Raw genomic sequence first — 57,303 nt, 5'->3', positions numbered from 1 at the left:
GTCGGCGATGACCGCCTGGACGGCCTCCTTGAGCACGTCGGCGAAGGCCTGCTGGTCCTTCTTCACCGCGTAGCCGTACGGGGCCGACTCGTAGATGTCGCCGAGCAGCTGCAGCGCGTCGTTGCTCTGCTTGACCGCGTACGCGCCGACCGGGGAGTCGGCGAGCATGGCGTCGTCCTTGCCGCTGACCACGGCGGCGGTCGCGTCGCTCTGCGCCTGGTACTGGTCGATCTTGATGGCCGGCTTGCCGGCGTCGGTGCACTTCTTCGACCGCGCGGTGATGTCGTCGAGCTGCACGGTGCCGACCTGCACGGCGATCTTCTTGCCGCAGGCGTTCTCCACGTCGACGCCGGCCGGGTTGCCCTTCTTCGTCGCCCACTGGGTGCCGGCGGAGAAGTAGCTGACCATGTTGACGCTCTTGAGCCGCTCGGCGTTCACGGTGAACGACGAGACGCCGACCTCGTACTTGCCGGAGTCGACGCCGGGCAGGATCGCGTCGAACGGCGCCGACTCGTACTGCGCCTTCAGGCCGAGCTTCTGCGCGACGGCGTTGAACAGCTCGACGTCGAACCCGATGACGGTCTTGCCGTCGGCGTCGAGGAACTCCGCCGGCGCGTACGTCGAGTCGGTGCCGACCTTGATGACGCCGTCGGCCTTGATGGCGTCCGGCACCTTCGCGGCCAGGTTCGAGTCGGCGGAGGCCGTCACCGACGGGCCGGCGCCGGGCTCGTTCGACTCCTTCTCACCACAGGCGGCGAGAGACAGCAGCAGGACGGCCGCGCCGGCGACGCCGAAGGCCGCCCGCCGACCGACATTGAGGTTGTGCATGGTTGTGCTCCTTGTCGAGGGGGGTCAGGCCACGCCCAGGTAGGCGTCCTTGACCGAGGGGTCGTGCAGCAGGTCGGCGCCCGTGCCGGTCTTGACGATCCGGCCGGTCTCCAACACGTACGCGCGGTGCGCCCGGGACAGTGCCTGCTGGGCGTTCTGCTCGACCAGCAGGATCGTGGTGCCCTGCTCGTTGATCTCGGTGACGATGTTGAAGATCTGCTGGATCAACATCGGCGCGAGACCCATCGAGGGTTCGTCGAGCAGCAGCAGCTTCGGCCGGCTCATCAGCGCCCGCCCGACCGCGAGCATCTGCTGCTCACCGCCGGAGAGCGTGCCGCCGGGCTGCTTGCGCCGCTCCAACAGCCGCGGGAACAGCTCGAACACCCGCTCCAGGTCGCTGGCGATGCCCGCCTTGTCGCGCCGGGTGTACGCGCCCATCTCCAGGTTCTCCAGCACCGACATGCCCGGGAAGACGCCCCGGCCCTCCGGCGACTGCGAGATGCCCCGTACCACCCGCAGGTCGGCGCGGAGCTTGGTGATGTCCTCCCCGGCGAACCGGATCCGGCCGGCGGCCACCGGGCGCAGCCCGGAGATCGCCCTCATCGTGGTCGACTTGCCCGCGCCGTTGGCGCCGATGAGGGCGACGACCTCGCCCTCCTCGACCGTCAGCGAGATCCCGTGCAGCGCCTGGATGCGCCCGTAGAGCAGGCTGACGTCGTCCAACTCAAGCAGCATCTTCGGGAACCCCCAGGTAAGCGGCGATCACCTTCGGGTCGTCCCGCACCTCGGCGGGCAGGCCATCGGCGATCTTCTTGCCGAACTCCAGCACCACGATCCGGTCGGTGACGCCCATGACCAGGCGCATGTCGTGCTCGATGAGCAGGACGGTCACGCCGGTGTCGCGGATCCGCTGGATCAGCCCGAGCAGCTCCTCCTTCTCGGCCGGGTTGAACCCGGCCGCCGGCTCGTCCAGGCAGAGCAGGGTCGGCTTCGTGGCCAGCGCACGCGCGATCTCCAGCCGGCGCTGCTCGCCGTACGACAGGTTGCGGGCCAGGTCACCGGCCCGCCGGCCGATGCCGACGAAGTCCAGCAGCTCGCGGGCCAGCTCGCGGCCCTCCCGCTCCTCCCGCCAGTGCCGCGGCAGCCGGAACAGCGCCGAGACCACACTCGTGCGGTGGTGCGCGTCGGCGCCCACCTGCACGTTCTCCAGCGCGGTCATCTCCGGGAAGAGCCGCACGTTCTGGAACGTGCGGGCGATGCCCGCCTTGGTGATCGCGAACTTCTTCTTGCCGACGAGGGACTCACCCTGGAATCGGATGGACCCCGACGTGGGGCGGTAGACCCCGGTGATCGCGTTGAAGCAGGTGGTCTTGCCGGCGCCGTTCGGGCCGATCAGCCCGAGGATCTCGCCCTTGCGGATGTCGAACGAGATCTGGTTCAACGCCACGACGCCGCCGAACCGCAGGACCAGGTCACGGACCTCCAGCAGCGGCTCGCCGCCGACCCTGGTGGCCGGATCCGGGCCGGTCGACTGCGCCGGCACGGTCGTGGTCTGCTCCTCGGTGCCGGAGCCGGGGGTACCGGTCGTCTCACTCACCGACGGTCACCTCCTTGGCGCGGTCCTTGAGTTCCAGCGAACGGCGCCGGTTCGGGATCAGCCCCTGCGGCCGGAAGATCATCACCAGCATCAGGATCAGGCCGAAGAACAGGAACCGGTACTCGAACGCGTCCTGACCGGCGATCTGCACACCGCGCAGCCGCTCGGGCAGGTAGGCGATCAGCGCGCCACCCACGATCACGCCCGCGATGTTGCCGGACCCGCCGAGCACCACCCCGGCGAGCACCAGGATCGAGAAGAACAGCGCGAAGTTCTGCGAGTTGATGAAGCCCAGCGTGCCGGCGAAGAGCGTGCCGGAGAGCCCGCCGATGGCCGCGCCGATGGCGAACGCCCACAGCTTGAAGCGGAACGTGGGCACGCCCATCGCCTCCGCCGCCTCCTCGTCCTCGCGGACGGCGACCCAGGCGCGGCCGACGCGGCTGCGGTCCAGGTTCCGTGCCGCCACGATGACGATGAGGATCAGCGACAGACCCAGCCAGTAGTACGGCCGGGCGTCGATCACGCCGAACAGCGGCGTGCCGTCGGCCTTCTGCCCCGGCGGGTGCGGGATCGAGCCCAGGCCCCGCTGGCCGCGCATGAACGGCCACGCCTGCGCCACCACCCGGATGATCTCGGCGAACCCGAGCGTGACGATCGCCAGGTAGTCACCGCGCAGCCGCAGCGTCGGCCACCCCAGCAGCACGCCGGAGATCATCACCACGACGACCGCGACCGGCACGGCGGCCAGCCAGCCCCAGTTGGTGCCCAGGTCGCTGTCCGGCGAGGTCAACTGCCCGACCGTGTACGCGCCGAGGGCGAAGAAGCCGACGTAGCCGAGGTCCAGCAGGCCCGCCTTGCCGACGACGATGTTCAGGCCCAGCGCGAGCAGCACGTAGTAGGAGACGGTGAACAGGGTCGTCGCCCAGTCCGTCTCGGTGGTGTTGAGGCCCGGAATCTGCAGGTTCGGCAGGGCGTAGAAGAAGACGATCGCCGCGAGACCGACGACCCACTTCGCCACCCGGGGCAGCCGGAGCCACTGGTCGCGGAGCGCGTCCTGACGCGCCCGTACGGTGTCCAACACCTTCGTCATGCCCGGGCCCTCCCCAGCGACTCGCCCAGCAGACCGGTCGGCCGGAACAGCAGGATCACGATGAGTACGACGAACGCCACGACCGGCGTCCACTCCGTACCGAACAGCGCCGAACCCCAGCCCTCCAGCGTCCCGAGCAGCAGCCCGCCGAGCAGCGCACCGCGCAGGTTGCCGATGCCGCCGAGCACCGCGGCGGCGAACGCCTTGATGCCCAGGTCGAACCCGGCGAAGTAGTAGGTGCTGCCGATCTTCAGGTTGTAGAGGATCGCCGCCGCGCCGGCCATGACGCCGCCGAGCACGAAGATCAGGGCGATCACCCGGTCCTTGTTGACGCCCATGAGCGCGGCCGTGTTCGGGTCCTGCGCGATGGCCCGGACACCACGTCCCAGCCGCGTCTTCCCGATGAACACGTCCAACGCCAGCATGAGCACCAGCGCCAGGAGCACGATGCCGATCTCCAGGTTGGAGATGGTGGTGTCGGCGAACGAGATCACGTCGTGCTGGCGGATCAGCGGCGGCATGCCGAGCGGCCGGCGCTCGGTCCACACCCCGACGGCCTCGGAGAGGACCACCGAGGCGCCGATCGCGGTGATCAGGAACGCCAGCACCGGCGCGTTGCGCCGGCGCAGCGGCCGGTACGCGACCCGTTCGAGCACGAGGGCCGTGGTGCCGGAGACCGCGCAGGCCGCCAGCAGCCCGACCAGCAGGTAGACGACCACCATGCCGAAGGCCGGCGTGGCCGAGTCCTGGTTCAGCCCGAGGGCCCGCCAGGCGAGCACGGCACCGAAGGTGCCGACCATGAAGACCTCGGAATGTGCGAAGTTGATCAGCCGCAGCACGCCGTAGACGAGGGTGTAGCCGAGGGCGAAGAGGGCGTAGATCGCCCCCTGCGCGAGCCCCTGAGTGGTGAGTTCCCCAAAGTTGGAGAACAGGGCATCGAAGTTCACATCGTGCTCCAGAGGGATGTGCATAGCGGACGCGGCCGGGAGCACGCTCCCGGCCGCGTCTCCATCAGATGCGGAACCGTCGTGCCTGACGATCCGGCACTAGATCACTGCTTCTTGATCTCCTGGTCGGGGGTGACCGCACCGCCCTTGACGGTGAAGGCCCACACCTTCAGGAAGGACGGGTCGAGCTCGCCCTTGTCGGTGAACTTGTAGGTGTTGGCGATGCCCTCGTAGTTCACGCTCTTGAGGTACTCGTTCATCTTGGCCTTGCTGGTGTTGCCACCCTCGATGCCCTTGATGAAGATGTTCGCGACGTCGAAGGCGATGTCGCTGTAGGTGCCGGCGTCCTGGCCCCACTTGGTCTTGTAGTCGGTGACGAAGGAACCCTTCGCCGCCGAGGCCGGGGAGCACGGGCAGGTCAGCACGGAACCCTCGGCGTTCTCCTTGCCGGCGGTCGTGATGTAGCCCGGGTCGTTCACACCGTCACCCGCGACCAGCGTGGCCTGCACGCCCTGGCCCTTCATCTGCTTGGCGAGCAGACCGGCCTCCTGGTAGTAGCCGCCGTAGAAGACGGCCGTCGCGCCACTGGCCCTGATCTTCGTGATGATCTGGCTGAAGTCCTTGGTGACGTTGCGCTCGACCTTGTCGGAACCGGCAACCACCGAGCCGAGGTTCTGCTTCACCACGTCGGCCAGGCCGGCGCCGTACGCCGTCTGGTCGTCGATGACGTAGGCCTTCTGCGCCTTCAGCACGTCCTTGATGTAGCTGGCGGCCGCCGGGCCCTGCGCGTCGTCGTTGGCGAGCGCGCGGTGGAAGGTCGTCCAGCCCTTGGTGCTGAGGCTCGGCCGGGTCGCCGACGGCGACACGATCGGGAGCTTCGCCTCCTCCCAGATCGGGCCGGAGGCCTCGGTCTCGCCGGAGAAGGCGGGGCCGATGACACCGACGACCTTGCTGTCCTTCACGACCTCACGAGCCAGACCCGCGGCCTGCTTCTCGTCGCCCTGGGAGTCCTTCTCCACAAGCTCGACCTTGCAGTCCGCGTGCTTCTCGTTGTACTGCTCAACGGCGAGCTTCGCGCCGTTCTTGATGTTGATGCCGAGGTTGGCCGCGTCGCCGGTCAGCGCACCGAAGAAGGCGATCTTGAGGCCGCACTTGCTGTCAGACCCAGAGCCACCGCCGTCCTCGCTGCTGCTGCAACCGGACGCGCCCAATACCAGGGCGCCGGCGAGGGCCACCCCGCCGATAACCCGCACGAGCTTCTGCCTCAAGGCACGAACCCCTTCTCGTTCACCGCGGTCGAGTCGCACCGCCGCCGACAACCAGCTGGCGGGGACGTGACGGACCTAACCACGTTCCCAGTCTGGGGCGGGACGTTATCCCACCGGCCAGCGGCGGGGGTAGACCTGCGCCGTGGGGTTCACCTAACCGTTACACGGCGTGCCTGATCAGCCGGGATCGCTGTAAGAACCGGGCAGGCGGGGCAGTCGTCACGGCACCGTGACCGGCGACGATGCCACCCAGGACCCGGCGGAACGACCGTCGTCCATGACCAGCAGCAGCCGCCCGTCCTGGGCCGTCACCGCCGCCCGCGCGTCCGGCGGGCGGGCCGCCGGCAGCTCCGCCTCCCGCCACGACCGGCCCCGGTCCGGCGACCGCCACAGCCGGCAGCCGTCACCGCCAGTGACCACGGCCCACAGCTCGGCGCCGGCCACGCCGAACCCCCGCACCGCCGACAGCCGGCCCGCACCGGCCGACCCGAACCGGTCCCCGAACGACCACCGGCCGCCCGCCGACCACCAGGCCCGGAAGCCGTCGCCCGAGCGACCCACGGCCACCGGCCCACCCCCGGTCCACGCCACCCGCTGCACCTCCGCCCCACCGTCCGGCGCCGGTGGCGTCACCCGCCGCCAGGCCCGACCGTCAGCCGAGCTCCACACCGAGGCGACCGGGTCCACTCCCCCGCCCCGGCGGATCACCGAGCCGACCGCCCACCACGCACCGGCGCCGGCCACCACGTCGTAGACCGCCGCGCCGGTCACGTCGGCTTCCCCGGTGGTCACCGGCCACCGGTGGAACACCCGCCCGTCCGCGCTGCCCCAGGTCCCCGGGGCCCGCTCGGCGCCGCCCACCACCAGCCAGCCGCCCGGGCCGCCCGCCACCCGGGCCACGTCGCCGTCCGGCACACCGCCGGAGAGGTCCCCCGCGGAACCCGCCTCCACCAGGGCCACGCCGCCGGCCTGCGTCCAGGCGCTGACCCGTGGATTGCCGTGCGCGCCGCCGCTGCGGGCACCCAGCGCCGCCAGCCGACCGTCCCGGCAGGCCGCCGCGTAGAGGACATCCTGCCGGCCGTAGAACGACGCCGGCGCCACCGGAAGGGCCCGCCAGGACAGGCCGTCGTCGCTCGTCCACGCCGCCGGCCGGGTGTTCCCGGCCGGGTCGGCCACCGCCCCGACCACGAACCAGCGACCCGCGCAGCCGGCCGCGTCGCGCAGCAGCAGCCGGCCGGGCCCGCCCGCCGGCTGCGGCAGCACCACCGGCCGCCAGTCCAGACCGACGGGCGCCGGAGCGGGCGCCCCGGGCCGGCAACCGGCGAGCAACAGCAGGAGGAGCACGCCGAACGATGCCAGCGGACGCCACGCAGCCATGCGCCGATCGTATCGACCGGCACCGACGCCGCAGGCCCGGCGCGGCGCGGGCCGGCCGCTCAGGAGGCGGGCTGCGCCACCTCGCCGCCGGCGGTCTCCGCGAGGATCCGCTCGGCGACCTCCTTCATGGTCATCCGGTGGTCCATCGCGGTGCGCTGGATCCACTTGAACGCCTGCGGCTCGGTCATCCCGTACGTCGTCATGAGCGCGCCCTTGGCCCGCTCGACGGTCTTGCGGATCTCCAGCCGGTCGGTGAGGCCGGCGACCTCCGCCTCCAGCGCCGCGATCTCCGAGTACCGCGACAGCGCGATCTCCACGGCCGGCACCAGGTCGCTCTTCTGGAACGGTTTCACCAGGTAGGCCATCGCGCCCGCGGCGCGCGCCCGCTCGACCAGGTCGCGCTGGCTGAACGCGGTCAGGATGATCACCGGGGCGATCCGGGCGCCGGCGATCCGCTCGGCGGCGGCCAGCCCATCCATGATCGGCATCTTGATGTCGAGGATGACGAGGTCCGGCTTCAACTCCTCGGCCAGCTTGACGGCGGTCTCGCCGTCGCCGGCCTCGCCGACCACCTCGTAGCCCTCTTCCACAAGCATCTCGGCCAGGTCCAGCCGGATGAGCGCCTCGTCCTCGGCGATCAGAACGCGCTTGCGCTCGGCATCCGCCTGCATCTCGGCCACGAGCCACTCCCACCAGTTCAAGCCCGACACCGCCGTGCCGGGTGTCGTCGCCCATAGCCTAATGGGTAGTCTGTCGAAGCCGGATCACGGAACGCCCCTGTACTCCAACCGGAAGAGAGACGGAGCTCAAACCTCCGACAGTGTGGGTTCGAGTCCCACCGGGGGCACCGAAAGTGTCGTACGGGCGTTCGAAGATGTTGCCGTGCATCCACCCGAAGTGCGCGCGCGGGCGCGACGTCTGTACCTGGCCGGAGCGAGCGTCGCCGATGTCGCCCGGGCTGTCGGTCTCTCCTACCCGACGGTTCGCCACTGGTGCAAGGATCGACCGGAGCCGAAGCGGCAGGGCACCGAACTGCGCTGTTTCCGGTGCCGTCCGGGCGTCGAGAATCCGACAGATCCGGCGCAGTATGCCTACCTGCTGGGCCTCTATCTCGGTGACGGACACCTCGTGACCACTGCGCGGGTTCCCGTGCTTCGCATCAACTGCTCGAACGCCTGGCCCGACCTGATCGTCGCCTGCGAGGAGGCGATGAAGCGGGTCCTCGCGGGCTCGGTACAGCGGACCCGCAAGCAGGGCTGCGTCGGTGTGCAGAGCTACGGCAAGCACTGGCCCTGCCTGCTTCCCCAGCGCGGGCCCGGCAAGAAGCACGAGCGCCCCATCGTCCTGGCCGACTGGCAGCGGACCATCGTCGAACGGCACCCGGGCGACTTCCTGCGCGGCCTCTTCCACTCCGACGGCTGCCGGTTCGCCAACCGGGTCACCGTCCGCGGCAAGCAGTACGTCTATCCCCGCTACCTGTTCTCCAACCGGTCCGCCGACATCATGGGGCTCTGCCAGTGGGCCCTCGACCTGCTGGGCATCGCCTGGCGGTTGAATTCACCGTGGTCGCTGTCGGTGGCGCGGCGGGACGCGGTGGCGGCGCTGGACCGCCACGTCGGCCCGAGGTCCTGACCTCGTCAGATGACGGACAGCGCCTGCGCCAGGTCGGCGCGCAGGTCCTCCGGGTCCTCGAGCCCGACGGAGAGGCGCAGCAGCCCGCCGCACGGCTTGGCGTCGCCCTCGACCGGCCGGTGGGTGAGCGAGGCCGGGTGCTGGATGAGGGTGTCCACGCCACCGAGCGACACGGCGTGGGTGATGAGCCGGCAGGCCCCGGCGACGGCGGCCGCGGCGGGGGCGCCGCCGCGTACCTCGAAGGCGAGCAGGCTGCCGGGGCCGGCCATCTGCCGGCCGACGAGCCCAGCCGGGTCCGCGACGCTGGGGTGGTGCACCCGGGCGACGGCGGGGTGGTCGGAGAGCCAGGCGGCGAGCTTCTCGGCGCCGGCCTGCTGGGCGCGGACCCGCAGCGGCAGGGTCTGCAGGCCGCGGTGCAGGAGGTAGGCGCCGAGCGGGTGCAGGACGGCGCCGGTGACGGCGCGGACCTGGCGCAGCCGGGCGGCCCAGTCGGGGGCGCAGGCGACGACGCCGGCGAGGACGTCGCCGTGGCCGCCGATGCTCTTGGTGGCGCTGTGCAGCACGAGGGCGGCGCCGTGCCGGGCGGGCTGCTGGAGCACCGGGGTGGCGACGGTGTTGTCGACGAGCAGGGGGACGTCCCCGGCGGCGGTGGCGAGGGCGGCGATGTCGACCAGGTCGAGGGTGGGGTTGGCCGGGGTCTCGACGACGACCAGGGCGGTGTCGGGGCGGATCGCCGCGGCGACCTCGTGGGGCCGGGCCCAGGTGACCTCGGTGCCGAGCAGGCCGGTGGCGAGCACGTGGTCGGTGCCGCCGTAGAGGGGGCGGACGGCGACGACGTGCCGCTTCCCGTCGCGGGTGGCCGCGAGCAGGGTGGCGGTGAGGGCGGCCATGCCGCTGGCGAAGGCGACGGCTTCGGCGGTGCCCTCGAGCTGGGCGAGGGCGGTCTCGAAGCGGGCCACGGTGGGGTTCCAGAGGCGCTGGTAGACGGCGCTGCCGCCGGCGGGGAGGGTGCCGCCCGTGGCGAGGGTCTCGTAGGCGTCGCCGCCGCCGGCCACGGAGGGCAGCGGGTTGGTGGTGGAGAAGTCGATGGGCGGCACGTGGACGCCGAGGCCGGCGAGGTCCTCGCGCCCGGCGTGCACGGCTGCGGTGTCCACGGTCGTCATGGCGGAAGCGTCGAACATGAGGCCGCCGTCAGGCAAGAGCAGCGAAGAAGATTCTGCCCAGGGCCCTTCCTCGGGAGGGAAGTTCGGGGAAGGATGTTCACATGCCTGTCGCACCGAATGATGTACGGCCGTTCGCGGCGCTGGACGACACCGACCGCGCCATCCTGGCCGAGCTGGCGGCGGACGGCCGGTTGCCCAACAACGCCCTCGCCGAGCGGGTGGGGGTGGCCCCGTCGACCTGCCTGACGCGGACGCGGGCGTTGCGCGAGTGCGGGGCGATCCGGGGGTTCCACGCCGAGGTGGATCCGGCGGCGGTGGGGCTGCCGTTGCAGGCGCTGGTGTCGGTGCGCCTGGCGGCGCACGAGCGGGCGGCGGTGGACGCGTTCCGGGCCCGGTCGGTGCGGCTGCCGGGGGTGGTGTCGGTGTTCCACGTGGCGGGCGCGGAGGACTACGTGCTGCACGTGCGGGCGGCGTCCGGTGACGCGCTGCGGGACTTCGTGCTGGACCACCTGGCGGTGGATCCGGCGGTGCAGCACACCCAGACGAGTCTGATCTTCGAGCGGGCGCGCGGCATGGGCTGACGCACCCGGGGAACAAATCCGGCGTCCGGCGGGTTGATCACAGTCGTGATCGACGTACCCCTGTCTGTTCTTGATCTTGCTCCGGTCGCCGCCAGCGGCAGCGCCGGTGAGGCCCTGCGGCACACCACCGAGCTGGCCCGCCGCACCGAGGAGCTGGGCTACCGCCGGTTCTGGGTGGCCGAGCACCACAACATGCCGGCCATCGCCAGCTCGGCGCCGGCGGTGCTGCTGGCGCACCTGGCGGCGCACACCTCGACGATCCGGCTGGGCTCCGGCGGGGTGATGCTGCCCAACCACGCGCCGCTGGTGGTGGCGGAGCAGTTCGGCACCCTGGAGGCGTTGCACCCGGGCCGGATCGACCTGGGCATCGGCCGCGCGCCGGGCACCGACCAGGTGACCGCGCTGGCGCTGCGCCGGAGCATGGAGGGGCTGTCGGCGGAGCAATTCCCCCGCGAGCTGGCCGACCTCATGAACTACTTCAGCGGGGCGGAGCCGGGCCCGATCACCGCGACCCCGGGCAAGGGGCAGTCGCCGGAGGTGTGGCTGCTCGGGTCGAGCGGCTTCAGCGCCCAGCTGGCCGGGCTGCTCGGGCTGCCGTTCTCCTTCGCGCACCACTTCAGCGCGCAGAACACCATCCCCGCGCTCCAGCTCTACCGGCAGAGTTTCCGACCGTCGCAGTGGCTGGAGCGGCCGTACGCGATGGTGGCCGTCAACGCGGTCTGCGCCGAGACCGACGAGCGGGCCGAGTGGCTGGCCGGTCCGGCCGGGTTGTCCTTCCTGAAGCTGCGGTCGGGGCGGCCGGAGCCCCTGGTCAGCCCGGAGGAGGCGGCGGCCTACCCGTACTCGGAGTTCGAGCGGGAGTTCGTGGTGCAGCGCCGCGAGGGCCAGGCGACCGGTTCGCCGGAGACGGTGGCCGGGCAGCTCGGCGCGCTGCTGGAGCGCACCGGCGCCGACGAGCTGATGCTGACCACGATGGTCTACGACGTGGCCGACCGGGTGCGCTCGTTCGAGCTGATCGCCGAGAAGGTGGCCGGTGGCCTGCGCCGGAAGGGCTGAAACACGCTCTTCATAGCCACGTCACCCCACCGTCGCGCGGACCGCATAACTTTGGTGCCGGTGGTGGTACGGCATTCCCGGTCGGGACGGGTCGGGGGTGCTGCGGTGTGGTGCACCGGGTCGCCGGCTCAGCGGATTCCGCGGCCGGCGGCCCGGTGCCTGCGCGTTCAGCGCAGATAGATGTTCGGCGCGGGCGGGGTGGCCATGCCGTCGCCGAGGTGGAAGCCGGGGTGCGGCGGCTGGTTGTAGGCGGTGTTCTGCCAGGCGACGGCGACCCGGTACTGCGGGTCGTGCATGAGCGTCGGCAGGCGCAGGCCGGTCGTCGTGGGCGTGCTGTAGATGCGCAGCGCCGCGCTGTCGGCGGTCCGCCAGACCACCTCCTCCCGCCAGTCGCCGAGGATGTCCCCGGACAGCGCCGGGGTGGCCTTGGTGCCGTTGTTCGCCGCGACGCCGCTGCCGGTGAGCAGGCGGGTGTCGCCGCCGGTGCCGTACTTGTCGATCCGGGTGCCGTCGAGCAGTTCGCGCACCGGGTCGCCGTCCCACCAGGCGAGGAAGTTCGCCGAGGACGGCTTGCGGCCGACGTTCTGGCCCCGGGTGTTGAGCAGGCCGTCCACGGCGGAGGACCAGGACTCGGCGCCGGGGCTGCCAGCCCAGACGTCGTCGGAGACGCCGCGGCCGTTGTCGCCGTTCGGTGCGGTCTGCCAGAGCACCTGGCCGGTGCGCGCGTCGGCCATCCAGGAGCTGGGCTTGCTGCCGTCCTCGTCGACCTTGAAGACCTCCAGCCCGGCGCGGCCCGGGTCGAGGTCACCGACGTGCATCGCGTCCCCGTGGCCGTTGCCGGTGGACCACAGCAGCCGGCCGGTGTCGTCGATGGCGGCGGCGCCGTACACGATCTCCTGGCGGCCGTCGCCGTCCACGTCGGCCACCGACAGGTTGTGGTTGCCCTGGCCCGCGGCGGCGCCGTTGCCGCTGCCGTTGGAGTCGAAGGTCCACCGCTTGCGGAGGGTGCCGTCGCGGAAGTCCCAGGCGGCGATGACCGCGCGGGTGTAGTAGCCGCGGGCCATGATCAGCGAGGGGCGCTGCCCGTCGAGGTAGGCCGTGGCGGCGAGGAACCGGTCCACCCGGTTGCCGTAGGAGTCGCCCCAGGAGGAGACGGTGCCGCGCGGCGGGTCGTAGTCGACGGTGGACAGGGCCGCGCCGGTGCGACCGTCGAACATGGTCAGGTACTCGGGCCCGGCGAGCACGTAGCCGCTGGAGTTGCGGTGGTCGGCCGACGACGAGCCGATCACCTGGCCGGTGCCGGAGCGGGTGCCGTCGGCGGTCTTCGCGGCCACCTCGGCGTCCCCGTCGCCGTCGTAGTCGTACACCTGGAACTGGGTGTAGTGGGCTCCGGCGCGGATGTTGCGGCCCAGGTCGACGCGCCACAGCCGGGCGCCGGCGAGGGTGTACGCGTCGAGGTAGACGTTGCCGGTGTAGCCGGACTGGGAGTTGTCCTTGCTGTTGGACGGGTCCCACTTGAGGACGAACTCGTAGCGGCCGTCGCCGTCGAGGTCGCCGACGCTGGCGTCGTTCGCCGAGTAGGTGTTGGCCTCCCCGCTCGGTGTGGTGCCGCCGGGCGGGGCCTGGATCGGCACGTCCAGGTAGCCGTTCGGGAACTGCAGCGCCGGCGCCGAGGCCGCCTGCTCGGCGCCGTTCACCACGGCCCGCACGGTGTACGCCGACCCGGCGGCCGCGCCGCTGTCGAGCCAACTGGTGGCGCCGGTGATCGGGGTGCCGTTGACCCGGGTGGCGCCACGGTAGAGGTTGAACGACACCCCGGCGGTCTCGGTGCCGAGCAGCCGCCAGGAGACCAGGTTTCCGCTGCCCGAGCGGACGCTGACCAGCCCCCGGTCGAGCTTCTCCAGCTGCTTCGCGCCGGCCGGCGGGGTGGTGGGCGTCGGGGTCGGGGTCGAGGTCGGGCTCGCCGAGGTGGGCGGCGCGCTGGTGGGCGTGGTCCCGCCGGTGCACGTGACGCCGTTGAGCGCGAAGGTGGCCGGTGCGGGGTTGCTGGCGTCGTTCCAGGTGCCGTTGAAGCCGAAGTTCGCGGTGCCGCCGGTGCCGAGGGCGGCGTTGTAACCGGCGTCGCGGGCGGTGATCTGGGCGCCGGACTGGCTGACCGTGGCGTTCCAGGCCTGGCCGACCTGCTGGCCGGCGGCGAAGCTCCAGGTGAGGGCCCAGCCGGTCACCGGGTCGCCGAGGTTGGTGACGGTGACGTCGGCGCCGAAGCCGCCGCCCCACTGGTTGGTGATCCGGTAGTCGACGCGGCAGCCGGTGGCCGCCGCGGCGGCGCTCACCGTGCCGAGGGCGCCGGCCACGAGGATGGCGGCCGAGGCCGCGGCGAGCAGCGCGGTCCGGCGGCGCGGGATGAAGGGGTGCACGTGGGGATGCCTTTCGCGGAGGTCAGGCACGCGACGGACGCGCCGGCCTGCCCGGACCGGCGGAGTGCGTACGCCCGCGCTTGACGTGACGGGGGGCGTCATCGATCGACGCCGGTGCTGAGGCTCCGCGCCCCGTCAGGGTAGGACAACGCTTTCCCGCGACACAACCGCGCGCTCGGGTACGGGTACCGGGCGGCGCACCGGCATGTGGCGGCGGCCGGCGAGCGAATGGACGGCGTCGGGCGGCCAGGCGCCGTGCGGACGGACGGGCGCCGGGCGGGCAGGCGGCGGCGGGTGCGTACCCGCAGGTGGGTCAGCCCTCGACGGCGGCGGCGAACCGGCGGGGCTCCTCCGGCGCGCCGGCGGCGGCCTCGGCCACCGGGGTGACGGCCGGGGCGGGACGGTCGGTGACCGGGTCGGCGGTCTGCGCGGCGAGGGCCGCCTCGGCGGTGGCCCGGGCCCGGCGGGTGCGGCGCAGCGCCCGCGTGGCCAGCACCAGGGCGACCAGCCAGCCGGCGCCGAGCACCGTGTAGGCCAGAGCGGGCACCGGGCCGCCCAGCTCGCCGGCGCGCAGCAGCGTGCGGGTGTTGGTCAGCACGATCACCCCGCCGATCACGGCGCCGAGCAGCTGCGCCGGGACGATGCGGACCAGCCAGGCGGCGATCGGCGCGGCGATCAGGCCGCCGATCAGCAGCGCGGCCACGGTGGGCAGCAGGAAGCCCTCGGAGCCGAGGCCGATGAGGAAACCGACGCTTGCCGCGCCGGCCACCAGGAACTCGGAGGTGTCCACCGAGCCGATCACCTTGCGCGGCTCCATCCGGCCGGAGACCAGCAGCGCCGGCGTGGCGACCGGGCCCCAGCCGCCCCCGCCGGTGGCGTCGACGAAGCCGGCGACCAGGCCCAGGGGGGCGAGGAAGCGGCTGCGCAGCCGGCCGGCGGCCCGGTTGGCGCGCAGCGGCCGGGAGAAGCGAACCAGCAGGTAGGCGCCGAGGCTGAACAGGATGGCCGCCATCCAGGGCGCGGCGGACTCGGTGGAGATGGAGCTGAGGAAGGTGGCGCCGGCGAACGCGCCGACCGCGCCGGGCAGCGCGATCCGGCCGACCACCCGCCAGTCGACGTTGCCGAACCGCCAGTGCGAGACACCGGCGGCGAGGGTGGTGCCGATCTCGGCCAGGTGCACCGAGGCGGAGGCCGCGGCCGGGGCCACCCCGGCGAAGAGCAGCAGGGTCGAGGAGGTCAGCCCGTACGCCATGCCGAGCGCGCCGTCGACCAGTTGCGCGGCGAGCCCGACGAGGGCGAGGACCAGCAGCTTGCGCACGAGCGCCCCCTGACTTTTCGGTATCTCCTATCGACTTGGTCGACAATGCGGTACGAGGGCGCTCCGGTCAAGTCCCCCATCCGGTTGGTGGGAACGCGCCGGACGGCGCGGCGGGCGCGCGGGACGGCGGCGCCGGGGCCGCCGGGGGGAGCGTCAGCTCCAGGCGCTGGGGTCGGCCGCGAGGTCGTTGATCCGGCCGGGCAGGCTGCCGCTGGCCACGTCGGCGATGGTGACCAGTTCGAGGATCTCCCGCTCGCTGGCCCGCAGGGCGATCCACACGTCCTGCAGGGCGCGCGCCGGACCCTGGTAGCCGAGCTGCTCCGGGCGCTGGCCGCGGACGTGCGCCAGCGGGCCGTCGATGACCCGGATCACCTCGGCGAGGGAGATCTCCGCCGCGGGCCGGGCCAGCCAGTAGCCGCCCTCGGGGCCGCGCTGGGCGTGCACGATGCCGCTGCGGCGCAGCTGGAGCAGGATGCTCTCCAGGAACTTCGGCGGGATGTCCTGGGCGCGGGCGATCTGCTCGGCGGTCACCGGCCGGCTCCGCCCGGCGGCCGCACCGTCGGCGACCGAGGCCAGCTCGGCGGCCGCGCGGAGGGCGTAGTCGACCCGAGCGGAGAGGCGCATGCCGGCAAGGTTAGTCCCCTGGTCAGCCGCCCGGTCTCCCGACCCTCGGCCGAACGGTCACGCCTACCGGTCAGGCGCCGACCCGGCGCAGCAACCCCTCCTGCACGGCGCTGGCGATGTGCCGGCCGTCGGTGGTGAACATCCGGCCGGTGGCCAGGCCCCGGGCGCCGGACGCGGACGGGCTCCAGCAGTCGTAGAGGAACCACTCGTCGGCGCGGAACGACCGGTGGAACCAGAGCGCGTGGTCGAGGCTCGCGCCCACCACTCCCCCGGGCCCCCACACCTCGCCGTGCACCGACAGCACCGAGTCGAGCAGGGTCAGGTCGGAGGCGTAGGTGAGCGCGCAGGCGTGCAGCAGCGGGTCGTCGGGCAGCTTGCCGTCGAGGCGCATCCAGACCCGCTGGTGGGGTTCGGCGGGACGGTCGCCGGGGCGTACCCAGCCGGGCTCACCGACGTAGCGGACGTCGATGGGGCGGGGGATCTGGCCCCAGATGCCGAGCCGCTCCGGGTAGCGGGAGAGCCGGTCGGTCATCGTCGGGACGTCGTCCGGGGCCGGCACGTCGGGCGGGACCGGCGCGTGGTGGTCCAGCCCCTCCTCCTGCCGCTGGAACGAGGCCGACATGAAGAAGATCGGCTTGTCGTGCTGGAGCGCCACGGAGCGGCGCACCGAGAACGAGCGGCCGTCCCGGACGTTCTCCACCTGGTATTCGATCGGCTCGACGGGATCGCCGGGGCGGACGAAGTAGCCGTGCAGCGAGTGCACGAAGCGCTCCGGGTCGACGGTGCGGCCCGCGGCGACCAGGGCCTGGCCGGCGACCTGGCCGCCGTAGACCCGCTGCGGGCCCACCGGCGGGCTGATCCCGCGGAAGGTCATCCGGCCGGTCTGGTCGAGGTCCAGCACCTCCAGGAGCTGGTCCACCGCGGCCTGCCCGGTCGCCACCGGACTCTCGCTCACGGCGCCGTCTCCGTTCGCGACCGCGGGGCTCGCAGAACCGGCTCTCTCCTCGCGCTCACTGAAGAGCCCGGGCCGAGGCCGCGTCGACCAGCGACCCGAGCTGGTGCACGCGCAGCGTGTTGGTGGAGCCGGGGGTGCCGGGCGGGCTGCCCGCCACGATCACCACGTAGTCGCCGGGGTTGGCCCGGTTGAGCCCGAGCAGCGCCTGGTCAACCTGGCGGAACATGTCGTCGGTGTGCTCGACGAACGGCATGAGGAACGTCTCCACGCCCCAGGAGAGCGCGAGCTGGTTGCGCACCTCGGGCACCGGGGTGAAGGCCAGCAGCGGCAGGTCGCAGTGCAGCCGGGCGAGCCGCTTGACGGTGTCGCCGGTCTGCGAGAAGGCGACCATGGCCTTGGCGCCGATGGCCCGGGCGATCGAGGAGGCGGCCACGGTGAGCGCGCCGCCGTGCGTACGCGGGTCGTGCTGCAGCCGCGGCACGCCGATCGAGCCGGCCTCGGTGGTGGTGACGATCTTCGCCATGGTGCTGACCGTGAGCACCGGATACTTGCCGACGCTGGTCTCGCCGGAGAGCATGACCGCGTCCGCGCCGTCGAGCACCGCGTTGGCCACGTCCGAGGCCTCGGCACGGGTGGGCCGCGAATTCTCGATCATGGAGTCGAGCATCTGGGTGGCCACGATGACCGGCTTCGCGTTCTCCCGGCAGAGCTGCACGGCGCGCTTCTGCACCAGCGGCACCTGGTCCAGCGGCAGCTCGACGCCGAGGTCGCCGCGGGCCACCATGACGCCGTCGAAGGCGAGCACGATCGCCTCCAGGTGGTCGACCGCCTCGGGCTTCTCGACCTTGGCCAGCACCGGGCGCTGGACGCCCTCCTCGGCCATGATCGAGTGGACGAGCTTGATGTCCTCCGGCGAGCGGACGAAGGAGAGCGCGATCAGGTCGACGCCCAGCCCCAGCGCGAAGCGCAGGTCGGCGGCGTCCTTCTCCGACAGGGCCGGGACGCTGACCGCCACGTTCGGCAGGGAGACGCCCTTGTTGTTGGAGACCGGGCCACCCTCGGTGACCAGGACGCGGATGTCGTTGCCGGTGACGTCGCTGACCTCGACGGCGACCCGGCCGTCGTCGATCAGCAGCCGGTCGCCCGGCTTCACCTCCTGCGGCAGCTTGCGGTAGGTGCAGGAGACCCGCTCCTTGGTGCCGAGGATCTCGTCGCCGGTGATCACCACCGAGTCGCCGGTGCGCCACTCGTGCGGGCCGTCGGCGAACTTACCCAGGCGGATCTTGGGACCCTGGAGGTCGGCGAGCACGGCGACCGGCTGCCCGGCCGCCTCGGCCGCCTCGCGGACCAGCCGGTAGACGGATTCGTGGTCCTCGTGACTGCCGTGGCTGAAGTTCAGCCTCGCCACGTTCATGCCCGCCTCGACCAGGCCCCGGATGCGCTCGGGGGACGAGGTGGCGGGGCCGAGTGTGCAGACGATTTTCGCGCGGCGTGTCACGCCCATCAGGCTAGTCTCTCCTCCGGGTCGGCCTGCCGGCCGGCCCCTTTCGGACTGCGGAACAGTTGTCCAACGACGCGCGATACCCGCGTCGGCGGGCGGTGTGGCACCGCACCGGGACGTCGTGTGTGGCGGGCATCGGCGACCGCGCGGCGGAAATCGTACCGCTCGCGTTCATCCCTCGGCGGAGCGCTCCCGGAGATCGACCGGCGCCACCCCGGCGTCGGCGTCCGTCGCCGCGACCCGGGGCGCGGGCGGCGCGGCCGGGGGCAGGGTCGGCACCGCGCGGGACCGTAGCACCGGGCGGGCGGACCGCGCGGTCGCTTGGACGACAGTCAGCTCTGCGCCTTGACGAGGGGGAACTCCAGCGAGCCGGCCGGGCAGAGGAACGTGAGCACCTCGACGCGGTAGAGCCCGGCCTGCACGGCCGGGTCGGCCTCCATGACGCTGCGCACGTCGTCGACCGAGCCGGTGCGGGCCAGGCCGAAGCCGATCGGCGGGTCCGGCTCGCGGGCCGGGCCGTCCACCGAGCCGTCGACCAGGACGATGCCCCGCCGTTGCAGCGCCTGCATGTGCTGGATGTGCTCGGCCTGCAGGCGTTGCACGGTCTCGTCCGGCAGCGCCCGGCCCGACGCCCCCGGGTAGAGCACGATGCACTCGTACGTGTCGAGCGCGAAGTCGAGCCGTGGTGTCGCGGCCATGCGCACCTCCAGACCACCGTTGCGCCCAGCGTCGCACGGCGCTCCCCGCTCCCGGGGTCGCTCGCCGCAAACTGCCCGCCCCGCGCCGGCGGCCGGCGGAAACACCCGCCCCGGGACGTTGGCGGCGGCGATTCGCGGGAAAGACTCCCGGTCGGGGCGGCGAGCGCCGCCGACGACGACGCACAGGAGGACCGCCATGGCGACCAGCACCGGGCCCGCGAAGGCCTCGGGCACCTACCGGATCGGTGGCGACCTCCAGGTCGACCGGCTGGGCTACGGGGCCATGCAGCTCACCGGCCCCGGGGTCTGGGGCGACCCGAAGGACCCGGCCGAGGCGGTGCGGGTGCTGCGCCGCGCGTACGAGCTGGGCGTCACCTTCATCGACACGGCCGACTCGTACGGCCCGTTCGTCAGCGAGCTGCTGATCCGGGAGGCGCTGCACCCGTACGCCGAGGACCTGGTCATCGCGACGAAGGCCGGGCTGACCCGCTCCGGGCCGGGCGACTGGCGGCCGGTGGGCCGCCCCGAGTACCTGCGCCAGCAGTGCGAGCTGAGCCTGCGCCACCTGGGCCTGGACTGCATCCCGCTCTACCAGCTGCACCGGATCGACGCGAAGGTGCCGTTGGAGGACCAGCTCGGCGAGCTGGCGCTGCTGCGGCAGGAGGGGAAGGTGCGGCACATCGGGCTCTCCGAGGTCACCGTGGAGCAGATCGAGGCGGCCCGGCGGATCGCCCCGGTGGTGTCGGTGCAGAACCTCTACAACCTCGCCGACCGCAGCGCCGAGGACGTGCTGGACCACTGCGAGCGCAACGACCTGGCGTTCATCCCCTGGTTCCCGATCGCCACCGGCAACCTGGCCCGGCCGGGCGGGCCGCTGGACGCGATCTCCACCGACCACGGCGCGACGCCCGCGCAGCTCGCCCTCGCCTGGCTGTTGCGCCGGTCGCCGGTCGTGCTGCCCATTCCGGGTACGTCCTCCGTGGCGCACCTGGAGGAGAACGTCGCCGCGGCCGAGGTGCGGCTCAGCGACGAGGAGTTCGAGGCGCTCGCCAAGGCCGCCTGACCGACCCCTTTCCGAAGCGTGATCGAACCGCTACCGTCAGAAGGATTCTCACGCCCGGGACGAGCGGGGGTCCGGAGTGGACGGTTTCGATTACGTGATCGTCGGTGCCGGGGCGGCCGGGTGCGTGCTGGCCAACCGGCTCAGCGAGGACCTGGGCACCCGGGTGCTGCTCGTCGAGGCGGGCGGCTGGGACCGCAGCCCCCTCGTGCGCGTACCCAAGGCGTTCGCCCGGCTCATGGACGACCCGCGCACCGCCTGGCACTATCCGGCGACCATCGCACCGGGGCGGCACGAGACCTGGCAGCGTGGTCGCCTGATCGGCGGCTCGACCGCGATCAACGGCATGGTCTGGAGCCGGGGCGCGGCGGCCGACTGGGACGCGCTGGCGCCCCTCGGCTGGGGCTGGTCGACCATGGGGCCGGTCTTCGCGCGGCTGGAGGACCACCCGGCGCGCGACACCGACGGCCCGGTCCGCCTGTCCGTCGCCACCGGCACCGACCCGCTCTGCGAGGACATGCTGGAGACCGGGGTGGAGCTGGGCTGGCGCCGCGTCGACGACCTCGACGCCGACGACGGCGAGCGGATCGGCTACGTGACGGCCACCATCCACGCCGGCCGACGGGTCACCGCCGCCGACGCCTTCCTGCACCCGGTGCGGCAGCGGCCCAACCTGACCGTCGCCGTCGACACCGTCGCGCTGCGCCTGCTGGTGGAGGGCGGCCGGGCGGTCGGCGTACGGGTCGCGCACCGGGGCCGGGAGGTCGACCACCGGGCGGCCGCCGAGGTGATCCTCGCCGCGGGCGCCCTGGCCACCCCGCAGCTGCTGCAGGTCTCCGGCATCGGGCCGGCCGACACCCTGCGCGCGGCCGGCGTCCCGGTGCTGCTCGACCGGCCCCGGGTGGGGGCGGGCCTGCGCGAGCACCGGCCGATACCCCTCCAGTACCGGCTCGCCGAGCCCGGCGGCTACAACGCCCGGCTGGGCAGCCCGCTGGGCCAGGCCCGGGCCGCCCTGCGCTGGCTGGTCACCCGCGGTGGCCCGCTCGCCCTGCCGGTGCTGGACGTCGCGGCGCACGTCCGGTCCCGTCCGGAGCTGGACCGCCCCGACGTGCACCTGTTGATGGCGCCGTTCTCGGCGGCGCCACCGCGCCCCGGACGGGCGCTGGAGCTGGAGCGGGAGCCGGGCCTGCTGTGCCTGGGCACGGTGACCCGCCCCGACAGCGAGGGCAGTCTCGCCGTCACCGGCCCCGACCCCCGCACGCCGCCCGCGATCGTGGCGAACTACTTCGCCACCGCGCACGACCGGCGGGTCGCCGTGGACGCGGTACGACTCGTCCGGGAGCTGTTCGCCACCGGGCCGATCGCCAAGCGGATCGCGGCGGAGACCCTGCCGGGGCCGGCGACCCAGACCGACGAGGAGATCATCGAGGCCGGCCGGGCGCACGGCTACTGCGGCTACCACGCCATCGGCACCTGCGCCATGGGGACCGGCGACGACCACGTCGTCGACCCGCAGCTCCGGGTGCGCGGGGTGACCGGGCTGCGGGTGGTCGACGCGTCCGTGCTGCCGGCGATGGTGTCCGGCTGGACCAGCGCCCCGGTGACCGCGCTGGCCTGGCGGGCGGCCGACCTCATCCTCGGCCGGACCACCGGCTGACCGGGGCTCGACGGCCGCCGGCGCGGCGACCGTCGAGCCCGGAACCGGTCTCAGAGCGCGAAACAGTTGGGGCGGATGGCGGCGCCGGCGAGCACCTGCCGCACGACGCTGTACGTGGTGCCGTCGAGGATCAGGCCCAGGTGGCCGACGATCCGCAGCGGGCACCACGCCTGCACCAGGACGTTTGTCGCGCCGTCGGCCAGGGAGGCGTTGTCGACCGGGCGTACCAGCTCGTCCTGCCAGGTGCGGACGGTGGTCCAGCGGACCGCGCCCGGGGTGTCGTCGCCGCCGTTGAGGTCGGCCAGGAAGCTGGACCCGATGGACATCTGCTGGCAGGCGACGATGCCCGCGCAGCTGCCCAGCCCCAGCAAGTTGATGATGTTGGCGACGTAGGTGCCCTGCTGCGGGCTGCCCAGGCTGACGTACTGGTCGACCTTGGCGGCGCCGCCGAGGAACGTGACGTACCAACGGGAGGCCAGGCCGCCCTCGGAGTGGGTGACGAGGTCCACCTTGGCCGCCCCGGTGGCGGAGCGGACCTGGTCGACATAGGACGACAGGGCCCGGGCGGACTCGCGGATGTCGCCGAAGCCGAGGTTCGGCAACTGGTAGATGGAGACCCGGTAGCCGTCGGCGCGCAGCCGGGCGGCGATCGGTTCGTAGGCGATGGAGACTCCGATCAGGCCGCCGACCACGACGACCGGGTCGGCGTCGGCGGCGGCGCGACCGGCGGTGTCGGCCTGGGCGGCCCCGGCGTTGCCGGCGGCGGCTTCGGTGGTGGTGGCCGTTTCGGTGGTGGGCTCGGCGTGGGCGGCGGTGGCCGGGACGAGTAGGGCGGTGGCGGCGGCGGTGGCGGCCAGGATCGTTCGGAGCAGCATGGGCTGCACCTCCGGTGGGAGGCCCCGGATTTCCGGGAGGACGGGTGGGGGATCCGATCGATCGTGAAAACGATGATGCGTGTCCGATTTCACACACGTCAATGGAAAGTTACGCACGGGTAACCCGTTGTTCCGCAGGGGGCACAAACCGGCGTATCCGGCGTCCGGCGGTCCCCCCGGCCCGCCCGCCCGGATGGCATGCTGAGCGCCGTGTCCACCCCACCGCCGCCGGAGAAGCCGCTCCGGGTGATGCCGTGGTGGTTGGCGCTGCTCGGGCTGCTGCTGGCCGTCCTGCTCGGCTGGCTGGTCCTGGACTGGCTGCTCGGCGAGGCCGACCGGGCCGCCCAACCGGACACCCGGGCCACGCTGCGCGTCGACGCCATCCGCACCGGCCTCACCGTGGTCGCCGGCACCGGCGGCGGTCTGGCGCTGCTGCTCGCCGCCCGTCGACAGTGGATCAGCGAGCGCGGGCAGCGGCACCAGGAGGCCGTGGCCGCCCGGGACCAGGCGCACCGCGACCGGGTGCAGGCGCACGCCGAGGCGGTCGCCGACGCCGGGCAGCGGCACCAGGAGCGGCAGGCCACCGCCGTCGAACACGACGCCGCCGAGCGGCGGGTCACCGAGCTGTACGTCCGGGCCATCGAGCTGGTCGGCAGCGACAACCCCGCGGTACGCCTCGGCGGCCTGCACGCCCTCGAACGACTCGGTCAGGATAACCCGGAACAGCGGCCGACGATCGTGGCCGTGCTCTGCGCGTACCTCCGCATGCCGGCGCCCGACGACCCGCGCGAGACCGAGGTGCGCCGCACCGCGCAGCGGATGCTCGCCCGGCACCTGCGCGCCGACGGCGACGACTGGTGGCCCGGCATCGCGCTGGACCTGACCGGCGCCCGGCTGCACGACTTCGACGCCGCCGGCTGCACCCTGGTGGACCTGGACCTCACCGGCGCGGTCTGCACCGGCACCACCACCTTCGCCGGTGCGGTCGTCCGCGGCCGGCTCCTGCTGACCGCGGAGTTCGCCGACGCCGTGTTCGAGGACCTCACCGGAGACGCGGAACTCCTGCTGGACGACGCCCGCTTCACGGGCCAGGTGAGCTTCGACCGGGCCGACCTCGGCGGCGCGCTGTCCTGCCGCGGGACGAGCTTCGGGCCGGTCTCCTTCCGCGGGGCCACGCTGCGGCAGCCCAGCAGCTTCGACCGGGCCCGGTTCGCGGGCAGCGCCACCTTCCGCGAGGCGGTGTTCCTGGCCGGACTGTCCATGGAGCACACCACCTTCGCGGCGTACGCGGGCTTCCGCCGGGCGCGGTTCGCCGACATGGCGCTGTTCCGCTGGACCGAGTTCGGCGCGGAGGCGTGGTTCGAGGGGGCCCGCTTCGAGGGGGCCGCCAACTTCGGCCGGGCGGTGTTCCACGGCCCGGCCAGCTTCGAGGGGGCGACGCTGGCCCGCCGGCCGCTCGTCGACCAGGCCCGCGCGTCGGCGTCCGTGACCCATGTCTGGCCGCCGGACACCACCGTCGGCCGGCGCGACGACGAGTGGCTCGTCCTCACCGACCCGTGAAGCCGGCGGGGTCGGGCGCCCTCAGCTGCCCAGGGCCTGGACCCTGGCGATCGTCTCCTGCACGTGCTGGCGGGCCGGCTCGCCGCCCTGCGCGGCCTGGGTGAGCGCCTGCCGGTAGGCGTCGATCATGTTGAGCAGCGGCCCGGCCGCCACGCCCTCCAGCGCGCCCGCCACCAGGGCCCGGGCCTCGGCGGCGTCCTGCGCCGCGGCGGCCGTCCGGGCCTTCGCCTCGTCCAGCTTCTGGGCCGCCGCCGCCAGCCTCGCCATGATGTCCGCCGCGCTCACGCGCCCTCCCCTGCTCGCCTGTCCCGTAGCCTAGGCGACGGCCCGGCACCGAGCCGGGACGCAGATTCGCGGCGCTCAGCTGAGCAGCCGGAACACCACCAGGTAGAGGCAGAACAGCGACGGGGCGACCAGCGCGCAGATCACGAAGCCCAGTGGCACGTACCGCCCGGGCGGGGTGTCGCCGCCGAGCACCGGGCGGCCCCAGCGCCCGAGCACCAGGTGTCCGGCCAGGAAGGACAGCAGCGGCACGCCCGCGCACGAGACGGCGGCCACCAGGTCCAGCCCGGTGGCCGGCAGCGGCGAGCCGATCAGCGCCACCAGCATGAGCAGGGAGCCGGCCAGCGCGCAGGCCGCGTAGACGGCGACCGCCCGGGCCGGCGCCGACCAGGTGGGCAGCAGCACGGGCCGCCGCGCCAGGGCCTCGGCCTGCTGCCCGTGCCGGTCGGCCTCGTCGGCCAGCCGCGCGGCCGCGGCCAGCTCGGTCGCCGGGTCACCCGGGCGCGGACCGGGCACCGTTCCCTCGGGATACGCCCCGACCCCCGGCCGCCCCGGCGCGGCGGCTGCGCCGCCGGTCACCCCGCCCCCGGTTCCGGGCGCCTCCGCGCCGGGCGGCACCGGCGCGGCCGTTCCCGCCGCGGGCACCACCGGCCCCGCCGCGGGCCCGGCCGGCCCCGAGCCCGGCGAGACCGGTCCCGCCGCACCCGCGGCCGGCGTCGCGGAGAGGTGGGCCGACGCGGCCGTGGGCGGGGCGCCGGCCGGGACCGGAGACGCGTCCGGCGCCTCGGCGGGGACCGACCGCATCGGCAGCCCGATGGCCTGCCCGAGCTGGTCGAGGCGCTGCCCCTGGGCGGCGAGCCGCCGGCCGAGCTGGTCGACGGTGGACTGGAGGGCGCGCCGGCGTTCGGCCTCGGCGGCGATCGCCCGCTCGCCGCCCCGCTGACGGGTGGAGAGTTCGCGGAGCAGGGCCGCGTACTCGTCGAACCCGGTCACGACCCGTCCCCGTCGTCGACGAAGGGCACGACCAGGGCGGTGCGGTGCTCGTGGCGGTCGACCAGGAGGGCCCGGCCGTCGCGCGGGGCGTAGCCGAGGTCGTGCACGCCCAGGTGCAGCCCCAGGTCGGCGGCGGGCACGTTCAGCGCGACGAGGCAGGCCGCGTCGTCGCGGTTCTGGCTGCCGCCGAGGTCCTCGGCGAGCCGGCGCAGCCCGCGCCACCAGCCGAGCAGGTGCACCCCGTGCGCGGGGCCCTGGCGCAGCACCGTCCGCAGGTCGTCGTGGCCGGAGCGGAACGTTCCGGGATCGGTCGCGGCGAGCGCACCGGCGGCGGCGTCCATCCCGAACACGACCAGGTAGGTGCGGCGGGCCTCCGGGGCGGGCGGGCCGGCCAACTCGGCCAGGTGGGCGCGCAGCGCCGCCGCGTCGAGGCGGCGGACCGGGTGGCCGGCGGCGGCCAGGGTCATGGCCAGGTCGTCCGCCGTGCCGGTGGTGCCGGGCGCCAGGGGGGCGAACAGGAAGCGGGCCGTGCCGGGGGCGTGCTGCCGGGCCAGGCCGAGCGTGGCCGAGTGGAGCACGTCCGCGCCGGCGGCGGCGGTGCCGACCACGGCGAGGTGCCGGCCGGGCACCGGGTCGAGGCGGAACGCGGCCGTGCTGCCGGCCACGTCGACGGTGCGGCCGACCAGGGCGAGCGGCGGCTCGGCGCCGGCGGCCAGGCCGGCCCAGGTGGGGTCGTCGGCGAGCCGGGGAGTCTCGTACCCCCGGAAGACGGCGGGTGGGCGGGCGCCGGCCGGCCGGGCCGCGAACAGCTCGTGGCGCAGGGCGGCGAGGTCGGCCCCGGCGGCGTGCGCGTCGGGGAAGTGGACGTCGGTGTCCGCGCCGGCCGTCCCCCCGGCGGTGTTGACCACCGCCGTGCCGAGGGTCAGCGCCTTCGCGGCGTCGTTGAGCGGGTCGAGCACGCCGCCCCCGCCGGGCAGCGCGACCCGGAGCGGGAACTGCCCGAAGATCGCCTCGGCCCGGCCGTAGAGCGCCTCGATGCCGGTGGTGCTCTGGCTGGCCAGCACCAGGTGCAGGCCGTACGAGCGGCCCTTGCGGGCCAGTTCCTCGATGAGGTCGACGGCCTGCCGGGCGAGCGGGTCGTTGCCGGCGAACAGGACCTGGAACTCGTCGACCACGGTGACGATCCGGGGCGGCCGGGCGTTTGGCGGCAGGTCGGCAAGCTTGCTGACGCCGTGCCGCTTGAGCAGGTCGGCCCGGCGGGTCAGCTCGGCGCGCAGCTCGCGCAGCACGGCCACGCCGTACTCGCGGTCGGACTCGATGCCGACCGCGCGGGCGTGCGGCAGCCAGGACGAGTCCCGCTCGGTGGGCACGAACTCGGTGAAGCTGACGCCCTCCTTGAAATCGAGCAGGAAGAGCTGGAGCTCGGCCGGGGAGTAGCGGGCGGCCAGCCCGTAGAGCACGTCGAGCAGGAACACCGTCTTGCCGGCGCCGGTGCGCCCGCCGACGAGCCAGTGCGGGGTGGCGTCGTCGAAGGCCACGGTGACCGGTTCCCGGGCGCGCCCGAGCACGGTGCGCAGGCCGGTGGCGGACGACTCGGCCCAGCGCCGCTCCGGCAGGAGGTCGGCGAAGGTGACCGTGGTGGCCCGCCGGACGGCCTCGGCGAGCCGCCGGGCCAGCGCGGTCACGGTGGCGTGGGACGGGTCCCCGTCGAGCAGGACCGGGGCGGCCAGGCCGCTGCCGTCGGCGCTGAACGGCCGGCCGGGCGGGTCGCCGACCAGGGCGTACCGCTCGTTGAGCCGGAGCTGGGTGGTGGCGCCCAGCGGCGGGGCCTCGGCCGGCCCGGCCGCCGGGTGGCCGGCCAGCAGCACGCAGACCGCCGCGTCGGGCCCGGCGTGGGTGAGGGCGGCGAGCCGGGCCAGCTCGCGCGGCGGCGGGGCGGACGCGGCGACGACCAGCAGCAGCTCCCGGTCCTCCGGTGCGGCCCGCTGGGCGGTCCGGGCGTGCCGTTCCGCCGCGTCGAGCAGGGCGGTCGTCTCCGCGACGGTGGTGGCGGCCGGTCCCAGCGCGCCGGCGTCGAGCAGCGGGCGCAGCGGCAGGAAGGCGGCGCCGAACGCGGCCGGGTCGATGCCGGCCACCCGGACCGTGCCGGCCGGCGCGGCGGTGAGCAGCCGCACCACCAGGGCCCGCAGCAGCTCGCCCACCCGGGGGTCCCGCGCGTCGGTGTCGACCGCGAGGTGGGCGCCCGCGCCCAGCGGCACCAGCACGGGGAAGCCGCCGTCCACGGTGGTCGCCTCGCCGAGGCGTACCGGAACGGGGTGGGTGGCGGCGCGGGCGGTGCCGGGCACGGGGCCGGCCAGGTCGCCGCCGAGCCGGGCCAGGCGCGCGACCAGCTCGGGGCTGCCAACGGGCGCCGGGCCGGCGGCGGCCAGCGCCCGCCGGGCGGTCTCCCAGCGGCGCAGGGCCTGCCGGTGCAGGGCGACCGCCTGCCGGTACGCCGTCGCGAGCCTGCCCACCGTCCGCCCTCCGACGCCGCCGTACCCGATCGGGGGAACCCTAACGGACGCGCGGCGGCCCGGCACAGTACGCGGCGCGCACCCGACGTTGGTCGACTGTTCATCCCCCGGTCGCGGTTCCCGCCGGACGCCGTTCCCCCGGCCCGACTTGCCTCTGTTCCGAAGCAATGCTGTGAACAGGAAGGCGACGACGTGACCTCCTCCCCCATCTCCCGCCGGGCCGTGCTGCACGGTGGCGCGGCCGCCGGTCTCGGCATCGTGGTGGCCGGCAGCCTGGACGCCATCGCCGGTCCGGCGGCGGCCCGGGCCGCGTGCCGCCCGGCGGTCGGCTACGGCGACCTCGTGCCGGACCCGGCCGGCCTGCTGGCCCTGCCCCCGGGCTTCTCGTACACCATCGTGGCCCAGGCGGGCGTGACCCTTCTGGAGTCCGGCCAGGCCACCCCGAGCGACGCGGACGGCACCGGCTGCTTCCGCTCCCCCAACGGGTCGGTGCTGGTGAACAACCACGAGATCGGCGGCGGCGAGCCGTTCCCGGTGCCGGCGCTGGCCGGCCTGACCTACGACCCGGGCGCCCAGGGCGGCACCACCACCATCGAGGTGGACGGGCGCGGCCGGCGGCTGCGCGAGTACGTCAGCGTGGCCGGCACGCACAACAACTGCGCCGGTGGCATCACCCCGTGGGGCACCTGGCTGACCTGTGAGGAGACCGAGCAGAAGGCCGGCGGGCGGTACCTGAAGGACCACGGGTACGTGTTCGAGGTGGACCCGCACGACCGGGCCGCCAACCAGAACCCGGTGGCGCTGAAGTTCCTCGGCCGCTACTCGCACGAGGCCGTGGCCGTGGACCCGTACACCCACGCCATCTACCTGACCGAGGACGCGGGCGGCCCCAACGGCCTCTACTTCCGCTGGACCCCGCCGGCCGGCTTCCGGGCCGGCAAGGGCGCGCTGCGCGCGCTCGCCCAGCGGCCGGACGGCGACACCGCCGGCCGCCTCCAGGCGATGAGCTGCTTCCGTGGCAGCCAGCACGTGGCCGACCTGTCGGAGGCCACCACGCCGGGCACCCGCTACAAGGTGCAGTGGGTGGACGTGCCGGACCGGGACGCCAAGACGGTCTCGGTGCGCAAGCAGTTCACCGACGACGAGGTGACCCGCAGCCGCAAGCTGGAGGGCGCCTGGTGGGCCGACGGCGGCGCGTACTTCGTGGCCAGCTTCGCCCGGCACGACGACGGCAGCGTCAACGAGCACGACGGCCAGGTCTGGTTCTACGACCCGCGCACCGAGACGGTGACGCTGAAGACCATCTTCGGCGTCAACACCGACCCGGAGGCCGACAACGGCAACTTCGACGGGCCGGACAACATCACCGTCTCCCCGTACGGCGGGGTGATCCTGGCCGAGGACGGCGAGGGCGTGTCGCACCTGGTCGGGGTGACCGAGCAGGGCAAGGCGTACCCGCTGGCGCGCAACGAGCTCAACGACAGCGAGTTCACCGGCCCGACGTTCAGCGCGGACGGGAAGATCCTGTTCGCCAACATCCAGTCGCCGGGCTACGTCTTCGCGATCACCGGCCCGTGGGGCCGGCCGAGCAACGCGGACGTCGACGCGTCCTGACTCGACGGTGACGGCCGGCGGCGCCTGGGGGCCGCCGGCCGTCGCGGCGTCAGCCGGGACGGCATCCCGGGTCGGGACCGCCGTCGGCCACCCCGCAGGCGAACACCTCGACCGGCGCGGTGGCCACGTCGGGCACCCGGGCCACGGTGAGCAGCGCCAGCCGCTTGGCGACCGGCTCGCCGGAGTCCGGGGCGTACCGGATCAGCCCGCCCACCCCCGGGTGACCGCCGGCGGCGTTCTGCCGCAGCACCTCGGCGTGGACCCCCACCGTGAGCGCCCGCAGGAACCCGTCGAACTCCGACCAGCGCCCGGCGAAGAAGAGCATCCCGCGGTAGCCGCACTCCTGGGTCATCCGCCGCCCGCTGCGCCACTCGTCGAGCCGGGTGAGCCGGGGACCGAACCGCTCCCGCAGCCCGTCGACCAGGGTGGCCACGTAGAGGTCCTCGTCCAGCGAACTGCCCTCGCCGGTGGTCCAGTAGACGTGCGTGGACCGTCAGCGGGAGGTGGCGGGGTGGCGCAGGCCGTCCAGGGCGATGGTCAGCACGCGGTCGCGCTGGGCCGGCTCGAAGAACTGGTACGCCATGATGCCGCTGACCAGCCGCACCACGTCGTCGAAGGTGGCGTCCGGTCGGGCCACCCCGGCCTCCTGGGCGCGGCGCAGCAGCGGCTCGCCGGCGGCGTAGATCTCGGTGCGGCAGCTGCGGAACACCTCGGAGTCGTGCACCAGCTCCTCGGCGAGGGCCCGCTTGGTGCCGACGTAGGCGACGAACCGGTGCAGCCAGGCGACCAGGGCGTCCCACGGGGGCAGGTCGGCCAGGTCGGCGGCGGACGCGCTGAGCGCCCGCACCTCCTCGACGTAGACCGCCTCGAACAGGTCGCGCCGCTTCGGGAAGTTCCGGTAGAGCGTGCCGATGCCGACACCGGCCCGCCGGGCGATCTCCTCCAGGGACGCGCCGGCACCACACTCGCCGAACACCTCCTGGGCGGCGGCGATCAGCGCGTCGTAGTTGCGCCGGGCGTCCGCCCGCTTCGGGCGCCGGGCGAAGACCTCGCCCAGCTGGTCCGTGCTGGCCATGACGGGCGTCACCCCTCTCCCCTTGCAAACGGAGGCACCCCTCCGCTACGTTAGTGGAGGCACCCCTCCGGAACTGACCGGAGCCTTGCCTCCGGATAGCTTACTCCGGCTTTCCCCGCCGATCCCACCCACCGCGGTCGGCGAACCAGACATCGGACCCGGGAGGTCCCACCATGCCCGCAACCCGCTGAGACGCCCACTGGGCCGCCACCGTCGCCCATCCGCGCGAGCGGCCCGCCCGGAACACCCTCGTCCCACGAACGGGAGCCATTTCCGTGATCGACACCGTCCGGCGCGACTCGCGCCGGTTGACCTTCCTCGTCCTCGCCGCCGGCGCCGGCTTCTTCGCGATGCTCCAGTCGCTGATCACCCCGGTGCTGCCCACCATCCAGCACGACCTGCACACCTCGCAGAACACCGTGACCTGGGTGCTGACCGCCTACCTGCTGTCCGCGTCGATCTTCACCCCGGTCCTCGGCCGGGTGGGCGACATGGTCGGCAAGGAGCGGACCCTTGTCGTCTCGCTCGCCGCCCTCGCGCTGGGCTGCCTGCTGGCGGCCGTCGCACCCAACATCGGCATGCTCATCCTCGCCCGGGTCGTCCAGGGCATCGGCGGCGCGGTGTTCCCGCTCTCCTTCGGGATCATCCGCGACGAGTTCCCGGCCGCCCGGGTCAGCTCGGCCGTCGCGGCGATCTCGGCGATCGTCGCGGCCGGCGGCGGCCTCGGCGTCGTGCTGGCCGGGCCGATCGTCGCCACCCTCGGCTACCGCTGGCTGTTCTGGATCCCGATGGTGGTCGTCGGCCTGACCGCGCTCGCGGCGCACCGGTTCGTGCCGGAGTCGCCGGTGCGCACCCCGGGCCGGATCAGCTGGGCCGGCACCCTGCTCCTCTCCGGCTGGCTGGTGGCGTTGCTGCTGCCGGTCAGCAAGGGCGCCACCTGGGGCTGGACGTCCGGCCGGGTGCTCGGCCTGCTCGCGCTCGCCGGCGTGCTGCTGGCCGGCTGGCTGGTGGCCGAGAGCCGCTCGGCGAACCCGCTCATCGACATGCGGATGATGCGCCTGCCCGCGGTCTGGACGACCAACCTGGTCGCCCTGCTCTACGGCGCCTCGATGTTCTCCGTCTACGCCTTCCTGCCGCAGTTCGTGCAGATCCCCACCAGCGCCGGGTACGGCTTCGGTGCGAGCGTCACCCAGGCCGGGCTGCTCATGCTGCCCATGCTTGTCGGCATGTTCGTGGCCGGCCTCGTCGCCGGCCGGCTGGCGTCCCGGTTCAGCGCCAAGGCGCAGCTCTCCACGGGCGCCGTGTTCAACGTGCTCGCCGCGGCGATGCTGACCGTCGCGCACGACACCCGCTGGGAGATCGGCGTGGCCGGAGGCCTGGTGGGCCTCGGCATCGGTCTGGCCTTCGCCTCGATGGCCAACCTCATCGTGGCCAGCGTGCCGGCCCGCCAGACCGGCGTGGCGACCGGCATGAACGCCAACATCCGCACCATCGGCGGCGCGATCGGCGCCGCGGTGGCCAGCAGCGTGATCACCGCCCACCCGCAGGCGAGCGGGCTGCCCCGGGAGGCCGGCTTCACCATGGGCTTCCTGCTGCTGACCGGCATCTCCCTGGCCGCCGCGCTGGCCGCCCTGGCGGTCCCCTCCGGGCGCCGGGCGGTCCGGGGACGGCGCGGCCAGCCGTCGACGCGGAGCGCCGGGCCGGAGCTGACCGGCGAACTGGTGACGGCGCGCTGATCGGGCCCGACACCATCCCGCACACCGGCGGCGGCCGGCGGTCCATCCGGGACCGCCGGCCGCCGTCGCGTCGGATCAGCCGATCGCGGCGGTCAGTGCGGCCAGGTAGCCGTACCGGTAGCCGTCGGCGTCCGGGTGGTACGCCTCGATGAGCCCGGACACGTCGTTGATCCACGGGTCGGCGGCGCAGACGCCGTGGCCGGCGAAGAACGGCCGGGCGTCGACGAAGGTGGCCCCGGCCGCCCGGGCGCGATCGGCGATGACCGTGGCGAGCAGGTCGGCGGCCTGGTTGAGGATGGTCCGCTTGTAGCTGCTCATGGCCAGCAGGCCGCAGTAGCCGGTCTCGAACAGCCGCGGGTAGCCGAGCACCACGAGTCGGGCGTTGGGCGCCCGGTTCCGGATGGCGGCGTAGGTGTTGTCGAGCCGGCCGGGCAGGGTGGTGGTGGCGAAGGCGCGGCTGTCGTTGACGGCGTTCTCGCAGCTCGACGTGCTGCCGAAGCGGCAGCTCGTGATGACGTCGGCGAAGCCGGCGTCGTTGCCGCCGATGGTCACGGTGACCAGGGTGGTGCCGGTGCTGAGCGAGTTCACCTGGCTGCCGATGACGTCGGCGGTGACCGCGCCTCCGCAGGCCGGGAACTTGAAGCTGGTGACCGAGTGCGCGGCGGCCCAGAGCGGGGCGTACGACTTCTGGCTGCGCAGGCAGGTGGACAGGTCGTACGGGCCGGCCCCGACCCCGGAGGAGTAGGAGTCGCCGAGGGCGACGTAGTTGACGGTGGCCGCCCGGGCGACGCCGGGGGCGAGCACGGCGCCGAGGACGGCCGCGAGGAGCGCGGCCAGGGCGGTGCGGACGCGACGGGACATGACAGGACCTCCACGGGACAGGGGTGGTGGAGCCCGTAGACCGCGCGCGTGGCCAGGGGGTCGGTGCTTGTTACTAGTCGGTAATGCTATCGAAACATTGGCATAAATTGAATAGCGCCGGGAGGCCTTCCGGGGGAGACGCGTTCATCGACGTCGATTAGGTTGGGCGGTGCGTTAACCCCGATGGAGGGAGTCCACCTCGTGCGACGCGCTCTCACGGCGGCCATCGCCGCCCTGACCCTCACCACCGCCGGCACCATCGTGACCGGCGCCCCCGGCCAGGCCGCCCTACCGGGCTGGGGCCGGCCGAAGCCCGCGGCGGCCGCCCCGACCCCGGGCAGCCCCGGGCTGGGCGACAGCTACTTCCCCGACTACGGCAACGGCGGCTACGACGTCGGCCACTACGACATCCGGCTGCGCTACGAACCGGCCACCGACCGGCTCAGCGGCACCACCACGATCCTGGCCACCGCCACCCAGGACCTGTCCCGGTTCAACCTCGACTTCGTCCTCGGCGTCGAGTCGGTCCGGGTCAACGGCTGGTCGGCCGGCTTCACCCGGCAGGGCGCGCACGAGCTGGTGGTCACCGCGCCCCGCCCGGTCCTCAAGGGACAGCAGCTCACCGTCGTGGTGAAATACGCCGGCATCCCGTCGGAGACGCTGGTCCAGGGCTACACGGGCTGGACCCGGGTCGCCGACGGCGCCCTCGCCGTCAACGAGCCCGAGTCGGCCTGGTGGTGGTACCCCAGCAACGACCACCCGAAGGACAAGGCCACCTGGGACATCTCCGTCTCCGTGCCCACCGGCCTCGAGGTGGTCAGCAACGGCGTGCAACCGCGCGCCCCGCTGCCCGAGGCCGGCAACCGCACCCGGTGGAGCTGGCGCAGCGTGAAACCGGGCGCCACCTACCAGGCGTTCCTCGCCATCGGGCAGTACGACATCGTCACCGACACCGCGCCGAACGGGCAGCCGGTGTCCAACGCGTACAGCACCACGCTGGGCGATCTCGGGCCGGCCGCCCGGGCCAGCATCGAACGCACCGCCGAGATCATCGACTGGGAGAGCGGCGTGTTCGGGCCGTACCCGTTCGAGGCGCAGGGCGGCGTGGCCGGCCCGATCGACGGCATCGGCTTCGCCCTGGAGACGCAGAGCCGCCCCGTCTACGGCCCCGGCTTCTGGCGGCGCGGCGCCAACACGTCCGTGGTGGTGCACGAGAACGCCCACCAGTGGTTCGGCGACTCGGTCTCGGTCGCCGAGTGGCGCAACATCTGGCTGAACGAGGGCTTCGCCTCGTACGCCGAGTGGCTCTGGTCGGAGGAGCAGGGCGAGGGCACCGCCCAGGAGCTGTTCGACTTCACCTACGCCAGCTACCCGGCCGACTCGGAGTTCTGGCAGGTCCTTCCCGGTGACCCGGGGGCCAGCGCCATCTTCGACGACGCGGTCTACGACCGGGGCGCCATGGCCCTGCACCAGCTCCGGCTGGCCGTCGGCGACGAGGCGTTCTTCCGGATCCTGCCGGCCTGGACCGCCGAGCACCGCTACGGCAACGGCACCATCGCCCAGTTCCAGGCGCTCGCCGAGCGGATCTCCGGCCGCGATCTCGACGCGGTCTTCACGACCTGGCTGTTCACCGCCGGGCGCCCCGAGCTGGCCACCGCCGCCCGCAGCGCGGTCGCCGCCCCGGCGCAGCCAAAGTCGTGGGCGAAGATCCGGGAGGCCCACCGGCTGCTCACGCACTGAGCGACGCCGGCGAGGGCCCGCTCCGTCCCCGGAAGCGGGCCCCCGCCGGTCAGGCCGGCACGGGAGTGGCCGTGGCCGGTGCCGCCGCCTCGACCGCCCGGATGTGCCGGTAGGCGAACCAGAGCGGCGGGAACGCGCCGACCGCGAAGGAGAGGTCGACAAGCGTCCAGAACCAGGGGATGTCCCGCACCGGCCCGCAGATCAGCGCGAGCGGCACGATGCCGGCGCAGGCGATCATGCCGAGCTGCACCACCCAGACATTGCGCACCGGGTCGCGCAGCGGCCCCCAGAACGCCACCGCGAGCACCAGGTGCGCGAAGGCGAGCCAGTCGGTGCCGTAGAGCATGAACGGGTAGCGTTCGCCGGTCTCGACCAGTCCCGTGTGGACCCGCTCGATCCAGGCCACCAGCGCCGGAAACTGCCCGGCGAGTGGATCCAGCGCCCGCAACAGCCAGCGCACCTCCGGTTCCAGCGGGAACGCGGTCACCCCGCTGAGGAACAGACCCACCACCACGACCCAGAGCCACCGGCGGATTCGCCGCAGGCGCACCTCGACGTCCATACCCGCAGCGTAATGACGATCTTCGTGCTGCCGGGTCCCGCGCGGCATGACTTCGCTCACCGCGCCCGGCGGGTGCCCGGGGCTCAGGCGGCGGGACAGCCGTCGCGGTGTGCGTACGGCGAGCGGAGGTCGGTCCAGCGGGAGCGGTGGCCCCGGTCGGGGGCGCAGGCCGCGCAGTCCTGTATCGCACGGGCGGTCCGGCGGGACCGGAGCCGGCCGGCGCCGGGACGCGCACCCACCGGGGCGCCGGGGAGCGCCACCGGGGAGGCGCCGGCCAGCACCGTGGGCCGGGGCAGCGCCACGGCGGGAACGGCGCCCAGCCCGGCTGCGGCCGGGCGGACGACCCGGGCGGCGGTGGCGGTGGCGGAGGCGAGGCCCACGCCGGCCGGCCGGATCACCCGGGCGGCCGTGGTGGCGGCCCGGCGGACCGGGCGGGTGGCGGGCGCGGCCAGCACCCGGGTGAGCCGGTGCCCCAGCCGGCGCTCGCGCAGCCGGTCCAGGGCCACCCCGGCGACCGCGGTGGCGACCGCCGTGATCGTGCCGGCCAGCACCAGGGTCTGGCGGGGGCCGGCGTGCTCGGCGAGCCAGCCGAGCAGGGGTGCGCCCACGGCCGCGGAGACCGAGCCGGTGACGGCCAGGGCGGCCAGCACCCGGCCGCGCATGGCGTAGTCGGTGTCGAGCTGGGCCCGGGCGCCGACCGTGGTGTCGATGACCACCGCCGCGGCGGCCACCGGCAGGATCACCGCGGCGAAACTCAGCGTGCCCGGGGCCAGCCCGGCGACGATCTGCAGCCCGCTGGCGAGCAGGCCGGCCCCGACGAGCACCGCGTAGCCGAGGTCGGCGCGGCGCGCCGCGAACAGCGCGCCCAGCACCGTGCCCACGGCGAAGACGGTGGACAGCAGGCCGTAGCCGGACACGCCGCCGTGCAGCGGCCCGTCGCTCATCGCGGCCATGGTGACCTGGTAGTTGCGGCCCAGGCTGCCGAGCACGAAGGAGAGCGCGAGCGCGACCAGCACCACCGGCTGGCGCCGCAGGTAGCGGAAACCGGCCCGGATGCCGCCGTCGGCCGGTGCCGCGTCGGCCGCCGCCGGCTCGCCGGCGTGCCGCTCCCCCTCGCGTACGGAGAACAGCGCCACGACGACCGCGACGAAGCTGACCGAGTTCGCGGCGAAGAGCAGCGCGGGGCCGACCGCGGCGACCACGACGGCGCCGAGGCTCATGCCGAGGATCCGCCCGGCGGAGTTGGTGAGCGAGCCGAGCGCCAGGGCGTTGCCGAGGCTGTCCCGGTCCACCAGGGTCGAGGCCCAGCGGCCCATCACCGGTCCCTCGATCGCCGACACCGCGCCGGTGGCCAGCGAGATCGCGAAGATCGCCGGAAGACCGCCGGCGCCCGTGACGGCCACCACGGCCAGCCCGGCGGCGAGCAGCGCGTGGGCCGCCTGGGCGCCGATCAGCAGCGGCTTGGCGGGCAGCCGGTCGGCCAGCGCGCCACCCCAGACGCTCAGCACCAGGGTGGGCAGCGCCTGGAGCAGGACGGTGAACCCCATCGACGTGGCCGAGCCGGTCTCGGCCAGCACGTACCAGTTGACGCCGAGGACCTGCATCCAGGTCCCGATGACCGACACGAATCCGGCCGCGGCCCAGATCCGGTAGTTGCGGTGGCGCAGCGCGGCGAACGTGGCGCCGAGGGCCATGAGTGTTTCCCCGTCCAGACGGTGACACGACGAAGCCGGACCCCCGCGGGTCCGGCCAGCGCACAAGTCTGGCCGCGGTCAAACCTCCCGACGACAGTTGGTGAGAGGGTTCACCACCGGGGTCGGGCGGCCGGGGCACCCTGGGCACGAACCGGACCCGGACGCCACGACACCCCGGTCCGGGCGGGACCGGGATGTCGGTGACGCGGCGCGTCAGCGCGCGGCGAGCGGCTGCCGGGCCGGGTCGACCGGCGCGGGCAGCGTCCCGGCCCCGGCCAGGTAGGCGTGGATGGCCGCGGCGGCGGCCCGCCCCTCGGCGATGGCCCAGACGATCAGCGAGGCACCCCGGTGCATGTCCCCGGCGACGAACACGCCGTCGGCGTCGGTCTGCCAGTCGGGACTGGCGTCGACCGCGCCCCGGCCGTTGCGGGTCACCCCGAGCTGGCCCAGCAGCGGCTGCTCCTCGGTGCCCTCGAACCCGATGGCGAGCAGCACCAGGTCGGCCGGGATCTCCCGCTCCGAGCCGGGCAGCGCCGTGACGATCCGCCGGCCGTCCACCTTCTCGACGGTCACCTCGGCGATCCGGACCGCCCGGACCTGGCCGGTGCCGTCGTCGACGAACTCCTGCACCGCCACGGCGAAGACCCGCTCGCCGCCCTCCTCGTGCGCCGGGTAGCTGCGCAGCACCCACGGCCAGGTGGGCCACGGGTCGCGGGCGGCGTCCCGGGCGGCCGGGGGCTCCGGGTAGAGGTCGAGCTGGTGCACGCCGGCCGCGCCCTGCCGGTGGGCCACGCCCAGGCAGTCGGCGGCGGTGTCGCCACCACCGATGATCACCACGTGCTTGCCGGCCGCGTCGATCGGCGTGCCGTCCGGGAGCGTGGCCGGGGCCGGGCCGCCCTCACCCGCCGCCGCCACGACGCGGTTCGCGGCCACCAGGTGCGACATGGCCTGGTGTACGCCGCGCAGCGCCCGCCCCGGCGTCTCCGGGGTGTCCCGGCCCTGCAGCGCGCCGCAGGCGAGCAGTACGGCGTCGTGCTCGGCGCGCAACTGCTCGGCGGTGACGTCGACGCCGACGTCCACCCCGGTGCGGAAGCGCACCCCCTCGGCGGCGAGCTGGGCCAGCCGCCGGTCGATGTGCCGCTTCTCCAGCTTGAAGTCGGGGATGCCGTAGCGGAGCAGGCCGCCGAGCGCGTCGTCCCGCTCGTACACGGTGACGGCGTGGCCGGCGCGGGCGAGCTGCTGCGCGGCGGCGAGCCCGGCGGGGCCGGAGCCGACCACGGCGACCGACCTCCCGGTCGGGGCCGGCACCGGCTGCGGGCGCAGCCCACCCCGCGCCACGGCGGCGTCGGCGATCTCCACCTCGACCTGCTTGATGGTGACCGGCTGCTGGCCGCCCAGGCCGAGCACGCAGGCCGCCTCGCAGGGCGCCGGGCAGAGCCGGCCGGTGAACTCGGGGAAGTTGTTGGTGGCGTGCAGCGACTCCACCGCGGCGTCCCAGTTGCCGGTGCGGACCAGGTCGTTCCAGTCCGGGATCCGGTTGCCGAGCGGGCAGCCGTCGTGGCAGAACGGGATGCCGCAGTCCATGCAGCGGGTGGCCTGCTCGCGGATCAGCTCCTCGCCGGCCGGCGGGTAGACCTCCCGCCAGTCCATGATCCGCACCGGGACCGGGCGGCGGGCGGGCAGCCGCCGGTCGTAGCGGAGGAAACCGTTCGGGTCAGGCACGAGCCACCTCCTGGGCGACCGACCGCGGGGCGGGCGGCACCGGCGCGGCGGACGGCGCCAGCGCGCTCATCACCGCGTCGTCGACGTCGCGGCCGGCGGCTTCGGCGGCCCGCATGATCTCCAGCACCCGGCGGTAGTCCCGGGGCACCACAGCGGTGAACTCCTCCACCGCCTCCGGCCAGCGCTTGAGCAGCTCCTCGGCGACCGCCGAGTCGGTCTCGGCGAAGTGCCGCTGGACCAGCTCGTGCAGCCGCTCCCGCTCCTCGACGCCCAGCGGCGACAGGTCGACCAGCTCGGCGTTGACCAGCCGCCGGTCCAGCCGGTGCACGAACGCCGTGCCGCCGGACATGCCGGCGGCGAAGTTGCGCCCGGTCGACCCGAGCACCACCACCGTGCCGCCGGTCATGTACTCGCAGCCGTGGTCGCCGACGCCCTCGACGACGGCCACCGCGCCGGAGTTGCGCACCGCGAACCGCTCGCCCACCCGGCCGCGCAGGAAGACCTCGCCGCTGGTGGCGCCGTACAGGATGGTGTTGCCGGCGATGATCTGGTCCTCGGCGCGCGCACCGGGGTCGGCGTCCGCGCCGGCGAACGGCGCGGCGGCGTCCGGGCGGACGACGAGCCGCCCGCCGGAGAGGCCCTTGCCGACGTAGTCGTTGGCGTCGCCGTGCAGCCGCAGGGTGACCCCGCGCGGCAGGAACGCGCCGAACGACTGGCCGGCGGTGCCGCGCAGCAGGAACTCGACGGTGTCGTCGGGCAGCCCGGCGCCGCCGAAGCGGCGGGTCACCTCGCCGCCGAGCATGGCGCCCACGCTGCGGTGCTCGTTGCGCACGGCCACCTCGACCCGGACCGGGGTGCCGTCGCGCAGCGCCGGCTCGGCCAGGGCGATGAGCTGGTTGTCCAGCGCCAGCTCCAGGCCGTGGTCCTGGGCCCGGATGCCGCGCCGGGCCGCGCCCTCGGGCAGCTCGGGCAGGTGCAGCACCCGGCTCAGGTCGAGCCCATGGCCCTTCCAGTGGTCGATCGCGCCGACCACGTCGAGCAGCTCGGTGTGCCCGATCGCCTCGGCGATGCTGCGGAAGCCCAGCTCGGCCAGGTAGCCACGGACCTCCTCGGCCAGGAACAGGAAGAAGTTCTCCACGAACTCCGGCCGGCCGGTGAAGCGCTCGCGCAGCACCGGGTTCTGGGTGGCGATGCCGACCGGGCAGGTGTCGAGGTGGCAGACCCGCATCATCACGCAGCCCTCGACGATCAGCGGGGCGGTGGCGAAGCCGAACTCCTCGGCGCCCAGCAGCGCCGCGACCAGCACGTCCCGGCCGGTCTTGAGCTGGCCGTCGACCTGCACGGTGACCCGGTCGCGGAGCTTGTTGAGCAGCAGGGTCTGCTGCGCCTCGGCCAGGCCCAGCTCCCAGGGGGTGCCGGCGTGCTTGAGCGAGTTGAGCGGGGAGGCGCCGGTGCCGCCGTCGTGCCCGGAGATCAGGATGACGTCGGCCTTGAGCTTCGCCACGCCGGCCGCCACGGTGCCCACCCCGACCTCGCTGACCAGCTTCACGTGCACCCGGGCGGCCGGGTTGACGCACTTCAGGTCGTGGACGAGCTGGGCCAGGTCCTCGATGGAGTAGATGTCGTGGTGCGGCGGCGGGGAGATCAGGCCGACGCCCGGGGTGGCGTGCCGGGTACGCGCGATCCACGGCCAGACCTTGTTGCCGGGCAGCTGGCCACCCTCGCCGGGCTTCGCGCCCTGGGCCATCTTGATCTGGAGGTCGTCGGCGTTGACGAGGTATTCGCTCGTGACGCCGAACCGGCCGCTCGCGATCTGCTTGACCGCCGAGCGGCGCCGCGGGTCGTGCAGCCGCTCGACGTCCTCGCCGCCCTCGCCCGTGTTCGACTTGCCACCGAGGCGGTTCATGGCGACGGCCAGGGTCTCGTGCGCCTCCGCGGAGATCGACCCGTACGACATGGCGCCGGTGGCGAACCGCTTGACGATCTCGCTCGCCGGCTCGACCTCGTCCAGCGGCACGGGCGGGCGCACCCCGGTGCGCAGCGTGAACAGCCCGCGCAGCGAGCCCGCCCGGGCGGCCAGCTCGTCGACCTTGGCGGTGTACTGCCGGAACACGTCGTACTGGCGGCTGCGGGTGGCGTGCTGGAGCAGGAAGACCGTCTCCGGGTTGAACAGGTGCAGCTCGCCCTCGCGGCGCCACTGGTACTCGCCGCCGACGTCCAGCCGGTCGCTCGCCTGGGCGCCGGCGGGCGGCCAGGCCAGCGCGTGCCGGGCGGCCACCTCGGCGTGGATCTCGGCGAGCCCGATGCCGCTGATCGTGCTCGGGGTGCCCCGGAAGTAGCGCTGCACGAGCCGGGTGTCCAGGCCGACCGCCTCGAAGACCTGCGCGCCGCAGTAGGACGACACCGTCGAGATGCCCATCTTCGACATGATCTTCAGGACGCCCTTGCCGAGCGCCTTGACGTAGTTGCGGATCGCCGTGCCCGGCTCCATGCCGACCAGCGCGCCCGTGGAGATCATGTCCTCGACCGACTCGAAGGCCAGGTACGGGTTGACCGCCGCCGCGCCGTAGCCGATCAGCACGGCCGCGTGGTGCACCTCGCGGCAGTCGCCCGACTCGACGATCAGCGCCACCTGGGTGCGGGTCTGCTCCCGCACGAGGTGCTGGTGCACCGCCGCGGTGAGCAGCAGCGACGGGATCGGGGCCAGGTCGGCGTTGGAGTCCCGGTCGGAGAGCACCAGGATGCGGACGCCGTCCTCGATGGCCTCGGAGACGTGCCGGCAGATCTCGGTGAGCCGGGCCTTGATGCCGGCGCCGCCGTCGCGGATCCGGTAGAGCCCGGAGACCCGGACCGCCTTGAAACCGGGCAGGTCGCCGTCCTCGTCGATGGAGAGGATCTTGGCCAGCTCGTCGTTGTCGATCACCGGGTACGGCAGCACGATCTGCCGGCAGCTCGCCGGGCCCGGGTCGAGCAGGTTGCCCTCCGGGCCGATGGTGGACGCCAGGCTGGTCACCAGCTCCTCCCGGATGGCGTCCAGCGGCGGGTTGGTGACCTGGGCGAAGAGCTGGTGGAAGTAGTCGTAGAGCAGCCGCGGCCGGGTGGACAGCGGGGAGATCGGGGTGTCCGTGCCCATCGAACCGAGCGGCTCCGCGCCGTTGCGGGCCATCGGGCCGAGCAGGATCTTCAGCTCCTCCTCGGTGTAGCCGAAGGTCTGCTGCCGGCGGCGTACCGAGTCGTGGGTGTAGACGATGTGCTCGCGCGGGGGCAGGTCGTCCAGCTCGATGATGCCGGCGTGCAGCCACTCCCCGTACGGGCGGGCGGCGGCCAGCTCAGTCTTGATCTCGTCGTCCTGCACGATCCGGCCGTTGACCGTGTCGACCAGGAACATCCGGCCGGGCTGGAGCCGGCCCTTGGCGACCACGGTGGCCGGGTCGAGGTCGAGCACGCCCGCCTCGCTGCCCAGCACCACGAGGCCGTCGGCGGTCCGCCACCAGCGGCCCGGGCGCAGCCCGTTGCGGTCCAGGACCGCGCCGACGATCTCGCCGTCGGTGAACGCGACCGAGGCCGGGCCGTCCCACGGCTCCATGAGGCTGGCGTGGAACCGGTAGAAGGCGCGCTTGTCGGCGCGCATGTCCGGGTCGTTCTCCCAGGCCTCCGGGATCATCATGAGCACCGCGTGCGGCAGGCTCCGCCCGGCGAGGTGCAGCAGTTCGAGCACCTCGTCGAAGTTGGCCGAGTCGGAGGCCCCCGGGGTGCAGACCGGGAAGACCCGGCGGATGTTGCCGGGCAGGTGCGGGCTGCGCAGCAGCGCCTCCCGGGCCTGCATCCAGTTCCGGTTGCCGCGGATCGTGTTGATCTCGCCGTTGTGCGCGATGAACCGGTACGGGTGGGCCAGCGGCCAGGACGGGAACGTGTTGGTGGAGAACCGCGAGTGCACCAGCGCGATGGCGCTGACCACCCGCTCGTCGGTCAGCTCCGGGTAGAACGCCGGGAGCTGGTCCGGGGTGAGCATCCCCTTCCACACCATGGTCCGCCCGGACAGCGACGGGAAGTACGCCGGCACGCCCCGCTCGGCGGTCTCCCGCTCGACCTGCTTGCGCAGGCAGAACGCCACCCGGTCCAGGTCGAGCCCGCTCAGCGGGGAGCCGGCCGGGCCGGCGGGCCCGTCGGTGAGCCGGTGCGCGGCCAGGAAGAGCTGCCGGACCCGGGGCATCGCCGCCAGGGCGGTCTCGCCGAGGCCGGACGGGTCGGTCGGCACGTCCCGCCAGCCGAGGATGTCGGCGCCCTCGACCAGCGCGTACTTCTCCACCACCTGGCGGGCCCGCGCCTCGGCCGCGTCGTCGTCGGGCAGGAAGACGAGGCCGGTGGCGTACTGGCCGGCGGGCGGCAGCGGGAACTCGACGACCGCGCGCAGGAACGCGTCCGGCACCTGGATCATGATGCCCGCGCCGTCACCGGTGTTGTGCTCCGCGCCCCGGGCGCCCCGGTGGTCCAGCCGGCAGAGCGCCCCGAGACCGTTCGCGACGACCTCGTGCGAGCGCCGCCCGTGCAGGTCGGCCACGAAGGCCACACCGCAGGCGTCGTGCTCGTGCGCGGGGTCGTAGAGCCCCATGCTCGGCCGGGCCGGCTGGGGGCGGAGAGGGTACGGAAAGGCCACCGGGCCTCCTGTCGTCACTCAGGTTCAAACACGGTGGGGACGACGTCGGCCCTCGGGGGTTTTATTGAGTCTACGTTAGGGCGTCCGGCACAAGGCCAGTTCAGATTGATCACACTTCCAGCATCTGGGACATGTAGTCTCGCGCGGTGGATGTCGTACGCACTGACGTGCTCGACCGGTTGGAGCGTTTCTACGACGCGGTGCCCCGCGACGGGTCTCGGACGGAGGAATACGGCGGACTCGTGCTGTTCGTCCGCGACGGTGCCGGTTGGCCGTTCTACGCCCGCCCCCGGTTGGACGCCACCGAGCCGCCGGCGCTCGCCGACGTGACCGCCGTCCGGGCCCGGCAGCGGGAACTGGGCCTGCCGGAGGCGTTCGAGTGGGTGCACGAGGTCACCCCGGACCTGCTGGCGGTGGCCCGCTCGGCGGGGCTCAGCGTGCTCGAGGCGCCGCTCATGGTGCTGGAGCCCGACCGCCTGCCCGACCCGGCGGCGTTCAGCGACGTACCGGTGCGGGTGCTCGACCCCCGTGACCCCGGCTTCGCGGCGGACGTGGCGCTGCGCCGGGCCGTCGCCGCCGTCGGCTTCTCGCACGGCGGCACCGCCCGGGGCGAGGCCGGCCCGGCCGAGCGGGACGCCGCGGTCTCCCAGCTGGACGTGGCCGCGCTGGACGAGGAGGCGGTCCGCATCGTCGACGGCCGGCGCATCTCGGTGCTCGCCGGCACGCCGGACGAGGGTGCGCTGGCCAGCGGGATGGCCATGCGGGTCGGCGACGTGGCGGAGATCGCCGGGGTGGCCACCCTGCCGGCGGCCCGCCGGCGCGGCCTGGGCGCGGCCGTGACCGCCACCCTGGCCCACCGGCTGCGCGCCGCCGGCACCGACCTGGTCTTCCTCTCCGCCGGCAGCGAGGAGATCGCCCGGGTCTACCTGCGGGTCGGCTTCCGCCGCGTCGGCACCGCCTGCATCGCCGAGCCGACCGCCGTGGTCGGCTGACGGCCGCTCGGCACGGGCACTCCCAGGGCCGCGCCGGAACCTGGCCCGGTCAGGCCGGCGGGTGCCAGGAGGCGGCGGCGGTGGCGGCCGTGTTGCGCAGCCGCGGGCTGATCGTGCCCAGCGCGGCGTCGCGAGCGCGCAGCGCCAGCCGGCCCCGGGTCTGGAGCACCGCCGACATGCGGCGGGTCTGCCGCACCATGGTGGCCGCGCGAGGCCGGCGCAGCCGGTCGTAGCCGGCCACCGCGTCGGGGAGCCGGGACTCCCGCAGCAGCGCCGACAGGGTGGCCGCGTCCTCGAAGGCGAGGCAGGCGCCCTGCCCCAGGTGCGGCGGCATGGCGTGCGCCGCGTCGCCGAGCAGCACCACACCGCCCGGCCCGGCCGGGAACCCGTACGACCGGGGCAGCGGGCGCAGCTCACGGATCTCCTGCTGCACCAGGTCGGCCGGGTCGGTGGCGTCGAGCAGGGTGGCGATCGGCGCGGGCCAGCCCGCGTACCAGCGCTTGAGCAGGGCGAGCTGCGTCTCCGGCGGCTCGGGGCGGGGCGCGCCGGCGGCGGTGGCCACCCAGTAGATGCCGCCCCGGCGGGAGGCGCCCGCGGTGCCCCGGTCGCCGAGCGAGGCGGCCACGAAGCGGTAGCCCGCGCCCAGCGTCTCGCCGTGCACCGGCTGGTCGGCGGGGAGCTGCGGGGCCCGGTACCAGGGGATGACCGCCCGCCACGCGGCGCAGCCGGAGCTGACCACGGCCGTCTCCGGGGCGAGCTGCCGGCGGATCTCGCTGTCGGTGCCGTCGGCCGCGACCACCAGGTCCGCCTCGACGGTGTGCCGGCCGTCGCCGACCGCAGGGCGCTCGCCGGGCGCCGCCCGCACCGTCCGCACGTGCACCCCGGTGCGCAGCTCCACCTGGTCGCCCAGGCCGGCGATCAGCGCGTCGTGCAGGTCCTCCCGGTGCACCACCACCGGCATCCGCTCCGCGGGTGTGGGGCGGGGCTGCACCAGCCAGTGCCCGTCGGGCCGGCGCACGCCGCCGTCGGGCAGCGGGGTGGCGATGGCGTCCAGCCCGGCGCCGAGGCCCAGGGCGCGCAGCGCGCGTACCCCGTTGGGCCAGAGCACCACGGCGGTCGTCTCCGGACGGACCCGGTCGGCCCGTTCGAGGAGGGTGACCCGCCAGCCGGACCGGGCCAGCGCACCGGCCGTCGCCAACCCGCCGAGGCCGGCGCCGACCACCACCGCGCTCCGCATGACTCCCCCGCTCAGCTGTCCCGGTCGGCAGGGCGGGCGCCGCCGGCGCCGGCCCGGTCCTCGTCGGCCCGGGCGTCGCCGGCCGGGTCCGCATCGGTCCCGTCCTCGCCGGCCGGCTCGCGCTGCGTGCGCTCCCCGTCGGTGGCGGCCCCGTCCGCCTCGTCGGCCTCGTCCCGGTCGGCCTCGTCGGTCGCCGCCGGTTCCTCGGCCGGGACCTCGCCGGTCTCCTGGTACGTGCGGAACTGCTCCTCGGACACCACCCGGTAGCCCTCCGGCGCGACCGGCCGCGCCCCGGCCTCCCGCGCGGAGAGGTCGACCTGGGACACGTCCCCGCCCGCGGGCGGGACCGGGGTGGCCGGCGCGCCGACCGGGATCAGGTACTGGCGCGGTCCGCGCACCCGCAGGAAGTACACCAGCGCGCCGAGGAAGACCAGCGCCGCGGTCCACACGTTGAGCCGCAGGCCGAGGATGTGGTTGGCCTCGTCGGTGCGCATCAGCTCGATCCAGAACCGGCCCGCCGTGTAGCCCATCACGTAGAGCGCGAAGGCCCGGCCACGGCCCAGCCGCAGCTTCCGGTCGAGGACCACGACCAGCGCGGCGACGCCGATGTTCCAGAGCGCCTCGTAGAGGAAGGCGGGGTGGTAGAGCCCCGGCTGGAGGACCGGGTTGCCGGCGTCGTCGCGCAGCGCGTGCCCCGGGTTGTCCGGATCCATGACGTGGACCTCGAGACCCCAGGGCAGGCTCGTGCGCCCGCCGTAGAGCTCGTTGTTGAACCAGTTGCCGAACCGGCCGATGGCCTGGGCCAGCGGCAGCCCCGGCGCCAGCGCGTCGGCCACCACGGCGAACGGGATGCCCAGCTGCCGGGCGGCGAACCAGGCGCCGACCGCGCCACCGGCGACCGCGCCCCAGATGCCGAGGCCGCCCTCCCAGATGGCGAACGCCTTGAGCGGCTGGCCGTCGGCGCCGAAGTATTTCTCGGGCGAGGTGATCACGTGGTAGATCCGGGCGCCGATGATGCCCGCGGGCACCGCCCAGACCGCGATGTCGAGCACGGCTCCCGGGGCGACGCCGCGGCGGCGCAGCCGGTACTCGGTGACCACGCAGGCCACCACGATGCCGATGATGATGCAGAGCGCGTACGCCCGGATCGGAACCGGACCGAGCTGCCAGACGGCGGTGCTGGGGCTGGGCAGGGCCGCCAGTGGGGTCATCGGGGCGAGGGTCACGGGTGCACACGGTACCGGTGCGGACCGTGCTCGCGGCACCCCGGTGGCCCGGGTTCGCGGGTCGGATGACTTCTGGTTTGCGCGGCCGTAGGCTCTTTGTCCATGAGTGCGCTCACCTGGGCGGTCGCCGCGGTCGTCACCGACCCCTCCGGCCGGGTGCTGCTCTGCCGGCAGTCCGGCGGTGGCCGGCGCTGGGCGCTGCCCGGCGGGCGGCTGCGCCGCGACGAGAGCCCGCCCGCCGCCGCGCGACGCGAGATCCGCGCCGAGACCGGCTGGGAGGTCGAGCTGGTCGACCTGGTCGGCCTCTACCGGCTCGGCGATCCCGCCGCTCCCCCGCCCGCCGCCGGCCACTGCGGCGCGCTGCCCGACGTGCTGGTGCACGTGTTCCGGGCCCGGGCGCTCGCCGCGACGCCCGCCGGCGCCCCGGCGGGCGGCTGCCACCTCGACTGGCACCCGCCGGAGGCGCTGCCCGAGGCGCTCACCCCGACCACCCGCGCCGCCGTCGCCGACGCCCTGGCCGGCCGCTCCGGCGTCCTCCGCGACGCGGTGCCGGGGGGTGCGGCGGCGGCTCCCCCCGAACAGCGGTCCGGGGGCGGGCTGGGCACCACCCGGCGCTGACACGCTCCGGGTACGGGCCGCACCACCGGGGCCCGGACCACGGGTCACGGACCGTCCCGGCCACGCCGAGGTGGGGCATCGGCGAGCGCCGGACACCACCACCTCCGCGAGGTGGAGTGGATCAATAGCCGAGGGCGCCGGGCGTCAGCGGGCCGGGTTGCGGACGCCTTCGGCGAGTTCGGCGCTCAGGGCGCGCAGGGCGGTCAGGCCGGCCGCCTGGTCGGGCGCGTCGAGCACGCAGCGGACCAGGGCGCTGCCCACGATCACCGCGTCGGCGTACCCGGCGACGGTGGCGGCCTGGGCACCGGTGCCCACCCCCAGCCCGACGCCCACCGGCAGGTCGGTGACCTCGCGCAGCCGGGAGACCAGGACCGGGGCCGCCTCGGAGGTCTGCGACCGGGCACCGGTCACGCCCATGATGGCGGTGGCGTAGACGAAGCCGCGGCAGTGCCCGACGGTCATCTTCAGCCGGGCGTCGGTGGAGGACGGGGAGACCAGGAACGTCCGGTCCAGGCCGTGCGCCTCGGAGGCGGCCAGCCACTCGCCGGCCTCCTCGGGGATCAGGTCCGGCGTGATCAGGCCGGTGCCCCCGGCGGCGGCCAGGTCGCGGGCGAACGCGTCGACGCCGTACTGCTCGATCGGGTTCCAGTAGGTCATCGTGACCACCGGCGCGCCGGTCGCGGCCACCGCGTCGATGATGCGCAGCGCGTCCGCGGTGCGTACGCCGCCGGCCAGGGCGATGTCGCTGGCCTTCTGGATGACCGGGCCGTCCATCACCGGGTCGGAGTAGGGAATCTCCACCTCGATGACGTCGACGCCGGCCTCGACCATGGCGGTCATCGCGGCGATGCTGCCCTCGACGGTGGGGAAGCCGGCCGGCATGCAGCCGACCAGCACGGCCCGCCCGTCGGCCCGGGCCTTGTCGAAGGCGACCCCGATCCGGCTCACGCTCTCACTCCTTGTCGAGGATGCCGAAGTATGCGCCGGCGGTGTGCACGTCCTTGTCGCCCCGGCCGGAGAGGTTGACCACGATGACCGGCTCCCGGCCCAGCTCGGCGGCGAGCTGCGGGGCGATCTTCCGGGCGCCGGCGAGCGCGTGCGAGCTCTCGATCGCCGGGATGATTCCCTCGGTGCGGCAGAGCAGCTCGAAGGCGGCCATGGCCTCGTCGTCGTCGACGGGCAGGTAGGTGGCCCGGCCGCTGTCGTGCAGCCAGGCGTGCTCCGGCCCGACGCCCGGGTAGTCCAGGCCGGCCGAGATCGAGTGCGACTCGATCGTCTGGCCGTCGGAGTTCTGCAGGACGTACGTCCGGGTGCCGTGCAGCACGCCGGCCGATCCGCCGGTGATGCTGGCGGCGTGCCGACCGGTCGCCACGCCCTCGCCGCCGGCCTCGAAGCCGTAGAGGCGTACGCCGGTGTCGGGCACGAAGGCGTGGAAGATGCCGAGCGCGTTGGAGCCGCCGCCCACGCAGGCCGCGACGGCGTCCGGCAGCGCGCCGGTGAGGTCGAGGCACTGCTGCCGGGCCTCGACGCCGATGCCGCGGACGAAGTCCCGGACCATCTCGGGGAACGGGTGCGGGCCCGCGGCGGTGCCGATCAGGTAGTGCGTGCTGTCGACGTTGGCGACCCAGTCCCGCATCGCCTCGTTCATCGCGTCCTTGAGCGTGCGCGAGCCGGTGGTGACCGGCACGACGGTCGCGCCGAGCATCCGCATCCGGGCCACGTTGAGCGCCTGCCGCTCGGTGTCCACCTCGCCCATGTAGACCACGCAGTCGAGGTCGAACAGGGCGGCGGCGGTGGCGGTGGCCACGCCGTGCTGGCCGGCGCCGGTCTCCGCGATCACCCGCCGCTTGCCCATCCGCTTCGTGAGCAGCGCCTGGCCGAGCACGTTGCGGACCTTGTGCGCGCCGGTGTGGTTGAGGTCCTCCCGCTTGAGCAGCACCCGGGCGCCGATCTGGGCGGAGAGCCGCCGGGCCTCGTAGAGCAGCGAGGGGGTGCCGGCGTAGTCGCGCAGCAGGCCGTCGAACTCGGCGAGGAAGCTCTCGTCGGTCATCGCCTTCCGGTACGCCGCGTCCAGCTCGTCGAGCGCGGCGACCAGGGCCTCGGGGACGAATCGGCCACCGAACCGGCCGAAGTGACCGGCGGCGTCGGGGAGCTGGCCGGCCGGGGCCGCGGCGTCAGTGCTCATCGCGGGAGTCCTCTCGCTGCGTCTTCGGGCCCGGCGCGGGTCAGCGCACCGGGCGGGGCGTGGCCGGGTGGTTGCCGGCGTTGACCAGCTCGGCGACCGCCTCGCGAGGGCTCTTCTGGGTGACCAGGCCCTCGCCGACCAGGACCGCGTCGGCGCCGGCCGAGGCGTACCGGATGAGGTCGTGCGGGCCACGCACGCCGGACTCGGCGATCTTGACGACGTTGCTCGGCAGGCCGGGCGCGATCCGCTCGAACACCGAGCGGTCGACCTCAAGGGTACGCAGGTCACGGGCGTTGACGCCGATCACCTGCGCGCCGGCCTCCATGGCGCGGTCGGCCTCCTCCTCGTTGTGCACCTCGACGAGCGCGCACATGCCCAGCGACTCGATCCGCTCCAGCAGCCCGACCAGGACGTTCTGTTCCAGCGCGGCGACGATCAGCAGCACCAGGTCGGCGCCGTGCGCGCGGGCCTCGTGCACCTGGTAGCTGGAGACCACGAAGTCCTTGCGCAGCACCGGCACGTTCACCGCGGCACGGACCGCGGCCAGGTCGTCCAGCGACCCGCCGAACCAGCGGCCCTCGGTGAGCACGCTGATCGCCCGGGCGCCACCGGCGGCGTAGTCGCCGGCCAGGTCCGCCGGGTCGGCGATCTCGGCCAGCCGCCCCTTGGACGGCGACGAGCGCTTCACCTCGGCGATCACGGCCACGCCGGGCCGGCGCAGCGCCGCGTACGCGTCCAGCGGTGGCGGCGCGGCGGCGGCCAGCTCGCGGATCCGCTCCAGCGGAACCTGCTCCTGCCGCCGGGCCACGTCCTCGCGCACGCCGGCCAGGATCTCGTCGAGCACGCTTACGGACGCCGCCGGACCGGCCTCGTCCCCCTCCGCGTGCGCATGCTCAGCAGTCACCAACGGACTCCCCTCTCCGGGTGTCATGGGCCGATGCTAGGGGGCGCCACCGGGAAGCAAGTGCCCGGGGGTATGGCGCTCCTCACGAAACGGGCTGTGGCATGATGGCCGACTTCGGGTGAACACGGTGTCACGCAGCGCCACCGCGCCCATCGACCGGCGCCACCCGGGCGCGTCCCGCGCCACCGGCCGCCACATCGACCGTCGCCCATGACCCATCTCACCATGGCGACCCGCGACGTGCAGGGCGGTGACGACCGTCGATGTTGTGAGCAAGCTCAAGGCCGAACGGCCCTGCCCAGGTCGGCCCGGTTGCCGCAGAGTTGACCTGCGTTTCACGGCGGCGAAACGTGAGCCCGGCAGCATCTTCCTCGGGCAGACTCGATGAGGCGGCAGCCGACCGTCGCCAACTATCTCGTGCGGGGTGACCATGAGCGCCAACGGGCCGAGCCAGAGCCTCGGATTCACCACCATCTCCCGGAACGTCGCGGCGCTCGCCGTCGGCGTGGTGCACACGCTCGAAGCCATCGCCGGCGACGGCCGGACGCGCACCGCCCGGGGCAACGCCTGGGAGGCGGTCTGCGCCGACCGGGCCCGGGCCGCGCAGCGCCGCGAACTGGAGCGCCTGGTGGCCGAGCTGGCCGCCGCCCGCGCCGCGGCCCGGGAGCGCCGGGACGCGCGCGACGCCCAGCCGGTGAGCTGACCCCGCGGGCGCCCGACGGTCAGCGGACCGTCGGGTCCTCGCCCCGGTCCAGCGCGTCCCAGGCATCGCGGGTGCCCCGCTCGACCGCCGGCCGGTCCTCGCCGGCGGGCTCCGCCGGCCGCGCCGCCCGTCGCTCGTAGCGGGCGCCCATCGCGGGCCAGCCGCCGCCGCGCAGCGCTGTGAGCACCCCGCCGGCCACCAGGACCAGCCCGCCCGCCAGCACCAGGGCCGGCCACTGCCGGCTCACCCCGGACTCGGTCAGCCCGTAGCCGCCCCCGGCCGCCACGCCCAGCCCGAGCAGGGCCAGCAGGCCGCCCAGCACCCGCCGGACCGGCCCCCGGGTGGCCAGCACCGCCCCGCCGCCGGCCAGCCCGACCAGGGCCAGCGCCGACACCCAGGGCAGCAGCTCCGCGCCGGTACGGGTGTGCCGGCCGGGCGGCAGCGAGCCCCGCGCGGTCAGCTCGACCGACCACGTCCGGGTCACCGCCCAGAACGCCAGGCCCGCGCCGGCCAGGCAGAGCAGCACGGCGTACGTCAGCTCGCGCCGGCCCCGGGCGGCGGGCGCGCCGGTCGACGCGCTCATCGCGCGGCCCGCAGGGTCTCGGCGGCCGCGATCGCGGCGAGCACGGCCGCGGCCTTGTTGCGGGTCTCCTGGTCCTCGGCGGCCGGATCGGAATCGGCCACCACGCCCGCCCCGGCCTGCACGTAGGCCCGGCCCTCGCGGATCAGCGCGGTGCGGATGGCGATGGCCATGTCCAGGTCGCCCCCGAAGCCGAAGTAGCCGACGGTGCCGCCGTAGAGGCCGCGCCGGGCCGGCTCCAGCTCCTCGATGATCTCCATGGCCCGGACCTTGGGAGCGCCGGACAGGGTGCCGGCGGGGAAGCTCGCGGCGAGCGCGTCGAAGGCCGTGCGGTCCTCGCGCAGCTCGCCGACGACCGTGGAGACGATGTGCATGACATGGCTGTACCGCTCGATGGTGGCGAACTCCGGCACCTCGACCGTGCCCGGCCGGCAGACCCGGCCCAGGTCGTTGCGGCCCAGGTCGACCAGCATGACGTGCTCGGCGCGCTCCTTCGGGTCGGCGAGCAGCTCGGCGGCGAGCCGGGCGTCCGCCTCGGGCGAGCCGCCGCGCGGCCGGGTGCCGGCGATCGGGTGCAGCAGCGCCCGGCGCCGCCCGTCCGCGCCGGTGCTCACCTTGAGGTGCGCCTCCGGCGAGGAGCCGACGATGTCGAAGCCGTCGAAGCGCAGGAGGTACATGTACGGGCTGGGGTTGGTGGTGCGCAGCACCCGGTAGACGTCGAGCGGATCGGCGTGGGTGGGGCGCTCGAAGCGCTGGCTCAGCACGATCTGGAAGCACTCGCCGGCCCGGATCGCCTCCTTGGCCGCCTCCACCGCCTTCGGGTAGCCGCCCTCCGGCGTGCGGCTGACCACCTCGCCGACGCCGGGCCGGGCGACCGTCGAGATCATGGGCGGGATCGGTCGGGACAGCGCGGTGGTCATGGCGTCCAGCCGGCCCACCGCGTGGTGGTACGCGGCCGCGACCAGCGGCTCGCGGTCGGGCGCGTCGAGCGGGGGCAGCACCGCGTTGGCGACCAGGATCGCCGAGCCGTCGTAGTGGTCGAGCACCACGAGGTCGGTGGCCAGCATCATGCCCAGCTCGGGCACGTCGAGCTCGTCCTCGGTCAGCTCGGGCAGCCGCTCGAAGCGGCGGACCAGGTCGTACCCGAGGTAGCCCACCATGCCGCCGGTGAGCGGCGGCATTCCGCTGGACGGGTCCCAGGCCGGGCCGGCCAGCGCGGCGACGGTCTCCCGCAGGGCGGCCACCGGGTCGCCGGTGGCCGGCACGCCGGCGGGCGGCTCGCCGGCCCACACCGCCGTGCCGTCCCGCTCGGTCAGCGTGGCGCTGCTGCGCACGCCGATGAAGGAGTAGCGCGACCAGGCCATCCCGGCCGAGCCGACGCCCTGCTCGGCGGATTCCAGCAGGAACGTGCCGGGGCCGCCGGCCAGCTTGCGGTAGACGCCGACCGGGGTCTCCGCGTCGGCGAGCAGCCGCCGGGTGACCGGCACGACCCGCCAGCGGGCCGCCAGGTCGGCGAAGGAGGCCTGGTCCGGGCTGACCGTGCCGTCGGTCATGACGTCGCCTCCGGGGCGCTGACCGGCAGCTCGGTGAAGAAGCAGGTGCGGTGCCCGGTGTGGCAGGCCGCGCCGACCTGCTCGACGCTGACCAGCAGCGCGTCGCCGTCACAGTCCACGGCGACCGAGCGGACGTACTGGTGGTGGCCGGAGGTGGCGCCCTTCACCCAGTACTCCTGGCGGCTGCGCGACCAGTAGGTGGCGCGGCCGGTGGTCAGGGTGCGGTGCAGGGCCTCGTCGTCCATCCAGGCGACCATCAGCACCTCACCCGAGTCGTGCGCGCGGACCACCGCGGCCACCAGGCCGTCGGGGGTGCGGCGCAGCCGGGCCGCGATGGCCGGGTCGAGCCGGGAGGGGCGGGCCGGGCCGGGGGCCGCGGCGGCGCCGGAGCTGGCGGGGGCGCCGGTCACGGGCGCGTCAGAGGCGGGCACGGTTGACCATTCTCCCGTACGGGGCGCGGGCACCGCCGACGTGTCCCGTTGGGCGGTCGCGGGGCGGTCCAGCGCCCGCGTGAGCTGGCCGAGGTAGCGGTCCAGCCGGCCGTCGACCAGGGCCGCGGCCAGGTCCGCGCCGCCGACCGCGGCGATCTCCCCGGCGTACGGGCGGACCAGCGGGACGGTCCCGGTGACCAGCCGGCCGGCGGCGGCGGCCACCTCGGCGGTGCCGCCGGGGCGCAGCCCGAGGCAGAGCAGCATGTCGTCGCGGTAGCCGGGCGGCGCGACCGGCAGGTCCAGCGCGGCGGCCAGGGCGGCCCGGCGGGACACCACCCGGATCGACGGGTTGGCCAGGCGCAGCACCGACGGGCAGAGCCGGGCCAGGTCGGCTGCGGCGAGCCGGACCCCCACCGGGTCGTCGGCCCAGCGGGCACCGGCCACCTTGCCCAGGGTGGCGATCAGCTCTTCGAGGCGGGGCTCGTCGGCGGGCTGGCAGAGCACCGGCAGGTCGATCCGGCGCCGCCACTCGGGCACCGCCCAGAGCAGCCGGGCCGGCGCGGCGACCGGCAACCCGAACGCCCAGTCGGCGGGCTGGCCCAGCCGGTCCACCCAGGAGTGGACGTCCCGGGCGGCCACGGAGACGTGCACGAGCCGGCCGTCGAACTCGGCGAGGTACGCCCGGCGGGCCGCGTACGGAGTGGCGTTGACGGCCGGCCCCGCCGCCACCGTTTCCGTGCGGAGGGTGCCGGGGCGGGCCGGACCAGCCGCCCCGGTCTCCGGGACGGCGGGTCCGGCCCGCTCGTCGTCGGCCGCGACCAGCACGTCGAGGTCGACGTCGCTGTGCTCGGTGGCGGCCCGCCGGGCGTGGCTGCCACGCAGCATGATCCCGACGACGGGCCGGTCGGCGGCCTGCCGGAGGCGGGCAGCCCAGTCGTCGAGGAATTCGGGCAACTCCAGCTCGGCGCCTCTGGCGCCGCGCGGCGACCTGGAGCCGCCGCCTGTCACGGGCAACGGAGCGGGACCCACGGCGCCATGGTGCCGGACGCCCGATCTTGGCGCAATGACCGATGGCGGACCCGGTGTCCGCTGCGGGGTTAGTGTCCGACCGTTCGCATTCCTGCCGGCGTGTACCTTTCCCCGGCCACGGCGCCGGCCGGCACCGCCCCGCCGAGCCGGTCCCGCTGCTCCGGGGTGAGCCGCACGTCGGCCGCGGCGGCGTTCTCCTCCAGGTAGCGGACCCGCTTGGTGCCGGGGATCGGCAGGACGTCCTCGCCCTGCGCGAGCAGCCAGGCCAGCGCCGCCTGCGCGGGGGTGCAGCCCAGCTCGGCGGCCACCGCGCGGACCGCCTCGGCCAGCTTCAGGTTGGCGTCGAGGTTGCCGTCGGCGAACCGGGGCACGGTGCGCCGCCAGTCGTCCTCGGCGAGCTGCTCCCGGCTCGTGATGGCCCCGGTGAGCAGGCCCCGCCCGACCGGCGAGTACGCCACCAGGGACACGCCCAGCTCCCGGCAGGTCGCCAGCATCTCCCCCTCGACGTCCCGGGTGAACAGCGAGTACTCCATCTGGACCGCCGAGATCGGGTGCACGGCGTGCGCCGCCCGCAGGGTGGCCGGGCTGACCTCGGAGAGGCCGATCAGCCGCACCTTGCCGGCCTGGACGAGCTCGGCCAGCGCGCCGACGGTCTCCTCGATCGGGGTGTCCGGGTTGCGCCGGTGCAGGTAGTAGAGGTCGATGGTGTCGATGCCGAGCCGGGCCAGCGAGGCGTCGCACGCCTGCTTCGCCCAGGCGGCGCTGCTGTCCACGTAGGCGCCCGGGCTGCCGGTGCCGCCGAAGTTGTCGCCGCTGGTGCGGTTGCCGAACTTGGTGGCCAGGAAGACCTCGTCCCGCCGCGCCCGGACCACCGGGCCGAGCAGCCGCTCGTTCGCCCCGAAGCCGTACATGTCGGCGGTGTCGAGGTGGTTGACCCCGAGGTCGAGGGCCCGGTGCAGGGTCCGGGTCGACTCGGCGTCGTCGGCGCCGCCGTAGGCGAAGCTCATCCCCATGCAGCCCAGCCCGATGGCCGAGACCTCCGGGCCGGTGGCGCCCATCCGTCGCTTGATCATGCCAGTTCCTCCTCCGCCCGGCGGTACGCGTCGATCTTGTAGTCGAGGACCTTGAGGTCCTCCTCCAGCTCGGCCATCCGGGCCAGCACCCGGCTCCGGTGCGCCTCGAACAGGGCCCGCCGGGCGCCGAGCGTGCGGTCACCCTGTCGGGCCAGTTCGGCGTAGCGCCGCATGTCCCGCACCGGCATGCCGGTGCGCCGCAGCCGGGTGAGCAGGAACAGCCAGTTGACGTCGGACTCGGTGTAGCGCCGGCGGCCGGCGGAGTCCCGGCCGACCGGGGCGACCAGGCCCTCCTGCTCGTACCAGCGCAGCGTGTAGGTGGTCAGGCCGACCCGTTCCGCCGCCTCACCGACGGTGAGGCTCATCTCCCGCGTGCTGATGTCCACGCACCCAGGCTTCCAGTTCGAGGGCACTCGAAGTCAACCTTGCGCCCGGGCGGATAACTCATCTAGCGTTGAGTTCAACGGTCGATGAGTTTTGGAGGCGGGCATGGACGACGCGGTGTCGGTCCGTGACCTGGTGGTCGAGCGGGGCGGGCGGCGGGTGCTCCAGGGCATCTCCTGCGCGGTGCCCCGCGGCACGGTCACCGGGCTGCTCGGGCCGAGCGGCAGTGGCAAGACCACCCTGATGCGCGCGGTCGTCGGGGTGCAGACCGTCGGCTCGGGCACGGTCACCGTGCTGGGCCGGCCCGCCGGGGCGGCCGAGCTGCGCCGCCGCGTCGGCTATTTGACGCAGGCGCCCAGCGTCTACGCCGACCTGACCGTCCGGGAGAACGCGCGCTACTTCGCCGCCCTCCACGGGCGGGACCACGCCCACGCCGACCAGACGGTCGCCGACGTCGGCCTGGCCGGCGCGGCCACCCAACTGGTCGGCAACCTCTCCGGCGGCCAGCGCAGCCGCGCGTCGCTGGCCTGCGCCCTGGTCGGCGACCCCGAGCTGGTCATCCTCGACGAGCCGACCGTGGGCCAGGACCCGGTGCTCCGGGCCGACCTGTGGGCCCGGTTCCACGCCATGGCGGCCGCCGGCACCACGCTGCTGGTGTCCAGCCACGTCATGGACGAGGCCGGCCGGTGCGACCGGCTGCTGCTCATCCGGGACGGCCGGCTGGTCGCCGACGAC

49 protein-coding genes, 1 tRNA gene and 2 pseudogenes (2 of these 52 cut by a window edge) are annotated in these 57,303 nt (G+C 74.3%); 15 read left to right on the top strand and 37 right to left on the bottom strand.

All coding sequences use genetic code 11. The annotated features are described in order from the left end of the window. The 8 genes from NFX44_RS06295 to NFX44_RS06260 all read right to left on the bottom strand — a co-directional run. Positions 1-828, bottom strand: the 5' portion of a protein-coding gene (locus tag NFX44_RS06295) for an ABC transporter substrate-binding protein (protein WP_262282527.1). 81 nt of this gene lie to the left of the window's left edge; 828 of the gene's 909 nt are visible here — the first part of the coding sequence; its start codon is at positions 826-828; its stop codon lies off the left edge, out of view. 24 nt (positions 829-852) lie between these two features. Further along, entirely contained in the window at positions 853-1,563 is a 711-nt protein-coding gene (locus NFX44_RS06290; protein ID WP_262282526.1) for an ABC transporter ATP-binding protein, read from the bottom strand. Further along, on the bottom strand, positions 1,553-2,371 hold the full coding sequence (locus NFX44_RS06285; protein WP_262282600.1) for an ABC transporter ATP-binding protein: 819 nt from the start codon (positions 2,369-2,371) through the stop codon (positions 1,553-1,555). Before NFX44_RS06285 ends, NFX44_RS06290 begins: the two co-directional genes overlap by 11 nt. A gap of 46 nt (positions 2,372-2,417) precedes the next feature. Then, the gene (locus NFX44_RS06280) at positions 2,418-3,515 is read right to left on the bottom strand and encodes a branched-chain amino acid ABC transporter permease (protein WP_262282525.1); all 1,098 of its coding nucleotides are present in this window, start codon (positions 3,513-3,515) and stop codon (positions 2,418-2,420) included. Continuing rightward, positions 3,512-4,462, bottom strand: coding sequence for a branched-chain amino acid ABC transporter permease (locus NFX44_RS06275; RefSeq protein WP_262282524.1), 951 nt, complete (start codon positions 4,460-4,462; stop codon positions 3,512-3,514). The genes NFX44_RS06280 and NFX44_RS06275 overlap by 4 nt, the downstream gene beginning before the upstream one ends. Before the next feature lie 104 nt (positions 4,463-4,566). After that, positions 4,567-5,730 carry a branched-chain amino acid ABC transporter substrate-binding protein gene (locus NFX44_RS06270; protein WP_262282523.1) on the bottom strand — a complete coding sequence of 388 codons (1,164 nt, stop codon included), beginning with the start codon at positions 5,728-5,730 and terminating at the stop codon, positions 4,567-4,569. Between the two features lie 219 nt (positions 5,731-5,949). Beyond that, positions 5,950-7,107, bottom strand: coding sequence for a hypothetical protein (locus tag NFX44_RS06265; RefSeq protein WP_262282522.1), 1,158 nt, complete (start codon positions 7,105-7,107; stop codon positions 5,950-5,952). A 59-nt stretch (positions 7,108-7,166) separates the two neighbouring features. Next, positions 7,167-7,787: an ANTAR domain-containing response regulator gene (locus NFX44_RS06260; RefSeq protein WP_151465483.1), complete on the bottom strand. Its 621-nt coding sequence runs from the start codon at positions 7,785-7,787 to the stop codon at positions 7,167-7,169. 93 nt (positions 7,788-7,880) lie between these two features. Between NFX44_RS06260 and NFX44_RS06255 the strand changes: the two genes are divergently transcribed. The 3 genes and pseudogenes from NFX44_RS06255 (at position 7,881) to NFX44_RS06245 (ending at position 8,739) form a co-directional block, all read left to right on the top strand. Then, a tRNA-Leu gene (locus NFX44_RS06255) sits at positions 7,881-7,954 on the top strand. Further along, positions 7,930-8,094: pseudogene (locus tag NFX44_RS33225) on the top strand (helix-turn-helix domain-containing protein); the annotation flags it as partial. The gene NFX44_RS06255 and the pseudogene NFX44_RS33225, both read left to right, overlap by 25 nt. Positions 8,095-8,235: 141 nt before the next feature. Continuing rightward, positions 8,236-8,739 (top strand): hypothetical protein, encoded by a 504-nt coding sequence (locus NFX44_RS06245; protein WP_262282599.1) that lies wholly within the window; start codon positions 8,236-8,238, stop codon positions 8,737-8,739. 5 nt (positions 8,740-8,744) lie between these two features. Here NFX44_RS06245 and NFX44_RS06240 read toward each other — a convergent pair whose 3' ends face one another. Beyond that, on the bottom strand, positions 8,745-9,920 hold the full coding sequence (locus NFX44_RS06240; protein ID WP_262282521.1) for a PLP-dependent aspartate aminotransferase family protein: 1,176 nt from the start codon (positions 9,918-9,920) through the stop codon (positions 8,745-8,747). 83 nt (positions 9,921-10,003) lie between these two features. Here NFX44_RS06240 and NFX44_RS06235 point away from each other — a divergent pair, with 83 nt between their 5' ends. Further along, positions 10,004-10,483, top strand: a complete 480-nt coding sequence (locus NFX44_RS06235) for an Lrp/AsnC family transcriptional regulator (protein WP_262282520.1) — start codon at positions 10,004-10,006, stop codon at positions 10,481-10,483. Between the two features lie 45 nt (positions 10,484-10,528). Beyond that, entirely contained in the window at positions 10,529-11,539 is a 1,011-nt protein-coding gene (locus tag NFX44_RS06230; RefSeq protein WP_262282519.1) for an LLM class flavin-dependent oxidoreductase, read from the top strand. 167 nt (positions 11,540-11,706) lie between these two features. On the opposite strand, the gene NFX44_RS06225 is transcribed toward NFX44_RS06230, so the two are convergent. The 6 genes from NFX44_RS06225 to NFX44_RS06200 form a co-directional block, all read right to left on the bottom strand. Then, positions 11,707-13,956, bottom strand: coding sequence for a cellulose binding domain-containing protein (locus NFX44_RS06225; protein WP_315974572.1), 2,250 nt, complete (start codon positions 13,954-13,956; stop codon positions 11,707-11,709). A gap of 313 nt (positions 13,957-14,269) precedes the next feature. Next, the gene (locus NFX44_RS06220) at positions 14,270-15,274 is read right to left on the bottom strand and encodes a sulfite exporter TauE/SafE family protein (RefSeq protein WP_262282518.1); all 1,005 of its coding nucleotides are present in this window, start codon (positions 15,272-15,274) and stop codon (positions 14,270-14,272) included. Positions 15,275-15,427: 153 nt separating this feature from the next. Beyond that, the gene (locus NFX44_RS06215; protein ID WP_262282517.1) at positions 15,428-15,898 is read right to left on the bottom strand and encodes an Rrf2 family transcriptional regulator; all 471 of its coding nucleotides are present in this window, start codon (positions 15,896-15,898) and stop codon (positions 15,428-15,430) included. A gap of 70 nt (positions 15,899-15,968) precedes the next feature. Continuing rightward, positions 15,969-16,853: an acyl-CoA thioesterase II gene (locus tag NFX44_RS06210; RefSeq protein WP_262282516.1), complete on the bottom strand. Its 885-nt coding sequence runs from the start codon at positions 16,851-16,853 to the stop codon at positions 15,969-15,971. Between the two features lie 55 nt (positions 16,854-16,908). Beyond that, complete coding sequence (gene pyk / locus NFX44_RS06205) at positions 16,909-18,357, bottom strand: pyruvate kinase (protein WP_262282515.1); 1,449 nt, start codon at positions 18,355-18,357, stop codon at positions 16,909-16,911. Positions 18,358-18,686: 329 nt separating this feature from the next. Further along, a complete protein-coding gene (locus NFX44_RS06200) occupies positions 18,687-19,052 on the bottom strand; it encodes a YciI family protein (protein ID WP_262282514.1) in 366 nt (121 codons plus the stop codon). 196 nt (positions 19,053-19,248) lie between these two features. On the opposite strand from NFX44_RS06200, the gene NFX44_RS06195 reads away from it, so the two are divergent. Together NFX44_RS06195 and NFX44_RS06190 are read left to right on the top strand one after the other, a co-directional pair. Next, complete coding sequence (locus tag NFX44_RS06195; protein WP_262282513.1) at positions 19,249-20,115, top strand: aldo/keto reductase; 867 nt, start codon at positions 19,249-19,251, stop codon at positions 20,113-20,115. 76 nt (positions 20,116-20,191) lie between these two features. Continuing rightward, the gene (locus NFX44_RS06190) at positions 20,192-21,769 is read left to right on the top strand and encodes a GMC family oxidoreductase (RefSeq protein ID WP_262282512.1); all 1,578 of its coding nucleotides are present in this window, start codon (positions 20,192-20,194) and stop codon (positions 21,767-21,769) included. A 50-nt stretch (positions 21,770-21,819) separates the two neighbouring features. Here the strand turns inward: NFX44_RS06190 and NFX44_RS06185 are convergent, their stop codons facing one another. Further along, positions 21,820-22,644, bottom strand: a complete 825-nt coding sequence (locus NFX44_RS06185; protein WP_262282511.1) for an alpha/beta fold hydrolase — start codon at positions 22,642-22,644, stop codon at positions 21,820-21,822. 210 nt (positions 22,645-22,854) lie between these two features. Between NFX44_RS06185 and NFX44_RS06180 the strand changes: the two genes are divergently transcribed. Next, a complete protein-coding gene (locus NFX44_RS06180; RefSeq protein WP_262282510.1) occupies positions 22,855-24,204 on the top strand; it encodes a pentapeptide repeat-containing protein in 1,350 nt (449 codons plus the stop codon). Between the two features lie 21 nt (positions 24,205-24,225). Here the strand turns inward: NFX44_RS06180 and NFX44_RS06175 are convergent, their stop codons facing one another. The 3 genes from NFX44_RS06175 to NFX44_RS06165 form a co-directional block, all read right to left on the bottom strand. Next, positions 24,226-24,489, bottom strand: a complete 264-nt coding sequence (locus NFX44_RS06175; RefSeq protein ID WP_262282509.1) for a DUF6244 family protein — start codon at positions 24,487-24,489, stop codon at positions 24,226-24,228. A gap of 75 nt (positions 24,490-24,564) precedes the next feature. After that, entirely contained in the window at positions 24,565-25,479 is a 915-nt protein-coding gene (locus NFX44_RS06170; RefSeq protein ID WP_262282508.1) for a hypothetical protein, read from the bottom strand. Then, complete coding sequence (locus NFX44_RS06165) at positions 25,476-27,992, bottom strand: FtsK/SpoIIIE domain-containing protein (protein ID WP_262282507.1); 2,517 nt, start codon at positions 27,990-27,992, stop codon at positions 25,476-25,478. Before NFX44_RS06165 ends, NFX44_RS06170 begins: the two co-directional genes overlap by 4 nt. Positions 27,993-28,184: 192 nt before the next feature. Between NFX44_RS06165 and NFX44_RS06160 the strand changes: the two genes are divergently transcribed. After that, complete coding sequence (locus NFX44_RS06160; protein WP_262282506.1) at positions 28,185-29,606, top strand: PhoX family protein; 1,422 nt, start codon at positions 28,185-28,187, stop codon at positions 29,604-29,606. Between the two features lie 49 nt (positions 29,607-29,655). Here the strand turns inward: NFX44_RS06160 and NFX44_RS06155 are convergent, their stop codons facing one another. After that, positions 29,656-30,039, bottom strand: a complete 384-nt coding sequence (locus tag NFX44_RS06155; protein WP_262282505.1) for a hypothetical protein — start codon at positions 30,037-30,039, stop codon at positions 29,656-29,658. Positions 30,040-30,099: 60 nt separating this feature from the next. Next, positions 30,100-30,681: a TetR/AcrR family transcriptional regulator gene (locus NFX44_RS06150; protein WP_262282504.1), complete on the bottom strand. Its 582-nt coding sequence runs from the start codon at positions 30,679-30,681 to the stop codon at positions 30,100-30,102. A 275-nt stretch (positions 30,682-30,956) separates the two neighbouring features. Here NFX44_RS06150 and NFX44_RS06145 point away from each other — a divergent pair, with 275 nt between their 5' ends. After that, positions 30,957-32,417, top strand: a complete 1,461-nt coding sequence (locus NFX44_RS06145) for an MFS transporter (protein WP_262282503.1) — start codon at positions 30,957-30,959, stop codon at positions 32,415-32,417. A gap of 75 nt (positions 32,418-32,492) precedes the next feature. Here the strand turns inward: NFX44_RS06145 and NFX44_RS06140 are convergent, their stop codons facing one another. Next, on the bottom strand, positions 32,493-33,278 hold the full coding sequence (locus tag NFX44_RS06140) for an SGNH/GDSL hydrolase family protein (RefSeq protein WP_262282502.1): 786 nt from the start codon (positions 33,276-33,278) through the stop codon (positions 32,493-32,495). A gap of 201 nt (positions 33,279-33,479) precedes the next feature. Here NFX44_RS06140 and NFX44_RS06135 point away from each other — a divergent pair, with 201 nt between their 5' ends. Then, positions 33,480-35,018 carry a M1 family metallopeptidase gene (locus tag NFX44_RS06135; RefSeq protein ID WP_262282501.1) on the top strand — a complete coding sequence of 513 codons (1,539 nt, stop codon included), beginning with the start codon at positions 33,480-33,482 and terminating at the stop codon, positions 35,016-35,018. Between the two features lie 49 nt (positions 35,019-35,067). Here NFX44_RS06135 and NFX44_RS06130 read toward each other — a convergent pair whose 3' ends face one another. The 4 genes from NFX44_RS06130 to gltB form a co-directional block, all read right to left on the bottom strand. Then, positions 35,068-35,580 carry a hypothetical protein gene (locus NFX44_RS06130; RefSeq protein ID WP_262282500.1) on the bottom strand — a complete coding sequence of 171 codons (513 nt, stop codon included), beginning with the start codon at positions 35,578-35,580 and terminating at the stop codon, positions 35,068-35,070. 83 nt (positions 35,581-35,663) lie between these two features. Then, positions 35,664-37,274: an MFS transporter gene (locus NFX44_RS06125; RefSeq protein WP_262282499.1), complete on the bottom strand. Its 1,611-nt coding sequence runs from the start codon at positions 37,272-37,274 to the stop codon at positions 35,664-35,666. A gap of 213 nt (positions 37,275-37,487) precedes the next feature. Next, positions 37,488-38,996 carry a glutamate synthase subunit beta gene (locus NFX44_RS06120; protein WP_262282498.1) on the bottom strand — a complete coding sequence of 503 codons (1,509 nt, stop codon included), beginning with the start codon at positions 38,994-38,996 and terminating at the stop codon, positions 37,488-37,490. Beyond that, a complete protein-coding gene (gene gltB, locus NFX44_RS06115) occupies positions 38,989-43,608 on the bottom strand; it encodes a glutamate synthase large subunit (protein WP_262282597.1) in 4,620 nt (1,539 codons plus the stop codon). Before gltB ends, NFX44_RS06120 begins: the two co-directional genes overlap by 8 nt. A 191-nt stretch (positions 43,609-43,799) precedes the next feature. On the opposite strand from gltB, the gene NFX44_RS06110 reads away from it, so the two are divergent. Continuing rightward, positions 43,800-44,645, top strand: a complete 846-nt coding sequence (locus tag NFX44_RS06110; protein WP_262282497.1) for a GNAT family N-acetyltransferase — start codon at positions 43,800-43,802, stop codon at positions 44,643-44,645. A gap of 49 nt (positions 44,646-44,694) precedes the next feature. Here NFX44_RS06110 and NFX44_RS06105 read toward each other — a convergent pair whose 3' ends face one another. Further along, a complete protein-coding gene (locus NFX44_RS06105; protein ID WP_262282496.1) occupies positions 44,695-45,882 on the bottom strand; it encodes an NAD(P)/FAD-dependent oxidoreductase in 1,188 nt (395 codons plus the stop codon). An 11-nt stretch (positions 45,883-45,893) separates the two neighbouring features. Then, positions 45,894-47,108: a prolipoprotein diacylglyceryl transferase gene (lgt, locus tag NFX44_RS06100; RefSeq protein ID WP_262282495.1), complete on the bottom strand. Its 1,215-nt coding sequence runs from the start codon at positions 47,106-47,108 to the stop codon at positions 45,894-45,896. A gap of 102 nt (positions 47,109-47,210) precedes the next feature. Between lgt and NFX44_RS06095 the strand changes: the two genes are divergently transcribed. Next, entirely contained in the window at positions 47,211-47,726 is a 516-nt protein-coding gene (locus tag NFX44_RS06095) for an NUDIX hydrolase (RefSeq protein WP_262282494.1), read from the top strand. A gap of 144 nt (positions 47,727-47,870) precedes the next feature. Here the strand turns inward: NFX44_RS06095 and trpA are convergent, their stop codons facing one another. Genes trpA through trpC form a run of 3 tightly spaced genes read right to left on the bottom strand, consistent with a single transcriptional unit; the run spans position 47,871 to position 50,755 of the window. After that, complete coding sequence (gene trpA / locus NFX44_RS06090) at positions 47,871-48,674, bottom strand: tryptophan synthase subunit alpha (RefSeq protein ID WP_262282493.1); 804 nt, start codon at positions 48,672-48,674, stop codon at positions 47,871-47,873. Between the two features lie 4 nt (positions 48,675-48,678). Next, the gene (gene trpB / locus NFX44_RS06085) at positions 48,679-49,911 is read right to left on the bottom strand and encodes a tryptophan synthase subunit beta (protein WP_262282492.1); all 1,233 of its coding nucleotides are present in this window, start codon (positions 49,909-49,911) and stop codon (positions 48,679-48,681) included. A 40-nt stretch (positions 49,912-49,951) separates the two neighbouring features. Further along, on the bottom strand, positions 49,952-50,755 hold the full coding sequence (trpC, locus tag NFX44_RS06080) for an indole-3-glycerol phosphate synthase TrpC (protein WP_262282596.1): 804 nt from the start codon (positions 50,753-50,755) through the stop codon (positions 49,952-49,954). A gap of 490 nt (positions 50,756-51,245) precedes the next feature. On the opposite strand from trpC, the gene NFX44_RS06075 reads away from it, so the two are divergent. Continuing rightward, a complete protein-coding gene (locus NFX44_RS06075) occupies positions 51,246-51,518 on the top strand; it encodes a hypothetical protein (protein ID WP_262282491.1) in 273 nt (90 codons plus the stop codon). 19 nt (positions 51,519-51,537) lie between these two features. Here NFX44_RS06075 and NFX44_RS06070 read toward each other — a convergent pair whose 3' ends face one another. The 6 genes and pseudogenes from NFX44_RS06070 to NFX44_RS06045 form a co-directional block, all read right to left on the bottom strand. Next, the gene (locus NFX44_RS06070; protein ID WP_262282490.1) at positions 51,538-52,101 is read right to left on the bottom strand and encodes a Trp biosynthesis-associated membrane protein; all 564 of its coding nucleotides are present in this window, start codon (positions 52,099-52,101) and stop codon (positions 51,538-51,540) included. Then, positions 52,098-53,651 carry an anthranilate synthase component I gene (locus NFX44_RS06065; RefSeq protein WP_262282489.1) on the bottom strand — a complete coding sequence of 518 codons (1,554 nt, stop codon included), beginning with the start codon at positions 53,649-53,651 and terminating at the stop codon, positions 52,098-52,100. The genes NFX44_RS06070 and NFX44_RS06065 overlap by 4 nt, the downstream gene beginning before the upstream one ends. Beyond that, a complete protein-coding gene (hisI, locus tag NFX44_RS06060) occupies positions 53,648-54,082 on the bottom strand; it encodes a phosphoribosyl-AMP cyclohydrolase (RefSeq protein ID WP_262282595.1) in 435 nt (144 codons plus the stop codon). The genes NFX44_RS06065 and hisI overlap by 4 nt, the downstream gene beginning before the upstream one ends. 180 nt (positions 54,083-54,262) lie before the next feature. Further along, positions 54,263-54,967: pseudogene (locus NFX44_RS06055) on the bottom strand (phosphoribosyl-AMP cyclohydrolase); the annotation flags it as partial. Positions 54,968-55,179: 212 nt separating this feature from the next. After that, positions 55,180-56,184: an aldo/keto reductase gene (locus NFX44_RS06050; RefSeq protein ID WP_262282488.1), complete on the bottom strand. Its 1,005-nt coding sequence runs from the start codon at positions 56,182-56,184 to the stop codon at positions 55,180-55,182. Then, positions 56,181-56,570 (bottom strand): MerR family transcriptional regulator, encoded by a 390-nt coding sequence (locus NFX44_RS06045; protein WP_262282487.1) that lies wholly within the window; start codon positions 56,568-56,570, stop codon positions 56,181-56,183. The genes NFX44_RS06050 and NFX44_RS06045 overlap by 4 nt, the downstream gene beginning before the upstream one ends. A gap of 103 nt (positions 56,571-56,673) precedes the next feature. Here NFX44_RS06045 and NFX44_RS06040 point away from each other — a divergent pair, with 103 nt between their 5' ends. Beyond that, positions 56,674-57,303: the 5' portion of an ABC transporter ATP-binding protein gene (locus tag NFX44_RS06040; protein WP_262282486.1), read on the top strand. It continues 96 nt past the right edge of the window; the window shows 630 of its 726 coding nt (coding positions 1-630); the start codon lies at positions 56,674-56,676; its stop codon lies off the right edge, out of view.

Origin of the sequence: Micromonospora sp. MA102, from assembly GCF_025460765.1 — a bacterium.
In the GTDB taxonomy this organism is placed as follows: Bacteria; Actinomycetota; Actinomycetes; order Mycobacteriales; family Micromonosporaceae; genus Micromonospora; species Micromonospora halotolerans.
Note: the sequence above shows the minus strand (reverse complement) of the source record. Positions and strands in the feature narration are given on the sequence as shown.

Bases quoted from the DNA above. Each gene is read 5' to 3' on its own strand.
- NFX44_RS06105 (WP_262282496.1), bottom strand. From the start codon at position 45,882: ATGCGGAGCGCGGTGGTGGTCGGCGCCGGCCTCGGCGGGTTGGCGACG.
- trpB (WP_262282492.1), bottom strand. From the start codon at position 49,911: ATGAGCACTGACGCCGCGGCCCCGGCCGGCCAGCTCCCCGACGCCGCC.
- NFX44_RS06185 (WP_262282511.1), bottom strand. From the start codon at position 22,644: ATGCTGCTCCGAACGATCCTGGCCGCCACCGCCGCCGCCACCGCCCTA.
- NFX44_RS06195 (WP_262282513.1), top strand. From the start codon at position 19,249: ATGGCGACCAGCACCGGGCCCGCGAAGGCCTCGGGCACCTACCGGATC.
- NFX44_RS06215 (WP_262282517.1), bottom strand. From the start codon at position 15,898: ATGCGCCTCTCCGCTCGGGTCGACTACGCCCTCCGCGCGGCCGCCGAG.
- NFX44_RS06065 (WP_262282489.1), bottom strand. From the start codon at position 53,651: ATGACCGACGGCACGGTCAGCCCGGACCAGGCCTCCTTCGCCGACCTG.
- NFX44_RS06200 (WP_262282514.1), bottom strand. From the start codon at position 19,052: ATGGCCGCGACACCACGGCTCGACTTCGCGCTCGACACGTACGAGTGC.
- NFX44_RS06265 (WP_262282522.1), bottom strand. From the start codon at position 7,107: ATGGCTGCGTGGCGTCCGCTGGCATCGTTCGGCGTGCTCCTCCTGCTG.
- NFX44_RS06290 (WP_262282526.1), bottom strand. From the start codon at position 1,563: ATGCTGCTTGAGTTGGACGACGTCAGCCTGCTCTACGGGCGCATCCAG.
- NFX44_RS06070 (WP_262282490.1), bottom strand. From the start codon at position 52,101: ATGAGCGCGTCGACCGGCGCGCCCGCCGCCCGGGGCCGGCGCGAGCTG.
- gltB (WP_262282597.1), bottom strand. From the start codon at position 43,608: ATGGGGCTCTACGACCCCGCGCACGAGCACGACGCCTGCGGTGTGGCC.
- NFX44_RS06150 (WP_262282504.1), bottom strand. From the start codon at position 30,681: ATGGCCAGCACGGACCAGCTGGGCGAGGTCTTCGCCCGGCGCCCGAAG.
- NFX44_RS06130 (WP_262282500.1), bottom strand. From the start codon at position 35,580: ATGGACGTCGAGGTGCGCCTGCGGCGAATCCGCCGGTGGCTCTGGGTC.
- NFX44_RS06140 (WP_262282502.1), bottom strand. From the start codon at position 33,278: ATGTCCCGTCGCGTCCGCACCGCCCTGGCCGCGCTCCTCGCGGCCGTC.
- pyk (WP_262282515.1), bottom strand. From the start codon at position 18,357: ATGGGCGTGACACGCCGCGCGAAAATCGTCTGCACACTCGGCCCCGCC.
- NFX44_RS06280 (WP_262282525.1), bottom strand. From the start codon at position 3,515: ATGACGAAGGTGTTGGACACCGTACGGGCGCGTCAGGACGCGCTCCGC.
- NFX44_RS06095 (WP_262282494.1), top strand. From the start codon at position 47,211: ATGAGTGCGCTCACCTGGGCGGTCGCCGCGGTCGTCACCGACCCCTCC.
- NFX44_RS06050 (WP_262282488.1), bottom strand. From the start codon at position 56,184: ATGATCAAGCGACGGATGGGCGCCACCGGCCCGGAGGTCTCGGCCATC.
- NFX44_RS06075 (WP_262282491.1), top strand. From the start codon at position 51,246: ATGAGCGCCAACGGGCCGAGCCAGAGCCTCGGATTCACCACCATCTCC.
- NFX44_RS06125 (WP_262282499.1), bottom strand. From the start codon at position 37,274: ATGGCCCTCGGCGCCACGTTCGCCGCGCTGCGCCACCGCAACTACCGG.
- NFX44_RS06235 (WP_262282520.1), top strand. From the start codon at position 10,004: ATGCCTGTCGCACCGAATGATGTACGGCCGTTCGCGGCGCTGGACGAC.
- NFX44_RS06240 (WP_262282521.1), bottom strand. From the start codon at position 9,920: ATGTTCGACGCTTCCGCCATGACGACCGTGGACACCGCAGCCGTGCAC.